The 56,759-nt window shown below is 59.8% G+C and carries 53 protein-coding genes, 1 tRNA gene and 1 pseudogene (2 of these 55 only partly in view); 44 read left to right on the forward strand and 11 right to left on the reverse strand.

Features of this window, described 5'->3' with window-relative positions; translation table 11 throughout:
- From THEVEDRAFT_RS01555 to THEVEDRAFT_RS01610, 13 genes are all read left to right on the forward strand, one after another.
- On the forward strand, positions 1-187 hold the final stretch of the coding sequence (locus THEVEDRAFT_RS01555) for a GntR family transcriptional regulator (protein ID WP_006582971.1). It extends 521 nt beyond the left edge of the window; 187 of the gene's 708 nt are visible here — the last part of the coding sequence; its start codon lies off the left edge, out of view; its stop codon occupies positions 185-187.
- 42 nt (positions 188-229) lie between these two features.
- Entirely contained in the window at positions 230-1,141 is a 912-nt protein-coding gene (locus THEVEDRAFT_RS01560; protein WP_006582972.1) for a glycyl-radical enzyme activating protein, read from the forward strand.
- A gap of 5 nt (positions 1,142-1,146) precedes the next feature.
- Positions 1,147-3,507, forward strand: a complete 2,361-nt coding sequence (hypD, locus tag THEVEDRAFT_RS01565) for a trans-4-hydroxy-L-proline dehydratase (protein WP_006582974.1) — start codon at positions 1,147-1,149, stop codon at positions 3,505-3,507.
- A 344-nt stretch (positions 3,508-3,851) separates the two neighbouring features.
- Positions 3,852-7,379 (forward strand): pyruvate:ferredoxin (flavodoxin) oxidoreductase, encoded by a 3,528-nt coding sequence (gene nifJ / locus THEVEDRAFT_RS01570; RefSeq protein WP_006582975.1) that lies wholly within the window; start codon positions 3,852-3,854, stop codon positions 7,377-7,379.
- Positions 7,380-7,595: 216 nt separating this feature from the next.
- A complete protein-coding gene (locus tag THEVEDRAFT_RS01575; protein WP_425358270.1) occupies positions 7,596-9,014 on the forward strand; it encodes a pyruvate carboxylase subunit B in 1,419 nt (472 codons plus the stop codon).
- A 140-nt stretch (positions 9,015-9,154) separates the two neighbouring features.
- Positions 9,155-11,197 carry a methyl-accepting chemotaxis protein gene (locus THEVEDRAFT_RS01580; RefSeq protein WP_006582977.1) on the forward strand — a complete coding sequence of 681 codons (2,043 nt, stop codon included), beginning with the start codon at positions 9,155-9,157 and terminating at the stop codon, positions 11,195-11,197.
- Positions 11,198-11,408: 211 nt separating this feature from the next.
- Positions 11,409-11,582, forward strand: a complete 174-nt coding sequence (locus THEVEDRAFT_RS09550) for a hypothetical protein (protein ID WP_006582978.1) — start codon at positions 11,409-11,411, stop codon at positions 11,580-11,582.
- Between the two features lie 327 nt (positions 11,583-11,909).
- A complete protein-coding gene (locus THEVEDRAFT_RS01585) occupies positions 11,910-12,692 on the forward strand; it encodes an FCD domain-containing protein (protein ID WP_006582979.1) in 783 nt (260 codons plus the stop codon).
- Between the two features lie 34 nt (positions 12,693-12,726).
- Positions 12,727-13,887 (forward strand): ABC transporter substrate-binding protein, encoded by a 1,161-nt coding sequence (locus THEVEDRAFT_RS01590; protein WP_040825109.1) that lies wholly within the window; start codon positions 12,727-12,729, stop codon positions 13,885-13,887.
- A gap of 120 nt (positions 13,888-14,007) precedes the next feature.
- Positions 14,008-14,877: a branched-chain amino acid ABC transporter permease gene (locus THEVEDRAFT_RS01595; RefSeq protein WP_245522692.1), complete on the forward strand. Its 870-nt coding sequence runs from the start codon at positions 14,008-14,010 to the stop codon at positions 14,875-14,877.
- A 4-nt stretch (positions 14,878-14,881) separates the two neighbouring features.
- A complete protein-coding gene (locus tag THEVEDRAFT_RS01600; protein ID WP_006582982.1) occupies positions 14,882-15,751 on the forward strand; it encodes a branched-chain amino acid ABC transporter permease in 870 nt (289 codons plus the stop codon).
- A complete protein-coding gene (locus THEVEDRAFT_RS01605) occupies positions 15,738-16,493 on the forward strand; it encodes an ABC transporter ATP-binding protein (protein WP_006582983.1) in 756 nt (251 codons plus the stop codon). The genes THEVEDRAFT_RS01600 and THEVEDRAFT_RS01605 overlap by 14 nt, the downstream gene beginning before the upstream one ends.
- Positions 16,486-17,190, forward strand: a complete 705-nt coding sequence (locus THEVEDRAFT_RS01610) for an ABC transporter ATP-binding protein (protein ID WP_006582984.1) — start codon at positions 16,486-16,488, stop codon at positions 17,188-17,190. The genes THEVEDRAFT_RS01605 and THEVEDRAFT_RS01610 overlap by 8 nt, the downstream gene beginning before the upstream one ends.
- 119 nt (positions 17,191-17,309) lie before the next feature.
- Here the strand turns inward: THEVEDRAFT_RS01610 and gpmA are convergent, their stop codons facing one another.
- Entirely contained in the window at positions 17,310-18,059 is a 750-nt protein-coding gene (gene gpmA, locus THEVEDRAFT_RS01615) for a 2,3-diphosphoglycerate-dependent phosphoglycerate mutase (protein ID WP_006582985.1), read from the reverse strand.
- A 91-nt stretch (positions 18,060-18,150) separates the two neighbouring features.
- Between gpmA and THEVEDRAFT_RS01620 the strand changes: the two genes are divergently transcribed.
- From THEVEDRAFT_RS01620 to THEVEDRAFT_RS01675, 12 genes are all read left to right on the forward strand, one after another.
- Positions 18,151-19,374, forward strand: a complete 1,224-nt coding sequence (locus THEVEDRAFT_RS01620) for a MalY/PatB family protein (RefSeq protein ID WP_006582986.1) — start codon at positions 18,151-18,153, stop codon at positions 19,372-19,374.
- Positions 19,375-19,461: 87 nt separating this feature from the next.
- The gene (locus THEVEDRAFT_RS01625; protein WP_006582987.1) at positions 19,462-20,250 is read left to right on the forward strand and encodes a fumarylacetoacetate hydrolase family protein; all 789 of its coding nucleotides are present in this window, start codon (positions 19,462-19,464) and stop codon (positions 20,248-20,250) included.
- Between the two features lie 130 nt (positions 20,251-20,380).
- Entirely contained in the window at positions 20,381-20,815 is a 435-nt protein-coding gene (locus THEVEDRAFT_RS01630; RefSeq protein WP_006582988.1) for a hypothetical protein, read from the forward strand.
- The gene (locus THEVEDRAFT_RS01635; RefSeq protein ID WP_040825113.1) at positions 20,815-21,075 is read left to right on the forward strand and encodes a hypothetical protein; all 261 of its coding nucleotides are present in this window, start codon (positions 20,815-20,817) and stop codon (positions 21,073-21,075) included. Before THEVEDRAFT_RS01630 ends, THEVEDRAFT_RS01635 begins: the two co-directional genes overlap by 1 nt.
- Before the next feature lie 354 nt (positions 21,076-21,429).
- A complete protein-coding gene (locus tag THEVEDRAFT_RS01640; protein WP_006582990.1) occupies positions 21,430-21,798 on the forward strand; it encodes a sigma factor-like helix-turn-helix DNA-binding protein in 369 nt (122 codons plus the stop codon).
- Positions 21,776-23,119 (forward strand): signal recognition particle protein, encoded by a 1,344-nt coding sequence (gene ffh, locus THEVEDRAFT_RS01645; protein WP_006582991.1) that lies wholly within the window; start codon positions 21,776-21,778, stop codon positions 23,117-23,119. Before THEVEDRAFT_RS01640 ends, ffh begins: the two co-directional genes overlap by 23 nt.
- A 53-nt stretch (positions 23,120-23,172) precedes the next feature.
- Complete coding sequence (gene rpsP / locus THEVEDRAFT_RS01650; protein WP_006582992.1) at positions 23,173-23,439, forward strand: 30S ribosomal protein S16; 267 nt, start codon at positions 23,173-23,175, stop codon at positions 23,437-23,439.
- A 16-nt stretch (positions 23,440-23,455) separates the two neighbouring features.
- Entirely contained in the window at positions 23,456-23,728 is a 273-nt protein-coding gene (locus THEVEDRAFT_RS01655) for a KH domain-containing protein (RefSeq protein WP_006582993.1), read from the forward strand.
- The gene (gene rimM, locus THEVEDRAFT_RS01660; protein ID WP_006582994.1) at positions 23,712-24,260 is read left to right on the forward strand and encodes a ribosome maturation factor RimM; all 549 of its coding nucleotides are present in this window, start codon (positions 23,712-23,714) and stop codon (positions 24,258-24,260) included. The genes THEVEDRAFT_RS01655 and rimM overlap by 17 nt, the downstream gene beginning before the upstream one ends.
- A 12-nt stretch (positions 24,261-24,272) precedes the next feature.
- The gene (gene trmD, locus THEVEDRAFT_RS01665; protein WP_006582995.1) at positions 24,273-25,388 is read left to right on the forward strand and encodes a tRNA (guanosine(37)-N1)-methyltransferase TrmD; all 1,116 of its coding nucleotides are present in this window, start codon (positions 24,273-24,275) and stop codon (positions 25,386-25,388) included.
- 145 nt (positions 25,389-25,533) lie between these two features.
- The gene (gene rplS, locus THEVEDRAFT_RS01670) at positions 25,534-25,890 is read left to right on the forward strand and encodes a 50S ribosomal protein L19 (protein WP_006582996.1); all 357 of its coding nucleotides are present in this window, start codon (positions 25,534-25,536) and stop codon (positions 25,888-25,890) included.
- Positions 25,891-26,215: 325 nt separating this feature from the next.
- Complete coding sequence (locus tag THEVEDRAFT_RS01675) at positions 26,216-26,908, forward strand: DUF4198 domain-containing protein (RefSeq protein ID WP_172634015.1); 693 nt, start codon at positions 26,216-26,218, stop codon at positions 26,906-26,908.
- A 99-nt stretch (positions 26,909-27,007) separates the two neighbouring features.
- On the opposite strand, the gene trpA is transcribed toward THEVEDRAFT_RS01675, so the two are convergent.
- The 7 genes from trpA to THEVEDRAFT_RS01710 are packed head-to-tail and all read right to left on the reverse strand — an operon-like array spanning position 27,008 to position 33,531.
- A complete protein-coding gene (trpA, locus tag THEVEDRAFT_RS01680) occupies positions 27,008-27,793 on the reverse strand; it encodes a tryptophan synthase subunit alpha (protein WP_006582998.1) in 786 nt (261 codons plus the stop codon).
- Positions 27,790-28,974 (reverse strand): tryptophan synthase subunit beta, encoded by a 1,185-nt coding sequence (trpB, locus tag THEVEDRAFT_RS01685; protein ID WP_006582999.1) that lies wholly within the window; start codon positions 28,972-28,974, stop codon positions 27,790-27,792. The genes trpA and trpB overlap by 4 nt, the downstream gene beginning before the upstream one ends.
- Positions 28,964-29,614 (reverse strand): phosphoribosylanthranilate isomerase, encoded by a 651-nt coding sequence (locus THEVEDRAFT_RS01690; RefSeq protein ID WP_006583000.1) that lies wholly within the window; start codon positions 29,612-29,614, stop codon positions 28,964-28,966. Before THEVEDRAFT_RS01690 ends, trpB begins: the two co-directional genes overlap by 11 nt.
- Entirely contained in the window at positions 29,611-30,360 is a 750-nt protein-coding gene (gene trpC, locus THEVEDRAFT_RS01695; RefSeq protein ID WP_006583001.1) for an indole-3-glycerol phosphate synthase TrpC, read from the reverse strand. The genes THEVEDRAFT_RS01690 and trpC overlap by 4 nt, the downstream gene beginning before the upstream one ends.
- Positions 30,357-31,391, reverse strand: a complete 1,035-nt coding sequence (trpD, locus tag THEVEDRAFT_RS01700) for an anthranilate phosphoribosyltransferase (protein ID WP_006583002.1) — start codon at positions 31,389-31,391, stop codon at positions 30,357-30,359. Before trpD ends, trpC begins: the two co-directional genes overlap by 4 nt.
- Positions 31,385-31,978 (reverse strand): anthranilate synthase component II, encoded by a 594-nt coding sequence (locus tag THEVEDRAFT_RS01705; protein WP_006583003.1) that lies wholly within the window; start codon positions 31,976-31,978, stop codon positions 31,385-31,387. Before THEVEDRAFT_RS01705 ends, trpD begins: the two co-directional genes overlap by 7 nt.
- On the reverse strand, positions 31,975-33,531 hold the full coding sequence (locus tag THEVEDRAFT_RS01710) for an anthranilate synthase component I family protein (protein WP_006583004.1): 1,557 nt from the start codon (positions 33,529-33,531) through the stop codon (positions 31,975-31,977). Before THEVEDRAFT_RS01710 ends, THEVEDRAFT_RS01705 begins: the two co-directional genes overlap by 4 nt.
- 542 nt (positions 33,532-34,073) lie before the next feature.
- Between THEVEDRAFT_RS01710 and THEVEDRAFT_RS01715 the strand changes: the two genes are divergently transcribed.
- From THEVEDRAFT_RS01715 to THEVEDRAFT_RS01740, 7 genes are all read left to right on the forward strand, one after another.
- The gene (locus THEVEDRAFT_RS01715) at positions 34,074-34,562 is read left to right on the forward strand and encodes a MarR family winged helix-turn-helix transcriptional regulator (protein WP_006583005.1); all 489 of its coding nucleotides are present in this window, start codon (positions 34,074-34,076) and stop codon (positions 34,560-34,562) included.
- A complete protein-coding gene (locus THEVEDRAFT_RS10065) occupies positions 34,552-35,133 on the forward strand; it encodes a methyltransferase domain-containing protein (RefSeq protein WP_050802089.1) in 582 nt (193 codons plus the stop codon). The genes THEVEDRAFT_RS01715 and THEVEDRAFT_RS10065 overlap by 11 nt, the downstream gene beginning before the upstream one ends.
- The gene (locus THEVEDRAFT_RS10070; protein ID WP_281054556.1) at positions 35,018-35,365 is read left to right on the forward strand and encodes a methyltransferase domain-containing protein; all 348 of its coding nucleotides are present in this window, start codon (positions 35,018-35,020) and stop codon (positions 35,363-35,365) included. The genes THEVEDRAFT_RS10065 and THEVEDRAFT_RS10070 overlap by 116 nt, the downstream gene beginning before the upstream one ends.
- Positions 35,362-35,784 (forward strand): GNAT family N-acetyltransferase, encoded by a 423-nt coding sequence (locus THEVEDRAFT_RS01725; RefSeq protein ID WP_006583007.1) that lies wholly within the window; start codon positions 35,362-35,364, stop codon positions 35,782-35,784. The genes THEVEDRAFT_RS10070 and THEVEDRAFT_RS01725 overlap by 4 nt, the downstream gene beginning before the upstream one ends.
- Positions 35,785-35,948: 164 nt before the next feature.
- Positions 35,949-36,033 (forward strand) — tRNA-Leu (locus THEVEDRAFT_RS01730).
- A 195-nt stretch (positions 36,034-36,228) separates the two neighbouring features.
- Complete coding sequence (galE, locus tag THEVEDRAFT_RS01735; protein ID WP_006583008.1) at positions 36,229-37,248, forward strand: UDP-glucose 4-epimerase GalE; 1,020 nt, start codon at positions 36,229-36,231, stop codon at positions 37,246-37,248.
- A 92-nt stretch (positions 37,249-37,340) separates the two neighbouring features.
- Positions 37,341-39,335, forward strand: a complete 1,995-nt coding sequence (locus THEVEDRAFT_RS01740; protein ID WP_245522695.1) for a YgiQ family radical SAM protein — start codon at positions 37,341-37,343, stop codon at positions 39,333-39,335.
- Positions 39,336-39,360: 25 nt separating this feature from the next.
- On the opposite strand, the gene THEVEDRAFT_RS01745 is transcribed toward THEVEDRAFT_RS01740, so the two are convergent.
- The gene (locus THEVEDRAFT_RS01745; protein ID WP_006583010.1) at positions 39,361-40,524 is read right to left on the reverse strand and encodes a hypothetical protein; all 1,164 of its coding nucleotides are present in this window, start codon (positions 40,522-40,524) and stop codon (positions 39,361-39,363) included.
- Positions 40,525-40,694: 170 nt separating this feature from the next.
- Between THEVEDRAFT_RS01745 and THEVEDRAFT_RS01750 the strand changes: the two genes are divergently transcribed.
- The 10 genes from THEVEDRAFT_RS01750 to THEVEDRAFT_RS01795 all read left to right on the forward strand — a co-directional run bounded on the left by THEVEDRAFT_RS01750 (position 40,695) and on the right by THEVEDRAFT_RS01795 (position 52,266).
- On the forward strand, positions 40,695-42,803 hold the full coding sequence (locus THEVEDRAFT_RS01750; protein WP_425358271.1) for an acetate--CoA ligase family protein: 2,109 nt from the start codon (positions 40,695-40,697) through the stop codon (positions 42,801-42,803).
- Between the two features lie 7 nt (positions 42,804-42,810).
- Positions 42,811-43,413: a glycerol-3-phosphate 1-O-acyltransferase PlsY gene (gene plsY, locus THEVEDRAFT_RS01755; RefSeq protein WP_006583012.1), complete on the forward strand. Its 603-nt coding sequence runs from the start codon at positions 42,811-42,813 to the stop codon at positions 43,411-43,413.
- A gap of 78 nt (positions 43,414-43,491) precedes the next feature.
- The gene (locus THEVEDRAFT_RS01760) at positions 43,492-43,971 is read left to right on the forward strand and encodes a CtsR family transcriptional regulator (RefSeq protein WP_006583013.1); all 480 of its coding nucleotides are present in this window, start codon (positions 43,492-43,494) and stop codon (positions 43,969-43,971) included.
- Between the two features lie 54 nt (positions 43,972-44,025).
- Positions 44,026-44,499: a UvrB/UvrC motif-containing protein gene (locus THEVEDRAFT_RS01765; RefSeq protein WP_006583014.1), complete on the forward strand. Its 474-nt coding sequence runs from the start codon at positions 44,026-44,028 to the stop codon at positions 44,497-44,499.
- Positions 44,477-45,547: an ATP--guanido phosphotransferase gene (locus THEVEDRAFT_RS01770; protein WP_245522696.1), complete on the forward strand. Its 1,071-nt coding sequence runs from the start codon at positions 44,477-44,479 to the stop codon at positions 45,545-45,547. Before THEVEDRAFT_RS01765 ends, THEVEDRAFT_RS01770 begins: the two co-directional genes overlap by 23 nt.
- A 134-nt stretch (positions 45,548-45,681) precedes the next feature.
- Positions 45,682-48,135: an ATP-dependent Clp protease ATP-binding subunit gene (locus tag THEVEDRAFT_RS01775; RefSeq protein WP_006583016.1), complete on the forward strand. Its 2,454-nt coding sequence runs from the start codon at positions 45,682-45,684 to the stop codon at positions 48,133-48,135.
- Positions 48,136-48,193: 58 nt separating this feature from the next.
- Positions 48,194-49,018, forward strand: a complete 825-nt coding sequence (locus tag THEVEDRAFT_RS01780) for an SDH family Clp fold serine proteinase (protein ID WP_006583017.1) — start codon at positions 48,194-48,196, stop codon at positions 49,016-49,018.
- Positions 49,019-49,269: 251 nt separating this feature from the next.
- Positions 49,270-50,805 carry a Na+/H+ antiporter NhaC gene (nhaC, locus tag THEVEDRAFT_RS01785; protein WP_006583018.1) on the forward strand — a complete coding sequence of 512 codons (1,536 nt, stop codon included), beginning with the start codon at positions 49,270-49,272 and terminating at the stop codon, positions 50,803-50,805.
- A 1-nt stretch (position 50,806) separates the two neighbouring features.
- A complete protein-coding gene (locus THEVEDRAFT_RS01790; protein WP_006583019.1) occupies positions 50,807-51,268 on the forward strand; it encodes a hypothetical protein in 462 nt (153 codons plus the stop codon).
- 140 nt (positions 51,269-51,408) lie between these two features.
- Entirely contained in the window at positions 51,409-52,266 is an 858-nt protein-coding gene (locus tag THEVEDRAFT_RS01795; protein ID WP_006583020.1) for a mechanosensitive ion channel family protein, read from the forward strand.
- Here the strand turns inward: THEVEDRAFT_RS01795 and THEVEDRAFT_RS01800 are convergent.
- Positions 52,236-53,747, reverse strand: coding sequence for a phosphodiester glycosidase family protein (locus tag THEVEDRAFT_RS01800; protein WP_006583021.1), 1,512 nt, complete (start codon positions 53,745-53,747; stop codon positions 52,236-52,238). The genes THEVEDRAFT_RS01795 and THEVEDRAFT_RS01800 overlap by 31 nt on opposite strands.
- A 109-nt stretch (positions 53,748-53,856) precedes the next feature.
- Positions 53,857-54,965, reverse strand: a pseudogene (locus THEVEDRAFT_RS09755) (YeiH family protein).
- Between the two features lie 510 nt (positions 54,966-55,475).
- Here THEVEDRAFT_RS09755 and THEVEDRAFT_RS01810 point away from each other — a divergent pair.
- Both THEVEDRAFT_RS01810 and THEVEDRAFT_RS01815 read left to right on the forward strand, forming a co-directional pair.
- On the forward strand, positions 55,476-56,345 hold the full coding sequence (locus tag THEVEDRAFT_RS01810; RefSeq protein WP_040825120.1) for a branched-chain amino acid ABC transporter permease: 870 nt from the start codon (positions 55,476-55,478) through the stop codon (positions 56,343-56,345).
- Positions 56,346-56,361: 16 nt separating this feature from the next.
- On the forward strand, positions 56,362-56,759 hold the beginning of the coding sequence (locus THEVEDRAFT_RS01815; RefSeq protein ID WP_006583025.1) for a branched-chain amino acid ABC transporter permease. It continues 478 nt past the right edge of the window; 398 of the gene's 876 nt are visible here — the first part of the coding sequence; the start codon lies at positions 56,362-56,364; the stop codon falls past the right edge of the window.

Raw genomic sequence — 56,759 nt, forward strand, 5'->3', positions numbered from 1 at the left:
CTCCGTGAAGGAGCATCAGGAGCTTGTGAGCCTCCTTGCCAGGAAGGACTTCAACGGGGCCGCGGAGTTCATAAGGGACGTTCACTGGTCCTTTGAGGTGCAGGAGCGGTTCATAAGGAAGTACTACTTCGCTAGCCAGTGGGAGCTGGACCCCATAAAGGAGTCCAAGGAGGAAGGTTCCATTTAACAGGGCGGCCCTTAGCGACCGCCCGAGGGGGCGGTGCATCGTATGAAGGGTTTCGTCTACGACGTAAAACGCTACTCCATCCACGATGGTCCGGGCATAAGGACCACCTTTCACCTTAAGGGGTGCCCGTTGAGGTGTCTTTGGTGCCACAACCCGGAGAGCTGGGAGTTCGGCCCCTCCCTTTCCTACTCCTTGGAGAGGTGTGTGGCCTGCGGGCGGTGTGTCAGCTCCTGCCCTAGGGGGGCCCTGGAGCTGGTCGAGAAGGTTGCCATAGATCGCTCCAGGTGTGATCTTTGCGGTCTATGCGCGGATCGGTGCCCCACCGAGGCGCTCAAGGTGGTGGGGTTTCAAATGACCCCCGAGGAGGTCCTGTCCGCGGCGTCGAAGGACGAGATCTTCTTCGACGAGTCCGGCGGTGGAGTGACCTTTTCGGGCGGGGAGCCCCTCTCCCAGCCGGAGTTCCTCCTGGAGGCGGTGGGGTTGCTGAAGGAAGCGGGGTTCCATGTGGCCCTGGACACCAGCGGTTACGCTCCGGTTGACGTGGCCCTTAAGGGCGCTTTAGCGTCGGACCTCATCCTCTATGACCTTAAGCACATGGACGACCAGCAGCATCGGCGGCTCACCGGAGTGGGCAACGGTCCGGTGCTGGAGAACCTCCGAGCCATCGTTGACGCGGGCTGCGGGGGGAAGATATGGATAAGGTTCCCCCTCATACCCTCGCTTAACGATCAACCCTCCAACATAGCCCTCATGGGGAAGACCATGTTGGAGCTTGGGCTTCATAGAATTCACGTGCTTCCATATCACTCTGCGGGGGTGCAGAAGTACCGCCGCTGTGGGTTGGACTATGGGCTTGCGGAGTTTCCGGAGGTTGCCCCCCCGTCCGCGGGGATGATCGAAGACGTGTCGGGGATCCTTATGAAAATGGGCTTGGAAGTCAAGGTAGGAGGGTGATGAGGATGAACGAGCGGATAGCGAGGCTGAGGGAGGAGAGCTTTTCTACGAAGCCCAGCATCTCCATTGAGCGGGCGCTCATAGTGACGGACTTCTACCGGGAGAACTACGGCAAGTACTCGACCCCGGTCATGAGGGCCTTGAACTTCAAGAACCTCTGTGAGAAGAAGACCATCTACATAGGTCCCTTGGAGCTCATAGTGGGGGAGAGGGGGCCGAGGCCCAAGGCGGTGTCCACCTTCCCGGAGCTCAACTGCCATTCCGCGGAGGACCTCCGGATACTCAACTCCCGCCCCATGACGAGCTACTCGGTGTCCGAGGAGGACATAAGGCTTTACGAGGAGAGGGTGATACCCTACTGGCGGGGCAGGTCCCTGCGGGACAAGGCCTTTGAGAGGATGCCAAAGGAGTGGCTGGACCTTTACGAGGCGGGTTGTTTCACCGAGTTCATGGAGCAGCGGGCCCCGGGGCATACCGCCCTTGGGGGGAACATATACCAGATGGGGCTCGAGGACTTCAAGGAGAGGATAAGGTCCGCGAGGAACTCCATAGATTGGCTCAACGACCCCCATGCCATGGCCAAGGACGAGGAGCTGAAGGCCATGGAGATAGCCTGTGATGGGGCCATCATCTTCGCCTTAAGGCATGCGGAGGAGGCGGAGAGGATGGCTGCGGTGGAGGATGACCCCAAGAGGCGGCAGGAGCTTTTGAGGATAGCGGAGGTTTGCAGAAGGGTTCCCGCCAAGAGCCCCAGGGACTTCTGGGAGGCCCTTCAGATGTACTGGTTCTGCCACCTGGGGACCATAACGGAGCTGAACGGATGGGACGCCATGTCGCCTGGTCACCTGGACCAGCACCTGGAGCCCTTCTACCGCAGGGGCCTGGAGGACGGGACCCTCACCCGGGAGGCCGCCAAGGAGCTCTTGTCCTGCTTCTGGATAAAGGTCAACAACACCCCGGCCCCTCCAAAGGTGGGGGTGACCGCCCAGGAGAGCGGCACCTACAACGACTTCACCCAGATAAACCTCGGGGGTGTGAGGCGCGACGGTTCCGACGGCACCAGCGAGGTATCGTACCTGATACTTGAGGTCCTGGACGAGCTGCAGCTCCTGCAGCCCCAGGTCAGCGTCCACATATCCCAGAGGACGCCGGAGCGGTTCCTCAAGGCCGCCGCGAGGGTGATCCGCCGGGGCTCCGGGTATCCGTCGGTGTTCAACTCGGACCTTGTGGTGCAGCAGCAGGTCCGCATGGGCAAGTCCGTGGAGGATGCCCGGGAGGGGGGCACCAGCGGGTGCATAGAGACCGGGTGTTTCGGCAGGGAGGCCTACATACTCCACGGTTACCTCAACGTGCCCAAGATACTGGAGATAACCCTTAACGACGGGGTGGACCCCCTGACGGGCAAGAGGATAGGGATCCCCACCGGCGGGCCTTCGGCCTTCGAAAGCTTTGAGGACCTTTACCGGGCCTTTGAGAGGCAGCTTCAGTACGTGGTGGACGTGAAGATCCGGGTGGACAACTACCTTTCCGCCATGTTCGCCCAGTACGCCCCCGCTCCCTTCCTCTCGGTGCTGATAGAGGGGTGCATAGAGAGCGGCAGGGACTATTACGACGGGGGTCCCAAGTACAACACGGACTACATCCAGTGCTGTGGCATAGGGACCGTGACGGACAGCCTGTCGTCCATAAAGAAGCACGTGTTCGAGGACCGGCGCTACACGTTGGATGAGATGGTCTCCGCCTGCAACAGCAACTGGATGGGTTACGAGGAGATGCGCCAGTACGTGTGGAACCGAACGCTGTTCTTCGGCAACGATGACGATTACGCGGACGACATAATGAGGCGGGTCTTCGAGTCCCTGGTGGGGGCCATAGAGGGGAAGAGGTCCCCCAAGGGGCCCACCTATCACATAAACATGCTGTCCACCACGTGCCACGTCTACTTTGGTAAGAAGCTTGGGGCAACGCCTAACGGTCGTTTTGCCCACATGCCCGAGTCGGACGGCACCTCCCCGTCCCACGGGGCGGACAGGAACGGCCCAACGGCGGTGATAAAGTCCCTGTCCAAGATGGACCAGGTGAAGTCCGGGGGAACCCTTCTCAACCAGCGGTTCCTGCCGTCGGTGCTGGCGGGAGAGGAGGGGCTGGATAAGCTTTGCCGACTCATAAGGACCTACTTCAGGCTTGGGGGGCATCACATACAGTTCAACGTGGTGGACTCCGAAACCCTCAGGGATGCCCAGCGGAACCCGGAGAACTACCGGGGGCTTCTCGTCAGGGTGGCGGGGTACAGCGATTACTTCGTGGACCTGGACCGGTACCACCAGGAGGAGATAATAGCCAGGACCGCCCAGGAGGAGATCTGATACCCCCTCCTTTAGAAGTAGACGGAGCGGTTGTGAAAGTGATAATTTTCTTGGGGGAGCCCGGGGCTCCCCCTTTTCTCGAATATGTGCTATCTTGTAGTGGTTCGCTGGTAAGGGACAAATTCTCGTTTTACCGACTTTTTATGCCAGTTTTGCGGTTTTTAGACTTGCAAATGCAGCATGAATCGACGGTTTAGCGACTTGTCTCGGGCGGTACTGTTTTTCGTGAGTTTGTTATAATGATCCCAATGGGGCAGGATGCGAAGGCGGGCAGAAGATTAATGGACAATAGACCCCCTGTCCCCGGCCCCTTGGGACGGAGGAAATCAAGGAGGTAGGATAGGATGCGACCGAAGGTTACGCTGGATGGCAACGAAGCGGCGGCCTACGTGGCCCACGCGACGAGCGAGGTCATAGCCATCTATCCCATCACCCCGTCGTCTAACATGGGGGAGTGGGCGGATCAGTGGAGCGCCGAGGGCAGGCCCAACATATGGGGCGCGGTTCCTACGGTGGTGGAGATGCAGAGCGAGGCTGGCGCCAGCGGGACCTACCACGGGGCCCTTCAGGCGGGAGCTTTGGGCACCACCTTCACCGCCTCTCAGGGGCTTCTCCTGATGATCCCCAACATGTACAAGATAGCCGGTGAGCTCACCAGCACTGTTATGCACGTGTCCGCCAGGTCCGTGGCGACTCACGCGCTCTCCATCTTCGGTGATCACTCGGACGTCATGGCCGCTAGGTCCACCGGTTGGGCCCTCTTGTGCTCCGGCTCCGTCCAGGAGGTTATGGACCTTGCGCTCATAGCCCAGGCGGCCACGTTGGAGGGGCGCATTCCCATCCTCCACTTCTTCGACGGCTTCAGGACCAGCCATGAGGTGGCCAAGGTGGAGCAGGTCACCTACGATGACATGAGGGCCATGGTGGACGATGACCTTGTGCGGGCCCACCGGGAGCGGGCTCTTAACCCCGATGACCCCATAATCCGCGGGACCGCCCAGAACCCCGACACCTTCTTCCAGTCCATGGAGTCCAGGAACCCCTACTACATGGCCATGCCCGACACGGTGCAGCGGGCGATGGACAAGTTCGCCAAGATAGTGGGGCGCCAGTACCGGCTGTTCGACTACGTGGGTGCCAAGGACGCGGAGAAGGTAATAATAATGATGGGATCCGGCGCCGAGGTGGCCCACGAGTGCGTGGACTACCTGGTTGAGCGGGGCGAGAAGGTGGGGCTCATCAAGGTCCGGCTTTTCAGGCCCTTCAGCGTGGAGCACCTCCTGCGGGCCCTTCCCGCCACCGTGAGGTCCGTGGCGGTGCTTGACCGCTGCAAGGAGCCCGGCGCCGGCGGCGAGCCCCTGTACAAGGACGTGGTGGAGGCCCTCGCCAACCGGCCGGAGATAATGGTGGTGGGCGGCCGTTACGGGCTGTCCTCCAAGGACTTCACCCCCGCCATGGTGAAGGGGGTCTTCGACGAGCTGGATCGTCTGGAGCCCCGGAACGGCTTCACCGTGGGCATAGAGGACGACGTGACCTACCTCTCCATCGACTACGATCCCTCCTTCGTCACCGAGGATCCCAAGACCGTCAGGTGCCTGTTCTACGGCCTTGGCTCCGACGGGACCGTGGGGGCCAACAAGAACTCCATAAAGATCATAGGCGAGGAGACCGACTACAACGCCCAGGGCTACTTCGTCTACGACTCCAAGAAGTCCGGCGGCCTTACCATAAGCCATCTCCGGTTTGGACCCAAGCCCATCAGGGGCTCCTACCTGGTGGGCAGCGCCAACTTCGTGGCGTGTCATCAGTTCTCCTTCATAGAGCGGCTTAACGTGCTGAAGAGGGCCGCCAAGGGTGGGGTGTTCCTGCTCAACAGCCCCTACGGGCCCGATGAGGTCTGGGACCACCTGCCCAAGACCATTCAGAGGGAGATCATAGAGAAGCAGCTCAAGTTCTACGTGATAGATGCGGTTTCCATCGCCAAGGAGACCGGCATGGGAGGCCGCATCAACACCATCATGCAGACCTGCTTCTTCGCCATAAGCGGGGTGCTCCCCAAGGACGAGGCCATAGAGCAGATAAAGAAGTCCATCAAGAAGACCTACGGCAAGAAGGGCGACGCGGTGGTACAGAAGAACATCGAGGCGGTGGATGCCACCCTTGCCCACCTGCACGAGGTGAAGGTGCCCGACAAGGTTACCAGCACCTTCGACCTTAAGCCCCCCATGTCCGAGTGGGCCCCCTGCTTCGTGAAGGAGGTCCTGGGGCCCATGCTCATAGACGAGGCGGACTCGGTCCCCGTTTCCGCCCTGCCCCCCGACGGGACCTACCCCACCGGCACTTCTCAGTACGAGAAGCGCAACATAGCCATAGACATTCCCGTGTGGGACCCCGAGGTGTGCGTCCAGTGCGGCAAGTGCTCCCTGGCGTGCCCCCACGCGGCCATAAGGGCCAAGGTGTACGATCCCAAGTTCCTGGAGGGGGCCCCTAAGACCTTCAAGTCCGCGGACGCCAAGTGGAAGGACTTCCAGGGCATGAAGTACACCGTGCAGGTGGCGCCGGAGGACTGCATAGGCTGCGGGCTTTGCGTACAGAACTGCCCCGCCAAGAACAAGGCCAACCCGGAGTGGAAGGCCATAAACATGGAGTTCAAGCTGCCCTTGAGGGACCAGGAGGCGGAGAACTGGGACTACTTCCTGGCCCTTCCGGACGTGGACAGGAGCAAGCTGAACAAGTCCACCGTTAAGGACATCCAGCTCCTGCGCCCCCTCTTCGAGTTCTCCGGGGCCTGCGGCGGCTGCGGCGAGACCCCGTACCTGAAGCTGGCCTCCGCCCTCTTCGGAGACAGGATGATGGTGGCCAACGCCACGGGCTGCTCCTCCATATACTGTGGCAACCTGCCCACCACCCCCTGGACCTACAACGACCTTGGCAGGGGCCCCACATGGAACAACTCCCTCTTCGAGGACTGCGCCGAGTTCGGCCTTGGGTTCCGGCTCGCGTTGGACCAGAAGGCGGACTATGCGAAGATCCTCCTCAAGAGGCTTGCTCCCCAGATAGGGGATGAGCTGGTCACCGCCATATTGGAGGCCCGGCAGGTCACCGAGGAGGAGATAGAGGCCCAGCGGGAGCGGGTGGCCATACTGGAGGACAAGCTCTGTGAGATAGGGACCCCCGAGGCGGTGGAGCTGCTGTCCGTGGCCTACGCGCTGGTGAAGAAGAGCGTGTGGATCGTGGGCGGCGACGGCTGGGCCTACGACATCGGCTACGGCGGGTTGGACCACGTGATATCCATGAACAAGAACGTGAACATCCTGGTGCTTGACACGGAGGTCTACTCCAACACCGGAGGCCAGATGTCCAAGTCCACCCCGAGGGGTGCGGTGGCTAAGTTCGCCGCCGGGGGCAAGAGGACCGGCAAGAAGGACCTGGCTCTCATGGCCATGACCTACGGCCACGTGTACGTGGCTAGGGTGGCCATGGGGGCTAACGACAGCCAGTGCGTGAAGGCCTTCCTGGAGGCGGAGGCTTACGACGGTCCGTCTCTAATCATCGCCTACAGCCACTGCATCAACCACGGCTTCGACCTGAGGTACGGGTTCGAGCAGCAGAAGCGGGCGGTGGAGTCCGGGCACTGGATCTTGATGCGCTACAACCCGGAGCTTGCCAAGGAGGGGAAGAACCCCCTAATATTGGACAGCAAGGAGCCCACCCTGCCGCTCAAGGACTACGTGTACAACGAGACCCGCTACAACTCGCTCAAGAAGATGCACCCCGAGGTGGCGGAGGCCCTATTGGCGGAGGAGGAGAAGGAGCTTCGCCAGCGCTGGCGCCTCTACAAACACCTGGCGGAGATGCCCGTGGAGGGCTAGGTTTTAAAGGCCCTGATGGCATGCCGGGCGGGGGGGAGGTTCCCCCCCGCCCTTTTTAAATTTGCGGAAAGTTCGCAAAAGAAGGCGGCGAAAGATCCTTAACCACCCTGGAGGTGTTTTAAGTTGTCCGAGGAGAAGATGATCAACGGCAACGGTCAGAGGCGTGCCTACGTTAAGGTGGCGGAGGCCCCCCGGGAGGAGAGAAGGGATTTGGCGATGAGGAACCCCTTTGACGTCCCCAAAAGGACCATCGGCATAACCGAGACCGCTTTTAGGGACGCCCACCAGTCCATAATGGCCACCCGTCTTAGGACCGAGGATATGATCCCCATAGCGGAGGTCATGGACCAGGTGGGGTACCACTCCATGGAGGTTTGGGGAGGGGCCACCTTTGACGCCTGCATGAGGTTCCTGGACGAGGACCCATGGGAGAGGCTCCGGGAGATCCGCCGCCGGATGCCCAACACCAAGCTCCAGATGCTCCTTAGGGGTCAGAACCTGGTGGGCTACAGGCACTACGCGGACGACGTGGTGCGGGAGTTTGTAAAGCGCGCCATAGGCAACGGCATAGACATCATAAGGGTATTCGACGCTCTGAACGACTTGAGGAACATGGAGGTGGCGGCGGACCAGGTGAAGCGAGAGGGAGCGCATCTTCAGATGGCCATCTCCTACACCATATCCCCGGTCCACACCCTGGAGGCCTTCGTCAAGCAGGCGGAGGACATGGTGTCCATGGGGGCGGACTCCATATGCATCAAGGACATGGCGGGGCTTTTGTCCCCCACCGAGGCGGGGCGGCTCGTGCACGCCATAAAGTCCCGGATAGGCAAGGTGCCACTGCAGGTTCACAGCCACTACACCAGCGGTTTTGCCGCCATGACGTACCTTGCCTCCATAATGGCCGGGGCGGACGTGGTGGACTGTGCCATATCCCCCTTCTCCATGGGCACCAGCCAGCCCGCCACGGAGACCATGGTGGCGGCCCTTGCGGGAGGACCCTATGACACGGGCCTTTCCCTGGAGAAGCTGCTTCCCGTGGCGGAGCACTTCTCAAAGCTTAGGGAGAAGTACTCCAAGCTCATAATGGGAGTTCAAGGGGTGGACATAAACATCCTCATCTACCAGGTCCCGGGGGGGATGTACTCCAACCTGCAGAGCCAGCTCAAGGAACAGGGGGCCCTTCACAAGCTCAAGGAGGTCCTTGAAGAGGTTCCCAGGGTGAGGAAGGAGATGGGGTATCCTCCCCTGGTGACGCCTACCAGCCAGATAGTGGGAAGTCAGGCGGCGGCCAACGTGCTTGTGGGGGAGAGGTGGAAGGTGGTTCCCAAGGAGGTGCGTCAGGTGTTCCAGGGCTACTACGGCAGGACTCCCGCCCCGGTTGACCCGGAGATACTGAAGAAGGTTCTGGGAGACGAGGAACCCATAACCTGCCGCCCAGGGGAGCTCCTGGAACCGGAGCTTGATAAGGCCAGGAAAGAGGTGGAGCCCTGGATACTTCAACCGGAGGACGTGTTGTCCTACGTTCTTTTCCCCCAGGTGGCCAAGGACTTCCTGCCCCGCAAGTACGCCCGGGTCACCCTGAGGGACGTGGGGCTCGGGGAGCTCAAGGAGGAAGCGGCCTACCCGGTTTAATGGAGCAGCTTGATGGAGCAGCGGGACCCATAGGCGGATACCTTAGGTCCCGCTCTTTGTGTTTTTGGTGTATAATCTAAAGGGATTTTTTCTAGCAAGTGGGGATTCCAGGTTTTCAGATGGGGGAGGAGGGATGGACTTTGAAGAGGAGCATGATCTATCGCATGATGTTGCCCTTGTTGGCGGTTTTTTCCCTCTTTGCACTTTCCATTGGGCTTACCCTCAAATCTGCCCAGGACAGCTCGGAGGACGGGGTTTTGATAAATCTCGCGGGACGTCAGAGGATGTTGGCCCAGAAGATGGCCAAGGAAGTGGCTATGTACAGCGTCTCCCAGGATACCTCCTTTTGGGACCAAGCGCGGAGCACCGGGGAGGTCTTTGAGGTCACTCTTAATGCCCTGCTAAAGGGCGGTAGGGTCCCCTTGACCCTGGACGGCTCCTCCTCCGTGGAGATCCCGCCTGTTTCAGGCAACGTCCGGTCCTACCTTGAGGAGGGCCTAAGACTTTGGGATGCCCTGAAGGGGGCCCTGGGGAGGTTGGCCCAAGGGGACCAGGGGGCCCTTAAGGAGGTCATGGACATGACCCCTCAAGTTGTTAAGGCGATGGACCAGGCCACCGGGGCTCTTCAAAAGGACTCGGAGGCAAGGGTTCGTCGGGTAATCCGTATTCAGGAGATCTCCCTTCTCCTGAGCCTACTTACCCTGGTGGTGGGGATCCTTTACTTCCGGCGGATGGTGTCCCCCATAAGAAGGATGGCGGAAAGGGCCTCCAAGATGGGATCCACCGACGGGGACCTCACAGTAAGGGTGCCGGTGGAGTCCATCGATGAGACCGGCGCCCTTGCGGAGGGGCTCAACCGCTTTGCCGAGTTTGCCCGCTCCAAGTTCTACGCCCTTTCTAAGGCCTTCCAGGACTTCATGGCGGCCTTTTACGGAGTGCAGCGGTCTTTGGACGCCTTTTCCAAGGAGCTTGACGCCGTGCGCACTAAGGCCTCCGAAGGTTCCCGGGCGGCGGAGAACATAAACCATGCGGTGGAGCAGCAGTACGCCAGCTCCGAGGAGATAGCCTCCACTGCCCAGGCCTTGGCCCACTCGGCGGAGCAGCTTAATGAGGCGGTGTCCATGGTGGTCTCCCGGGCCAGGGACGGGGAGGAGAGGCTCAAGGATGCGGTGGATTTGATAAAGGGCATGGAGGACCGGGTGTCCAACGTGTCCCAGAGGGCCTCTTCCCTGGCGGAGCAGGCAAAGGTGATAAACTCGGTGGTCCAGGTGATCACCGGCATAGCGGAGCAGACCAACCTTTTGGCGCTGAACGCCGCCATAGAGGCCGCCCGGGCGGGAGAGGCGGGCCGGGGCTTCGCGGTGGTGGCGGAGGAGGTCCGCAAGCTTGCGGAGGAGAGCAAGGGGGCGGCGTCCAAGATAGAGGAGAGGTTGGGCCAGATAGTGGGAGGGATAGGGGATACGTCCAAGGACATATCCGTCATGTCGGAGGAGATGGACCGGGTGGCGGGCGGCATATCTAGCGTGGCCTCCTACATGTCCCAGATATTGGACGGGATGAGCTCGGTGAACGATGCCTCCCAGAGCGTGGCCGCCGGGGCGGAGGAGCTGAGCGCCTCCTCCCAGGAGATGGCTGCCGGGGCTGAGCGGGTGTCCCAGTACGTGGCGGATCTCACCTCCATGGTGGAACAGGTGGATAGGATGTCGGTTAAGCTGGGGGAGGGCATGAGATCCGTGGTGTTGAACCTTAAGGGGGCCATGGGGACCGGGGAAAAGGTTCTTAAAGACATGGCAGGGCTTAAATACACCACCTGCGATGACTTCGCCGCCATGTGCGATCTTGCGGTGGAGGGCCATAGGCGCTGGGTGGATGCCCTTAAGAGCTACATAGACGGAGGGGAGTTCTCCATAGAGGTGGACCCCACCCGGTGTCGCTTCGGGGTCTTCGTTTCCGTGGTTACGCCGCCGGCCTCGGTGGTGGACCGCTGGCAGGAGGTTTTAACCCTCCACGAGGAGCTCCACCGCATCGGGCACCAGATAAACCGGGCCGTGGAGGGAAAGGATGCCGCTGCCGTTCAGGACCTCTACAGGAGGGCCCAGGAGGTTAGCTCCAGGTTAACGTCGCTGCTCACTCAGCTCAGCAGGACCTGTTCCGCAGGATCCGCCCTGGCTTTAGGCGCTTAAGGGTTATGGCTTTAAAAAGACATGTTTGCCGCCCCGGGGTGGTGGGGTTAACTCCCCCGGGGCGGTTTTTATTTTAAATAACGGGTTCCGTCCTTTGGCTTTTATGGTTCAAAATATTCTCCTTTTGTTGGGTTTTTTATAGCATATAGACACGGTGGGGAAGAGGTTTCCTCATCGCCGAGACCAGTCCAGCAAGAGGAGGTAGATGAGGATGACGTACCTTTCGGTGTTGGTGTTCTGCCTTTCGGTCTTCGGGGTCTTCGAGCTGTTGGACCTTGCGGGCTTGGGGCTTGCTGCCCTGGTACCCCCCAGGATCCGTCACGCCCTCTTCGGAGCCATAAGCCTCTGCCTGTCCTTCATAGTTATGGCCCCCCTCTCCATATAAGTTAAATTATCCTCTGAGGTTTGAAGCTGAATATGATGACCAACGACGCATAGGGCCCCTCCCGGGAGGGGCCCTTAAACTTTTTTATCCCTTCGGTTTGTGCTTTGAGTTTGTATCCCGTGCCGGTCATAGGCTTTAAGGGATCATTCACATCAAGCCTTTGTGCCCCAAGGGCACTGGAAACCGTAATCTGTAATGGCCTAACGATCCGGCCCTCGGCGGTTGACAGCGGCGCCCTTCAGGGGTAACCTCTTTCGAAGCTCGTACCACTCATCACTCATCAATCATCAAAAAAATCCCGGTTGCCTCAAGGGTGGGGTTTTGTGTATGGATAGGTCTTTGGCCGTGGAGCTCAAGGTTTTGATGATCGTGCGGGACTCACCGGTTCCCATGGGAGCTGGGGCCATAAAGCGGGAGTTGGAGAGGCGTGGGGTCTTCCTGTCCGAGGCCACGGTTGGACGGCTGCTTTCGGACCTTGAAGTGAGGGGGATGCTCCGTAAGGACAGGAACAAGGGGCGTCACCTGACGGAGCTTGGGCTCAACCGTCTTGCCCTTCTGGAGAGAAACAGCCTGAGCAGCGCCATGGCCATGGACCTGGTGGACTCGATCCTGTCCCGGGAGGGGGAGCGGATCCTGGAGCTTCTTGAGGCCCGGAGGGCGGTGGAGCAGGAGGTGGCCCGTCTTGCGGCCCTGAGGGGCACACCGGATCAGATAAGGGCCCTGTGGACCTCGGTGGAGTGCATGGAGGAGGCGGTCCGCATGGGGAACCCCGTGTGGGAGGAGGACTCCAGGTTCCACCGGATGCTGGCCATGGCGTCGGGGAACCGTCTTTTGGTCTCCGTGGTGGAGCTTCTCCGCCAGAACCCCTTTGAGGCCAGGGAGCTCGAGATGGTGCGCCGCAAGGCGGGAAGGCTCTCCAACTCGGACCACCGGTCCATAATGGAGGCGGTGTCAAACCACGACCCCGACGAAGCGGAGATGGCCATGCGCCGCCACATAGACAACCTGGTGGCGGACTGCAGGGCCCTCATAGGGGCAAGCCAGCCGAGCAGGAGGGTTGAAGAAACGGTCCCTGACCCTTGGGGCCGTGGTTTCGGCAATGATAGATAAAAACTGCAAAAAATTTTTTGGGGAGGGGATCTATTTGAGGATTCTAAGGGGTCTTGCGGGCGCTTTGTTGGCCTTGGGGATTACGGCCTCCTGTGCCATGGCGGGAGGGGAGATAAAGATAGGCCACTCGGTTTCCCTCACGGGGGGGGCTTCCATGTGGGGACAGTCGGAGAGGCTGGCCCTTGAGCTCTTGGTGAAGAAGATAAACGCCCAAGGTGGAGTCATGGGCAAGAAGTTGAAGCTTATAAGCTATGACAACCGTAACGACCCGGTGGAGTCGGTCAACGTGGCCCGGCGGCTTCTGGACGAGGGAGCGGTGGCCATAATAGGTCCCGCCCAGAGCGGCAACGCCATCGCCACCGCTCCGGTGGTGGAGAGGGCCAAGGTGCCCATGGTGGTCACCACCGCCACCAACCCATACGTCACGGTGGACAAGAGGACCGGCAAGACCCGGAAGTTCGTCTTCCGTCCCTGTTTCATAGACCCCTTCCAGGGCACCGTGGCGGCGCGCTTCGCCTACCGGGACCTTAAGGCCAGAAGTGCCGCGGTGCTATACGACGTGGGTTCCGATTACGGCCAGTGGCTTGCCAAGTACTTCGAGGACGCCTTCGCCAAGGAGGGGGGCAAGGTGGTGGCCAAGGAGGCCTTCAGGACCGAAGAGCTGGATTACCGGGCCCAGCTCGGCAAGATAAAGCAGCTTAATCCGGACGTGATCTTCATCCCCACCAGCCAGAAGGAGGCCGCCATGGCGGCAAAGCAGGCTCGGGACCTCGGCATAAAGGCCCGGCTCCTTGGCACCGACAACTGGGGAAGCCCGGACCTCATCGACCTTGGGGGCAGCGCCGTCCACGGGAGCTACTTCGTGAACCTCACGGATCTCTCCGACCCGGACATAGTGGGCTTCGTCAAGGAGTACAGGAAGGCCTACGGGGCGGATCCGGTGCTGCCCAACCCCGTGATGGCCCAGGACGCCTTGCTCTTGTTGGTGAACGCCATGAAGACCTCCAAGAGCCTGGACGGCGAGGCCCTGGCCAAGGTCATGGAGTCTACAAAGGGCCTCAAGGTCACCAGCGGGGTCTTGACCATAGACCCCAAGACCCACGATCCGCTGGACAAGCCGGCGGTGATCCAGAAGGTGGATGTTAAGGCAAAGGCCTTCGTGTTCGTGAAGAAGTTCGACCCCCGCCAGCGCTGAACCCTGGCGGGATAACCCGGACGCTCCGATGCGCCTCCCCGGAGGACATGCTCCTCTGGGGAGGGTTTAGTCCTTTTAAGCCCTTAAATTAAAAGCGCGAGAGGCAGTGATGAACCCTTGTTGCTTCAGACCCTGATTACGGGCCTTTCCGTGGGAGGCATATACGCCCTCATGGCCCTGGGATACTCCCTGGTTTTCAGCGTTCTTAACTTCAGCAACTTCGCCCACGGGGCGGTTATCATGCTCGGGGCCTACATAGGCCTTGGGGCGGCGGTGAGATTAAACTTCGGGCTCGGCATGGTGCTCTGCGCCAGCGCCCTTGGGGCGGGGCTCATAGCGGTGGCGAACGAGAAGCTGGCCTACTCCGCCATAAGGCGCAAGGGCTCTCAGCCCCTTTACCTCATGATATCCGCCATGGGGTGTGCGGTGCTCCTGGAGAACCTGGTGTACGCCCTCATAGGCTCCCGGTTCCACTCTTACCCGGAGTTCTTCGCCCGCCGGGTGGTAAGGGTTTGGGGGGCTTCGGTGAGCCTCATGGACCTTTGGGCCTTTGGATTCTCCCTTATGGCCATACTGGGGCTTCACATGTTCCTCACCCGCTCTAGGACCGGCATGGCGGTTAGGGCGGCGGTGCAGGACATGACCATGTGCTCCGTCATGGGGGTTGACGTGGACCGGGTGATATCCCTGGTCTTCTTCATGGCCGGGCTCTTCGGCGGCCTTTCCGGCGTTTTCCTTGGCATGAGGTATCTTGTCTACCCCACCATGGGCTGGATAACCAACAAGGCCTACATAGCGGCGGTTATAGGCGGCCTTGGAAGCCTGCCCGGGGCCCTCTTGGGGGGGCTCATGCTGGGGGTGATGGAGACCTTTGTTTCCACCTACGTCTCCAGCGTGATGAGGGACATCTTCAGCTTCGGTCTGCTGGTTCTGCTCTTGATCCTGATGCCGAACGGGATCCTGGGCCGGCGTTCCGCGGAGAGGATATAGGGTCATGGACTACCTGTCATCCATCCTGTCCCTTGGTGCCATAAACGCCATAGCGGTGCTGGGGCTTTCCATATTCACCGGTTTCACCGGCATGTTCTCCCTGGGGCACTCCGCCTTCGTGGGCATCGGGGCTTACGTGTCCGCCGTCCTCACCTACTACTATTTCGTCCCCTTCCCCCTGGCGCTTTTGGGGGGAAGCCTTTCCGCCGGGCTTATAAGCTGCGTGGTGGGAGCTCCGGCGTTGAGGGCCGACTTGAGGAGCGACTACTTCGCCATAGCCATACTGGGCTTCGGCGAGGCCTTCCGGGTGGCGGTGGAGAACCTGGACATAACCAACGGAGCTAGGGGCCTGCCCGGCCTGGACCCCTTGTCCACGCCACTTTGGATCTTCGGTTCCCTCGGGGTGTGCCTCCTCCTGGCGGTGAACTTCGTCCGCTCCCCCCTGGGCCGATGCTGTGCCGCGGTGCGGGAGGACCCGGTGGCGGCCCAGATGGCGGGGGTGAGCCTCTTCCGCGTCCGCCTGGGGTCCCTGATGGTGAGCGCCCTGCTCTGCGGCCTTTCCGGGGGGCTCATGGCCCATTACCTATCCTTCGTGCAGCCCTCTATGTTCACCCTCACCCAGTCCACCATGCTGCTGGCGGCGGTCATCGCCGGGGGGATGGGAAGCCTCAGCGGGCCGTTGATAATGTCCTTCCTGTTCGTGGCGCTTCCGGAGGCCCTCCGGGTGGCTCAGATTTGGCGTCTTGTGGCCTATGGGTTTGTCCTGGTGGCCATGATGATCTTGAGGCCTTCGGGGCTGATGGGGTATCGAGAGCTGTGGGACCTGATTCCCCGGTCCCTTGCGTGGAGGTGTCGCCGCCGTGCTGGAGCTTAAGGGGGTATCTAAACGTTTCGGGGGGCTTAGGGCCCTGGACTCCATGAGCATGTACGTCCCAGAGGGCTCCATAAGGGGGCTTATAGGGCCGAACGGGGCGGGTAAGACCACGGTTTTCAACGTGGTGACCGGGGCGGTGCGGCCCGACTCCGGGGAGGTTTTCTTCCAGGGTAGGTCCATAACTGGTCTCATGCCCCACAGGATAGTCCGAAGGGGCATATCGAGGACGTTCCAGAACATAAGGCTCTTCCAGCGCCTGTCGTGTCTCGAGAACGTGTGCATCCCGATGCTCCAATCCGAAGGGCCGGTTAAGTCCCTCATGGGGTTCCTGGGTGACCGGGAGCGGGACAGGAAGGCCAGGGGGCTGCTTGAGCTGGTGGGGCTTGGGGATGTGATGGACCGGCCCGCTGGGACCCTTCCCTACGGCCTCCAGAGGAAGCTGGAGATAGCAAGGGCCCTTGCATCGTCCCCTAAGCTGTTGCTCCTGGACGAGCCCGCGGCGGGCATGAACCCGGAGGAGTCAAGGGGCCTGGCGGACTTCATAGCCCGGGTGAGGGACCGATTCGGGCTCACGGTGGTGCTCATAGAGCATCACATGGACGTGGTCATGAGGATATGCGACAGGATAACGGTGATGAACTTCGGCTCCGTGCTCTTCGAGGGCACCCCGCAGGAGACGGTGCGCTCGGATCTGGTTTTGGAGGCTTATCTTGGAAGGTCGAGGGTGCCTTGTCATGCTTGATGTCCGCGGGTTGTTCGTGAACTACGGGAAGATACAGGCCCTCAGGGGTGTCTCCCTTACCCTGGGTGAGGGAGAGGTGGTGGCGGTGGTGGGGTCCAACGGGGCGGGCAAGTCCACCCTCATATGGACCCTTGCGGGGGTCATAACCCCCGCGTCGGGAAGGCTGGTGTTCAGGGGAAGGGATCTTCCCGGCAAGGCCTCCCAGGTGGCCCGGCTTGGCATAGGGTTGGTTCCGGAGCGTCGTAGGCTTTTCCAGGACCTCACGGTCCGGGAGAACCTTCTCATGGGGGCCTACACCAGGACCGATGAGCAGGCCAAGGCCGCCATGGAGGAGGTGCTGGACCTATTCCCCCCCGTGGCGGACAAGCTCTCCGTCCGGGCCGGTTCCCTCTCCGGTGGGGAACAGCAGATGGTGGCCATAGGAAGGGCCCTCATGTCCCAGCCATCCCTGCTGTTGATGGATGAACCCACCCTTGGGCTTTCCCCGCTTATGGCGGACCGGGTCATGGAGGCGATACTTGAGGTCAACCGCCGGGGGGTCTCGGTGCTGCTGGTGGAGCAGAACGCCCATAGGGCGCTGGAGGTTTCCCGTCGGGCCTACGTCTTGGAGGGCGGAGATGTGGTCAAGGAGGGCCGATCCGAGGACCTCTTGGATGATCCGGCGGTGCGCCGCGCTTACCTCGGGGATTACGCCTAAGAGAGGTCACGACAAGGGCCTTAAGGGCCCGGATGGGACCTCAAGGGGAGAGAGGAGGGGAGGCTGGCCATGGAGCCCTCCCCTCCTCTGGTGAACGTGGGACCAGTGATGGCCTTGAGCTACTTCTTAGCCTTCCCCTGGTTTGCCACCGCCTCCTGGGCCTTGGCTATCTCATCCGGGTCCCCAAGGTAACGGTGGGATATGGGCTTGAAGTTCTCGTCAAGCTCGTAGAGAAGCGGGATGCCGGTGGGTATGTTGAGCTCCAGTATGTCCTGATCGGACACCTGGTCGAGGTACTTCACCAGGGCCCTTATGCTGTTCCCGTGGGCCACCAGTATGACCTTACGGCCCTCCTTGAGGGACGGCACGATCTCGTCGTTCCAGCAGGGCAGAACCCGGGCCACCGTGTCCTTGAGGCACTCCCCGAGGGGCACCAATTCCCTGGGGAGCCCGGCGTAACGGGGATCCCTGATGGGGTCCCTCTCGTCCCCCTCGTTCAGCATCGGGGGCCTTACATCGTAGCTGCGGCGCCATATCTTTACCTGTTCGTCCCCGTACTTTGCGGCGGTCTCCGCCTTGTTAAGCCCCTGGAGGGCCCCGTAGTGGCGCTCGTTAAGCCTCCAGCAGGGCTTCACCGGTATCCACATGAGGTCCATCTCCTCCTGGATGAGCCACAAGGTCCTTATGGCCCTTTTGAGGACCGACGTGTAGGCCAGGTCGAAGGTGAAGCCCTCCTCCTTAAGGGTTCTCCCCGCCCTACGGGCCTCCTCGATGCCCTTGGGTGAAAGGTCCACATCGGTCCATCCGGTGAACCGGTTCTCCTGGTTCCATAGGCTCTCCCCGTGTCTTACCAGAACTATCTTGTACAATTTATGTCACCATCCTTTGGTGTTGTTCTCAGTCTCTGAGACTCCCGTAAATGATATTCTCATGTCAAAGGGCTTGCAACCTTGGGATAGAATGGTGGTGAGGGATATACACAAATTCGACGATCCTTATTTTGAGGAGTTCCAGCGTTTGGTGGACAGAAGGGGTACGGGGTGCAAAAAATGGGACCTGTTGGACAAGATCTTCGGTGAACATCCGAAGGGGATGCTGCCCTTCTGGATAGCGGACACGGAGTTCCGGTCCCCGGACCCGGTCATAGGGGCCCTGAGGGACCGGGTGGAGCACGGGGTATTCGGCTATCCGGTGAGGGACGGCCAGGTGTCCCAGGCGGTGGCGGAGTGGTGGGGTCGAAGGCACCGTTTCGATGTGGACCCCCGCTGGGTGTGCCACAGTCATGGGGTGATGGGCGGTATAGCGGTGAGCCTTAGGGTTTTCACGTCCCCAGGGGATCCGGTGGTGGTGCAGACCCCCATATATCCCCCCTTTAGGTGGGTGGTGGAGAACAACCAGCGTCGGCTGGTTGAGAATCCCCTGGTGGAGCGTGATGGCGTGTATCGAATGGACCTTGCGGGCTTGGAGAGGGCCTTTAGGGGAGGGGCCAGGGCGATGCTGCTCTGCAGCCCCCACAACCCGACCGGAAGGGTGTGGACCAGGGAGGAGCTTCGGGAGGTTGCGGGGCTGGCGGAGCGCTACCGGGTTCTGGTCATATCGGACGAGATACACGGGGACCTAGTATACCCGGGGGATCATGCCCACATCCCCTTCCCTTCGGTAAGCCCCTGGGCACTCGATAACTCCCTGCTCTTTGCGTCCCCCAGTAAGTCCTTCAACCTGGCGGGGTTCTACACCGCCTACGCCATAATCCCCGACGGCGCCAAGAGGAAGGCATATGAGGCGGAGATGAACCGGCTATTCATGGATCAGGGCAACGAGCTTGGTCAAGTGGCCATGAAGGCCGCCTATCTGGAGGGGGAGGCTTGGCTTAACGGGCTTGTTCGGTACCTTGAGGGAAACCGAGGGCGTGCGGTGGAGTTCCTCAGGGGTATGAGGGGAGTGCGGGTGACCATTCCGGAGGGCACGTTCCTGATGTGGATAGATTTCGGGGGGATGCTCCGGGGCAGGGGCCTCACCGCCGGGGAGTTCCTAAAGGGGGCGGGGGTTGCCTTGAACAAGGGGGAGTCCTTTGGGGAGGGGTTTGAGCTTTACGGCCGGCTTAACTTCGGTTGCCCCAGGCAGATGTTGGATGAGGGGCTTCAAAGGATCCGCAGCAGGGCCGAAGAGCTTGGGCTCCTTTGACTTCACCTCCCTTGTGCCCTGCAGATGTAGATTGGGCCGTTTGGTGCTGTCCTTGTCCGTGCTGAGTTTAGGGGGGTGTGAGGTCAATTGGCGGGTGAGAGGTTCTGCAGGTTTTATGTCCCCGGTGATGGGACGGAGCGCTTTGGCGTGTTTGGCCGCTCGGGTGGAGAGGAACGGGTGGAGGAGGTCTCCGGGGGGCCCTTCGGGCCTTTCGAGAGGACCGGTTTGAGCTTTGCGCTTGGGGATGTGCGGTTTTTGCCTCCCGTTAAGCCCGGGTCCGTATACTGCGTGGGGCGCAATTACGCGGAGCACGCGTCGGAGCTTGGCAATTCGGTGCCCCAGGAGCCGCTGGTGTTCCTTAAGCCTGTTACCTCCCTCATAGGTTCCGGTGAGGCGATAAGGCTTCCCCTGTGGGCGGGGAGGATAGACTATGAGGGGGAGCTTGCGGTGATCATCGGCAGAAGGTGCAGGAACCTGCGGGAGGATGAGGCCTTGGATGCGGTCCTGGGTTACATCTGCTTCAACGACGTTACCGCCAGGGAACTTCAGCGCAAGGACGGCCAGTGGACCCGGGCCAAGGGTTTTGACACCTTTGCCCCGATCGGTCCCTGGGTGCTCTTGGGCGGCTCCATGGAGGGGCTGGGGGATCTGGTGACCCGGGTTAACGGAGTGGAGGTTCAGCGGGGGTGTTTTGCGGACATGGTCTTCCCGGTGGGCAGGATAATATCCTACATAAGCAGTTTTGCCACCCTCATGCCCGGGGACGTGATAGCCACCGGTACCCCGGCGGGCGTGGGGCCCCTGAGGCCCGGCGACCGGGTGGAGGTCTTTGTGGAGGGCATAGGGTGTCTTTCAAACCCCTGTGAGGGCTGCTGACGGACTGGGTCGTTGAACTGGGGCCCCGCAGGGGGTAAGATCTAACTGGGTTTGGCGGGTTATGTGATCGATTTTCTTTGTTCTTCCCGTCAAATTCTTAAATTCGACCTTTTCATCAGGGGGGATGGGCATGAGCAGCAAGGTATGGGTTGTAATAGAATTTGACGGAGACAAGTACGACGCCCACGTCTTCACCAGCCAGAATGACGCGGAGCACTATGCCAATGAGAGGCTTGGTGGCGAGGGAGTGTGTGCCTGCTCTTCCTGCTGTCCCACCGTGGTGGTGGTCCCTTCGGTCCTGGTGGGGCGGGAGGAGATTAAGGGCAAGGTTGAGGACTGGGGGGTGCAGGTGCCGGACGTGAACGAGTCCTTCGTGGAGGGCCTCATGGAGGAGATCGACTGGGAGGGCATCGACGTGGCGCCCGAGGAGGTCCGGGAGAGGTTTATCAAGGAGAAGGGCCATGAGGTCCGCAGGGAAGCCTGCGAGATCCTAAGGGAGTTCCTCATGGACGAGCTGAAGGACTACATCGAAAGCCAGTGCCACTGTGACGATCAGGAGGGTTGATGAACTTGTCGGACGGCCGGGATTTGGCGGATTTGATAGAGGAGACCTCCGTCCTTCGCAAGGCGGTGGCGGAGGAGCTCTTGTCCATAGACGGTCTCTTGCGTAGTCTTGCCGCATCTCATGAGCCGGGGGTGAGGTTCGCCATATCCCACGCCCTGGCCTGCAAGAGGCAGTGGCTTTTTGAGCTTTGGGCGGCCCTTCAGGAGCTGGACGAGGGTATCTTCTCCGGCTGTGGGGAGTGTGACTGCGGAAGGCTTTGAGGTTTTTAGGACGCGAGAGTCATGGTCCCATTTGACGAGGTCTTTGTGCCTTGGGGGTTAGGGATCCTGTGCGCCTTTCCCCTTTGTCCCTCGGGCGGGCCGCCGCCGCGTGGACCTGCCCATGTAGGGGTGTTTCCCCTTTTTATTACGGGGGCTTTTAGGGGGTTGCAAGGGGCTTTAGGGGATGTTAAAGGTGGAAGCTCATGGGGCGAAGCTCATGGGGCGGGTTTCAACCCCGCCCTTTCTTTTTTTCCGTTTCTCGGCGGTTTTGGACCTGTCAAGGAGAAGATCTTGACAGGTCTTGTCCTGGGTGTTAGATTACACTGGCTGCTTTTTGGCGGGGAGGTTCTCTTGATGGACGACCTTTTGGACCAGCGGTTGAGGCTTTGTGACCTTTATGACCTTTACGGGGGGCTTCTCACGCCCAAGCAGAGGCGGGCCTTTGAGCTGGTGGTCCTGGAGGACTGTTCCCTGTCCGAGGCGGCGGCGGAGCTCAGCGTTAGTCGTCAGGGGGCTCATGACCTGGTGCAGCGGTCGAGGGAGCACCTTTTGTCCGCCGAGGAGGCCATGGGGCTTTTGGCGGAGAGGGATCGTCTCCATGGGGAGATAGAGAAGCTGGTGGACCGTTACCGTGGGGAACTGCCTTCGGGCTTTGTAGAGGAGCTTTTAGGTATCCTGGGGCGCAAGGAGGGACAGTGGGATGTTCGACTCCCTGAAGGATAGGTTTGAGAAGGTCTTTTCCTCCCTTAGGGGCAAGGGGAAGCTTACGGAGGAGGATGTGAACCTGGCGCTCAGGGAGGTTAGGTTGGCCCTCCTGGAGGCGGACGTTAACTACAAGGTGGTGAAGGACTTCGTCGAGCGGGTTAGGGCCCGCGCCACCGGACAGGATGTGTTGTCCTCCATAACCCCGGCCCAGCAGGTTTACGCCATCGTCTTCGGGGAGCTGCTGGACCTTATGGGAAGGGATGTCAAGCCCTTGTCCATATCGCCCAAGCCCCCTACGGTGTACATGATGGTGGGGCTTCAGGGTTCGGGTAAGACCACCACCGCCGCCAAGATAGCCCTCAAGATGAAGCGGTCTCACAAGCCCATGTTGGTGGCCTGCGACCTTCGCCGGCCCGCCGCGGTGGAGCAGCTTCGGGTCCTTGCGTCTTCCATAGGGGTTCCCTTTGTGGGCCCCGAGGAGGGGGAGATCGACCCGGTCCGGGTGGCTCGAAGGGCCATGGAGAGGTGTTCCGAGAGCCTGGTGGACCTGGTGATCATTGACACCGCCGGAAGGTTCCAGATAGACGAGGAGCTCATGGAGGAGGTACGGGTCCTCAAGGAGTCGGTGAAGCCTCACGAGGTGCTCCTGGTGGTGGACTCCATGACCGGTCAGGAGGCGGTGTCCGTTGCTCAGGTCTTCAACGAGCGCCTTGGGCTCACCGGCGTAGTTCTGACCAAGCTTGACGGTGATGCCAGGGGTGGTGCGGCCCTCACCATAAAAGCGGTGACCGGTACGCCGGTGAGGCTGGCGGGGGTTGGCGAGAAGGTGGAGGACCTGGAGGCCTTCGATCCCAACCGCATGGCCCAGCGGATACTGGGCATGGGGGATGTGGTGGGGCTTTTGGAGAGGGTTCAGCAGGCTGCCTCGGAGGAGGACGTGGAGCGTCTTTCCGAGAGCCTCAAGAAGAACCGCTTCACCTTGGAGGACATGCTTATCCAGCTCAGGCAGGTTCAGAAGATGGGGCCTTTGGAGAAGGTTATAGAGATGCTTCCAGTGCCGGGGGCGTCGAAGGCTTTAAAGGACGCCCAGGTGGACCCCAAGCGGATCAAGCACATGGAGGCCATAATCCTGTCCATGACGCCTGCGGAGAGGAGGCGGCCGGAGATAATAAAGGGTTCCCGGCGGCGCAGGATAGCCCAGGGTTCCGGCACGTCGGTTCAGATGGTGAACCAGCTGCTGCATCAGTATGAGCAGATGAAGGACCTGATGAAGGCCTTCGGCAAGGGATCCCGGAAGGGATTCCGGATTCCCCAGGGGCTCAAGGGTCTTTTCAGATAAGGTTCGTCCCTTCCGGGGGCGTAGACCTATTTAAACAGGAGGTGTGTAGATCAATGGCGGTTCGCATACGTTTTACCCGTCAGGGTAGGAAGAAGAGTCCCTTTTATCGTTTGGTGGTGGCGGATTCCCGCTCCCCCAGGGACGGAAAGTTCATCGAGCTCATCGGCACTTACAATCCCATGACGGATCCGGCGGATCTCAAGGTGAACGAGGAGAGGGCCCTCTACTGGCTCAAGCAGGGTGCCACCCCCTCCGATACCGCTAGGGCGGTTCTTAAGAAGACCGGCGTCTGGGACAAGTTCACCGCCGAGAAGGCTTAAGAGGGTTCAGGCTGCCATGCCCGACTACGCCGCTCTGGTGGAAGGCATAGTGAAGGGGCTGGTGGACTTGCCCGATTGTGTTCGGGTGTCCGAGGTTAGGAATGGCTCCGGTTCCGTCCTGGTCACCGTGAAGGTGGCGGAGCAGGACATGGGACGGGTGATAGGGAGACGTGGTTCCACCATAAACGCCATAAGGCTCGTGGCCAAGGCCGCGGCGGTGAAGGCTAAGGAACGGGTGGATGTTGAGGTGGACGAGGAGGAAGGCCCTGTTCATGGAGAAGAGCTCTAGGTCCCGGGTGATAGTGGGACGGATAGTGGGTACCCACGGTGTGAAGGGGTCTTTGAAGCTCAAGCCCCTTACGGACTACCCGGACCGTTTCCTGGACATGGATAGCCTCTATCTGGAGTTGCCGGAAGTTCGGGGCCGCAGGCGTCCTCCCAGGGAGCTGGCGGTGCAGGAGATGCGCTTTCAGGAGGGCAAGGACCTCTTCATAGTGACCCTTGAGGGGATCCACACGATGGAGGACGCGGAGGAGCTCAAGGGGGCCCTGGTCACCGTGGCCCCGGAGGATCGGGTGCCCCTGGAGGAAGGGGTCTACTGGATAGACGACATCCTAGGCCTTCAGGTGGTTGACCACGACACCGGGGACGTGCTCGGTCTGGTGGAGGGGGTCCTCCCCACCGGGAGCAATGACGTCTATGAGATCCGTACCCCCGACGGTGCCCTCAAGATGATTCCCGCCATCAAGGACGTGGTCATTCAGGTGGACCTTGAGGCGCGGGTGATGAGGGTTCACCTGTTGGAGGGGCTTTGGGATTGAGGTTTTGACGGGATGAGGATAACCGTCGTTACCGCCTTTCCGGATCTCATAAGGGGCTACCTGGGCTTCAGCGTCATTGGCCGGGGGGTGTCCTCCGGGGCCCTGGAGGTCCAGGTGTTGGATCTTAGGGACTTCGCGGAGGGCAGCTACCGCCAGGTGGACGATTACAGCTTTGGCGGCGGCGGGATGGTGCTGATGGCGGAGCCCTTGACCAGGGCTCTGGTGTCAGCGGATCCTCAGGGGGATGCCTTTGTGGTGTACCCGAGCCCTCAGGGGGTGCATCTCCATCAGGAGTTGGTGGAGGAGCTGGCGTCGAAGGAGCACCTGGTGCTGGTCTGCGGCCACTATGAGGGCGTTGATGAGCGGTTTGTGAGGGAGCACGTGGACCTGGAGATATCGCTGGGTGACTTTGTGCTCACCGGAGGGGAGCTTCCCGCCATGGCGGTTTTGGACGCGGTGGCCCGTCTGGTGCCCGGCGTGGTGGGCCGCATGGAGGCGGTGAGGGAGGACTCCTTTTACAGGGGTTTTCTGGACCATCCTCACTACACCAGGCCGGCGGTGTGGCGGGGGATTAAGGCCCCGGAGGAACTGCTTGGGGGTGACCACGGGGTCATCGAGGAGTTCCGGCGCCGGGAGAGGGTTCGCAGGACCTTGGAGCGGCGTCCGGACCTTTTGGCCAGGACCGGGCTGAACGGGCATCTCAACGGTGGGTTCTACGTCTACGTGGGCGAGGAGGGGGAGGATCCCTTTAAGCTGCTTCCCCTGTGTGGTGCCTTCGGGGGGGTGAGGCTTCTGGCCCACCGTTCCATCAAGGGGGATCAGCCGGGAGAGGGTGTGAAGTTCTTCCCATCCTTCGGGGCCGCCCTGAGGTGGATAACCTCCCGGGAGAGGGCGAAGCCCCTTGTCCTTACTGCCGGAGAGGGCGGGGACTTCAAGTGGTTGTCCGCCAAGAGGAGGGTCCTTGAGTACCTGGGACCCTCGGTGATCGCCCTGGGAGGGCGGTTCGAGGGGGACGTGCTGCTTGGGGTGCCTAGGTCCTCGAGGGGGCCGGTGAGTTTGGGGGAGACCTTGTGCCACTGGCTCACCCGGTTCTTCCAGGTGGATGATCCCGGACGGCAGGGTGGTTGATGGTCCTGGGATGTAAGTGGGGAGTCTGAAGATCCTGGTCTGGCGTCCCTAGGGGTTTTGGGGTTTTCATGTGGTCAGCGTTTTGGATGCAGCCTGTTTGGGCTCATAATCGAGATAGACGAATATCAGCGAGGAGGGAAAGAAGATGATAGATCCGCGCATCGCCTTGGTGGAGAAGAGGTATTCCAAGGCCGATCCCGTGCCCCCTTTCAGGCCCGGTGACACCGTGAAGGTGCACGTTAAGGTTAAGGAGGGTAACCGGGAGAGGATTCAGGTGTTCGAGGGTGTTGTGATAGCCCGTCAGCACGGTGGCATAAGGGAGAACTTCGTGGTGAGGAAGGTCTCCAACGGCGTGGGTGTGGAGAGGATATTCCCCGTCCACTGCCCCAGCGTTGACAAGGTTGAGGTGGTGCGTCGCGGCCGGGTGCGCAGGGCGAAGCTCTACTACCTGCGCAAGCTCTCCGGCAAGGCGGCCAGGATAAAGGAGCGTCGGGAGTTCTAGCCCGTTATCAAGGGCTTTGGGCGGTTCACAGCGAGCGTCCCACCCCGCCGGGATCGGCGCGGGTGGGACGCTCGCTTTTTGTTTCTTGGCTCATGGGGTGCGGCAAGGAAATCATAATTACAAAGTGATGTCACATCGGTGTGGTTAGTTAGATGGTTTTAAAAATACAGGCCTTTAGGGGGAGTGTTGCAGGGATAGGTTTTTTATTGCTAGCTTAACCTATGTTTGAGGACTCAAACATATGCTGTCCTAAGATCGAGGAGGTGTTCCATAGATGTTCCGTACCGCACGCCGCTTATGCGGACTATTGGCATTAACCGTCGCCATGACGGTACCGTCCCTTGCCAGCGCTCACGGTGTTTGGATAGGGGAGCAGCAGTCGAAGATGACCATAATCCTTGGGGAAGGCGCCGCAAACGACGCTTACGACCCGTCAAAGGTCAAATGGGTCAGGGCGTATGGAGATGGCACAGGTCAAGTACCTGTGGAAATTCAGAGGCTCCAGGACCACGTGATAATAACGAAAGCCCCTGGCGCTCAGATAATCACCCTGGCGTTCGACCACGGATACTGGTCCCAGGATAGCTCCGGCAAGTGGCATAATAAACCCAAGTCACAAATCAACAACCCCGTAGGAGATGGCATGAGGGCCCTCAAGTTCTCCACATCCTACATCGGCCCTTCCGCATCCCCCGCCGTTATTCCTGACCTTGACCTGCAGGTGGTTCCGTCGGTAAACCCGTTGTCCCTCAAAAAGGGGGACAGCCTCAAAGTAAGAGTCCTGCTCCACGGGAAGCCGGTTAAGGGTGCCTCCCTGTACCCGGACTTCATCGGAGATGTGGATGTGTCGGTTAAGACCGATAATGACGGCTACGCCATCGTAAGGGTTCCATCAGCGGGGCTAAACGTGATAGGCGCAAAGGTGAACGTGGAAAACCCGGATAAATCCGACAGGGACGGGGAGAAGATAAACTACTTCGCCACCTTGGTTTTTAATCTACAAAAGGACGAGGACTAAAAAATGGGGGCATCCCTTGGGATGCCCCCATTCTTGGCTTTTGAGGTTTGTGGCGGGCAAAGTTGCAAAAGCCATGGGATCACGCAGGGCTTTAGGTCCTCAAGGTCCTAGGACGGCCCTCATTTTGCTGGTAAGATGCCGTACTTCCTCAAGTAGGCGCTCCTTGTCCTCCTGGTGCTTACTAACCAGGTCCATTATGGCGCTTCCAACCACCACTCCCTCCGCCAGAGCTGCCGCCCTCTGGGCTCGTTCGGGGTCCTTTATGCCGAAGCCCACCACCGTAGGTATGCTAAAATGTCTCCTGACCCGCCGGAGGTAGCCCTCCATGTCCTCGTGAAGGTCCTTATGGGATCCGGTGGTCCCCAGCATTGAGACGCAATACACGAACCCCTTGGCATCTCTTCCCATCTCCTGGAGACGCTTCTCCGGCGAGTTGGGGGATACCATGGGGATGTTTATCAGTCCCTCACGATCCAGGGCAGTCCTTAGGCCTTTCCCTTCGTCGAACGGGAGGTCCGCCACGATAACCCCATCGATCCCGGCTTCCGCGGCCCGGCGGGCAAATCGCTCATACCCATACCGCAGGATGGGATTCACGTATCCCATGAGAAGCAGCGGTACCTTAACGGAGTTCCTTAGGGTTTCTGCCAAATCCAGCACCGAGGCGAGGGTGGTTCCCCTCCTCAGTGATCGCTGTCCAGAGGCCTGTATGATCGGCCCGTCAGCCAGCGGGTCAGAGAATGGTATCCCCAGCTCCAATATGTCGGCTCCCGAACTTTCCAGGGTGGAGCAGATATCCGCGGAGGTGTTAATGTCCGGGTCCCCTGCCATTACGAAGGCGATGAGGGCCTTGCGGTTTTCGAATGTTTTTTTAAGGCTGTTCATGGGTTATCGCCTCCAACGATGGATTTAACAGAATGCCTGTCCTTGTCGCCCCTTCCGGAGAGGTTTACGACCACCACTTGGTCCTTGTGGAGATCTGAGGCAAGGCGGATTGCATGGGCCACCGCATGGGCGCTTTCCAGGGCCGGTATGATCCCCTCCAGGCGGGATAGGATGAAGAAGGCTTCCAGGGCTTCCTGGTCCGTTACGGATGTGTATTCAGCCCTTTTGGTCTCCATGAGGAAGCTGTGTTCAGGACCCACACCGGGGTAATCTAGGCCAGCGGAGATGGAATACGCCTCGATTATCTGGCCGTCCTGGTCCTGCAGAAGGTAGGACCGGCAGCCGTGGAATACGCCTGGGCTTCCTGCCGTTAAGGATGCGGCGTGAAGCCCCGTTTGAAGCCCCTTGCCTGCGCCCTCAACGCCGATGAGGCGTACGGATTTGTCGGGAATGAATGGATAGAACAGGCCTATGGCGTTGCTTCCGCCCCCAACACAGGCTATGAGGACGTCGGGAAGGCGCCCCTCGTACTGTAGGATCTGCTGGCGGGTCTCGTCTCCTATGACTCGCTGAAAATCCCTAACCAGCGATGGATATGGATGTGGTCCTACGGCGGAGCCGATTATGTAGTGGGTGTCCTCCACGTTAGCCACCCAGTGCCGGATGGCCTCGTTTGTGGCGTCCTTCAGCGTCATGCTTCCCGATGAGACGGGGATGACCTGGGCTCCCAGGATGTGCATCCTTTCCACGTTAAGGGACTGCCGTTTCATGTCCTCCGTCCCCATGAACACGTGGCATTCAAGTCCTAGCCGGGCTGCCGCGCTGGCCACCGCAACCCCGTGCTGACCCGCGCCGGTCTCTGCGATGACCCTGCGCTTCCCTAGGCGGCGGGCTAGCAGCGCTTGCCCTAGGGCGTTGTTTATCTTGTGCGCCCCCGTATGGTTTAGGTCCTCCCTCTTTAGATAGATCTTTGCCCCTCCGGCGTGTAGGGTCAGCCTCTCCGCAAAGGTCAAGGGGGTAGGGCGTCCCCCGTACCGGTGGAGCAGCTCTTTCAGTTCCTCTTGAAAAGCCCGGTCCTCCTTTATTTCATTGTAGGCCCTTTCCAGTTCTTCCAATGCGGGGATCAGGGTTTCTGGTACGAACCTCCCGCCGAAGGGGCCGAAATATCCATTACGTATCATGGATGATCACCTCTCTTGTTTTTGGGGTTCGGCCTTTAGCCGCCATGATTGCCATTCCCATGAGGCGGTGGTCTTTTATTCCATGGGATGTTTCGATGGCGCTGTTTATGTCCACCCCATGGGGGCTTGCTTGCCTTATGGCCTTAGTTATGTTTTTGGGCCCCAACCCGCCGGCCAGGATGAAGGGGCGAGAAAAACGGACTCCCTGCAGTAGAGACCAGTCAAAGGGCTGCCCAGTGCCTCCTGAAACGCCCTTTACCTTTGTGTCCAATAGGAAGAAGTGAGCCGCTTCCTTGTAGCTTTCCAGGGCTTCAAGGTCTTCCCTGAGAGAGATCCCGAGGGCCTTTATGGTTTTGATAGGAAGATTTGCAAGTAGAGAAGGGGGTTCGTTGCCGTGGAACTGGAGGTAGTCGAACATGCGGCTTTCAACTGCTTCCCGCAGCTCCTCTTCGGTGGGGTCCGCCATCACCCCCACCACGGAGAGGAACGGGGGAAGCCGTTGGATTATGGAAGCTGCTTGCCCAAGGCTGACCCTTCGGGGGCTTTGAGCCATAATGAAGCCCAAAGCATCGGCTCCCAGTCTGGCGGCCTCTAAGGCGTCCTCCTCCCTGGTGATCCCACAAACCTTTACCCGGATCACTCTATCAACCCCTTGAGCCTTTTTATGTGGGTAGAAGGGTTCTTGGAGACCATGAGGCTTTCCCCCACAAGGATCCCGTGAACCCCCGCCTTCTCAAGGAAGACCACGTCTTCCCGGCAGGATATCCCGCTTTCGGCTATCACATACCGGTGGCTTGAGGGTTCAAGTCGCCGGAGTTCCTCCATGATCCGGTACGTGGTGTTAAGGTTTACGGAGAAGTCCCGCAGGTCCCGGTTGTTGATGCCTATTATGTCCGTTTCGGTCTCCAAGGCTCTTCGGAGGTCCTCTTGGTCGTGCACCTCCACCACTGCCTCCAGACCGAGGGACCTTGCGGTTCCCAACATGCGCTGCAGCCTCTTACCAGGGAGTATGGCGGCTATTAGAAGCACCGCGTCGGCCCCTAGGAAGAGGCTTTCATAAACCTGTACCGGGTCCACGATGAAGTCCTTTCTAATAAAAGGGATATCTGCCTTAGGGCGGAGCTGCCGCATTATGTCTGGGCTTCCTTGGAAGAAGGGCTGGTCGGTCACTATTGAAATTCCGTCAGCCCCGCCTTTGATGTAGGCTTCAAGCTGTTTATCCGGCTCAAAGGGGTCCGCCAAGATGCCCTTGCTGGGACTGGCCTTCTTTATCTCCCCTATTATGGAGATTCCCGGCGTGGCCAGACGGGCCTTCAGAGACAGCTTGGGGCCTTTTATCTTCTGCACCTGGTGGTTTTTCTCAAGCACTATGCGGTCCAGTATCATACTGCCTCCTCCTTTCCTGTTATTGACCTGGAGAATCGGACCACCTCTTCAAGCTTTTTCATAGCAAGGCCGCTGTCTATGATTTGTTCTGCCATGCGGGCTCCTTCGAATATCCCGGTGGTTAGCCCGTCCACGTACAGTGCGGCGGCGGCGTTGAGCACCACCACGTCTCTCATTGGCCCCCTCATGCCGCCGAATATGTCCAACAAGATCCGGCGGTTCTCGTTTACGCCGCCTCCTGAGGCGTACCCCAAGGGTGCTCTGCTTAGCCCCGCGTCCTCGGGAAGTATCTCCATGTCCTGGATCTTCCCTCGGTTCAGCAGACACACCCTGTTGGGACCGCTAAGCGAAAGCTCGTCCAACCCGCCATGGCCGTGAAACACCATTGCCCTACTGACCCCGAGTAGGGCCAGGACCTCAGTTATGGGCCGGACCAGCTTGGGGGAGAAGACCCCCACCAGCTGGTGGGATGGCTTTGCTGGGTTTGAGAGGGGGCCTAAGATATTGAAGATAGTTCGAAGCCCTATGGCCTTCCGTATCGGGGCGACGTTTTTCATGGGACTGTTGAAGTGGGGAGCGAAGATGAAGCCGTAGCCAGTTTTGCTGATGCAGGCTTTCACGTCCTCTGGCTTATCTAACAGCGGTATCCCTAGGGCTTCCAGGATGTCGGCGCTTCCGCAACGGCTTGATACGGATCGGTTCCCGTGTTTGGCCACCAAAGACCCCGCCGCGGCGGCTATGAACGAGGCGCCGGTGGATATGTTGATGGTACCAGCACGATCACCGCCGGTTCCAACGATGTCAATGAGGGTTTTCCCCTTTAGATTTACAGGAACGACTTTGCTCCTGATCACCGAAGCTGCGGAGGCTATCTCCTCCACGGTCTCTCCCTTGGCGCGAAGTCCCGCCAGGAAGGCCCCCACCAGGGCGTCGGGCTCACCGCCGGACAAGATGCTTTCCATGGCGTCCGCCATCTCTTGGGGAGCAAGGTTTTTCCCCGATAGGATCTTTTCAAGTTGCTCCTTTAGCATTGATGTCCCAGCTCCTTCCCAGCGGGTTTTGTGTGGTAGAAATTCCTGATGATCCTCATGCCCCCTTCGGTGAGTATCGATTCGGGATGAAACTGGACACCAAAGAGGGGAAGGCTTAGGTGTTGAAGCCCCATGACGGTTCCGTCGTCCGCCCTGGCGGTGACCGTTAACTCCTTGGGGAGAGAGTTTTCTTCCAACACCAGCGAGTGATAGCGGGTGGCTTTGAAAGGGGTGGGCAGTCCGTAGAAGATCCCCTTTCTGTTGTGATAGATGGAGGAGGTCTTGCCGTGGCACGGTTTAGCCGCCCGAACGAGGCGTCCACCCATGGCGCAACCTATCGCCTGGTGTCCCAGGCAGACCCCCATGATGGGGATCCGCCCCATGAAGACCCGGATCACTTCCATTGACACTCCCGCCTCCTCCGGGGTCCCGGGTCCAGGGGATATGACGATGTGTGAAGGGTTCATGGCCTTGATCTTTGAAAGTGTGATCCGGTCGTTTCGGAACGTCCGTACATCATCCAGCTCCGATAGGTACTGCACCAGGTTCCAGGTAAAGGAGTCGTAGTTGTCTATCATCAGGATCATCTCGTACCTTCTCCTTTCGCCGCCATCTGCAGGGCCCTTTTCATGGCTTTGAACATGGCCCCAGCCTTGCTTAGGGTCTCTTGGTACTCCATCTCCGGATCCGAATCGTAAACTACGCCCGCCCCGGCCTGAATGTGTACCCTGTCATCTTCTTTAACGATGGTCCTTATGGTTATGCAGGTGTCCATGCTCCCCTGGAATCCCAGGTAGCCCACCGCTCCCGCGTATGGTCCCCTTGGGGTGCCTTCCAGCTCTCCTATGATCTCCATTGCCCTGATCTTGGGAGCCCCCGATACGGTGCCCGCCGGGAAGGAGGAGATCAGAAGGTCCAGCGGAGTAGCCTCTGGTCTTTTTTGCCCTTCCACCTGAGATACGATGTGCATCACCTGGGAGTACTGCTCTATGCCCATGAGCTCGGTGACCCTTACGCTTCCGGGCTGGCATATCCTTCCAAGGTCGTTGCGGGCCAGGTCAACCAGCATTATGTGCTCCGCCCTTTCCTTTTCGTTCCCCAGCAGTTCCAGTGCGGCGCGCCTGTCCTCCTCTTCCGTATCTCCCCTTCTGCGGGTTCCGGCGAGCGGACGAGTGACGGCCTTGGATCCCGCGAGCTTCACATGGAGCTCCGGCGACGAGCCTATGAGGGTGATATTCGGCAGTTCCAGTAGGAAGTGATATGGGGAGGGGTTGCATGCCTTGAGGGCTCGGTAGATTAGCGTGGCGGGAAGGTTGGTTTTGGCGGAGAACCTTTGGGAGAGGACCACCTGACATATGTCCCCCGCTATTATGTGCTCCCGCCCCTTTCGGACCATGTCTAGGAAGTCCTCTTTCGTCATGAGTGGCTTTAGTGGATTGAGGAAAAAGGAGGTCCCTTGGGGCATTTTATGGTCTAGATAGGACTCCAGGAATCCCCTTAGGCCCTCCAGTTTTAAACAGGCCATCCTGTATAGCCCCTCTAGGCCTTCCTTTCCCATGTCCCTTGGGATGTGTTGGTTAACCACCAGGAACAGCTTGTCACCTAGGTGGTCTATGGCTATCACGGAGGAGAACCCCATGAGTGACGCCATTGGGAGATGAGAGCAGGGCAGGGCTTTGCCTTCGTTTCTGTGGAACAGATCCTCCCAGGCGCTTATTATGTCGTATGCGAAGTATCCCGCCGCTCCTCCAAGGAACGGGGGAAGGTCATCTCTGACGGGAGGGTATGTGCCGGCCAGGTAGTTTCCCAGGGCTTTTTTAAGCCCATCCCTGCCGGGGAACTCCGCCAAGGTCCTGCCCTGGGGGCTGGTTTCAATGCAGATGTTGTTGGAAAATGTGAAAATTCTGTCCGGCTCGGTTCCTATAAATGAATACCTGCCCCACCTGCCCTGTGGGTCCGGGGTCTCCATGAGGAAGCTTCCTTGGGGAGACCTTTTGAGACTTTCGTAGATCATGAGGGGGTCCCGTCCCTGGAGGCTTAGTTCCATTATCACCGGTACTCTTTCGAATTCAGAGCAGAGCCTTATGAAATCCTCAAGGGACGTAAGATTTTCTCTTCCCCTGATTTCGTGAACTCCCATGCCTTGATCCTCCTTGTGGGAAATTAAAAGAGCCGGGGGCTCTTGTGTTAAGGCCCCCGGCTTAGTGGTTTTATCAGCTGAAGAACGACAGAGGGGCCTTGGAAGCGGTTCCGGCAAGGATCCACCTCCAAGGCCCATCGCTGATTTGGACGTCGGCGATTTATATGGCCCTTGGCGGCGGACTCAGGGAGCCCGCCACCACCAGTTTTGAAGTCTTAGGAAAAGCATCTTGGGTTAATCCTCCTTGGATCTGGATATTGGAAGGGATTTTAGGGTTCAGTGTTTTCGTTGTCAAGGGTGAAATATCAGGGTTCATGGGGTCTTATCGGGTTTTAGGGAGGAGGAGCGCTTTTATTTGTAACGTGCTCGGTGGTTTATTCGATAAATAAACAAACGAGATGGATCGATGTGGCAATTTTATTAAATATTTATTCCCTAGGAGTTGGCTTTGTTGACAAACTATCCAATCCCCTTGACGTGGCTCGGCAAATTAGGTGTAATATAAAACAGTTGGTTTTTGCAACTATTGGGGGTGCTTAGGTTTGAGGCCATCGGATTCGGGCATGAGGGAGAAAGCCTCGGCCCTTAGAGCGGCCCTTAGGGGCCTTGTGAGGGGCCTTGGCCTTCTGGACAGGGATGGGGCATGCTGTGGGGGGGTAACCTTGGCCCAGTGTCACGCCCTAGGAGAGATCGCAGACTCCGGCGGGCTGTCGTTGATGGAGCTGTCCCGAAGGCTTGGGCTCCATAAGAGCACCGTGAGCAGGACCGTTGATCCTCTGGTGGAAATGGGGTTGGTGGCCCAGGAGAGGGATCCATTGGACAGGAGGCGGTACGTTCTGTCCCTCACAGCTAAGGGGGTGGAGGTGGAAAGACGCATATCCGCCACCGTGGAGCTTCGGTGTCTTCGGATACTCGAGGCCCTTGACCCAGCATCCCATGACAAGGTGCTTTCCGGGGTGGAGGAACTGCTCATGGGGCTTAGAAAGGCCCTTGAGAAGGAAGAAGGGGAGTGTGATTGCGTTGACCTTTAGTGATTTTTCTTCCCACGGGGCAAGGGAGATAAAGGAGAAGGTGAGGAAGAGGTACGCGGAGAACCTGGTTTCGAGAAGCTGTTGTGGCAGCTGCGGCTGTGGAGGCTTGGAGGCCATAACGGAGGGTAACTACGGCGAAGAGCACATGTCCGTGGTGCCCCAGGGGGCGGAGCACGTGTCCTTTGGATGCGGCAACCCGGTGGAGCACGCGGATCTCATGCCCGGGGAGCGGGTGCTGGACCTTGGGTGTGGAACTGGGCTTGACGCCCTGCTGGCGGCGGTGCAGGTGGGGCCTGAGGGGTCCGTGGTGGGGCTTGACATGACGCCCCAGATGATAGAGAGGGCCCGATCCAACCGAATGGCCTGGGGGCTTGACAACGTGGAGTTCCTCCTGGGGGAGGATGGAGCGCATACCCCTGCCGGATCTATCGGTGGACGTGGTCATCTCCAACTGCGTGATCAACCTTTCCCCTTTGAAGGAGGCGGTTTTCGCCGAGTCCTTCCGGGTTCTCAAGGAGGGTGGGCGTTTTGTGGCCGCCGACGTGGTGGCCCTGCGCCCGGTCCCTGCTGAGCTTAAGCGGAACTTTGAGGCCTTCAGCGGATGTCTTGCAGGGGCCCTTTCGGTGGAGGGTTTCCGTTCGATGCTCCTTGAGGGGGGGTTTTGCTCTGTAGATGTGAAGGTTATTAAGAAGTACCGATTCTCAGGTGAAGACGCGGAACGGCTCTTCGGGGCCGAGGTGGAACAGTTGGACCAGGCCTTCGGCAGCGCGGTGGTGTTGGCTAGGAAGGGGGCGGCCCGTTGAGTCCCCGATTGCCTTTCAACAGTTTTTTTGACCCCTTGGGAGACGTGCTGTTCTCCACGCTCAAGGACTCCGCCGTGGAGACAAGGGAGCTCTTCATGCTCTTAAGGTCCCGAGGGCTCACCGATCGGGGGCTTGAAGCCCACAGGGAGCACATGATCGTGGCGCTCAGCGGAAGGCGGCTCATAGGCGCCGTGGGGGCAGTTCCCTTGGGTTCCTGGGGCATGATAAGGTCCCTGTGCGTCCTTCCGGATTTTGAAGGCCTTGGGATCGGCGGAGAACTGCTTAGGCTTGGGGAGGAACGGCTGCTTGAACAGGGGACCTCTCGGGCGTGGCTCATCAGTGGCTCATCACCGGCGGGGCGGAGGGTTATTTCACCTTCAAGGGATATGAACGGGCCTTGCAGGTTCCAAGCCCCGTAGCCCATGCCCTTGGGGTCTTGGGCTGCCCTTCCTGCGCCGTCACGATGTTCAAGGATCTCATGCCTTAGGAGGTGCCCTTGCGAGATGCCCAGTGAGCTTAAGAATCTTAGGGCCTGGTCCCCTTGACTAGCCCGCCTTGGGCTAGTAGAATACCTCTCGTCAGTGCCGGGGTGGTGGAACTGGTAGACACGCACGTTTGAGGGGCGTGTGGGGAAACCCGTACGAGTTCGAGTCTCGTCCCCGGCACCATTTTTTTGCCTCCGTTGGTGTTTCATTTCCCCCTTCGGCGCCGTTCCATCCTGGACGGCGCCGAAGCTCTTTCCCCCTTGGGGTAACTTCCCTTCTTTCCCACGGTGACGGTCACCTTGGATGGTACAATTGAAAAGGCATGGGCGTTTAGCCCTTTGGTGCGCCGTAATTTAATTCCGTGGGGGTTTTATTTCAATGGCCATACTCATAACCGGCGCGGCCGGTTACATAGGAAGCCACTGCTGCGTTGAGACCCTGGAGGCGGGGTATCAAGTGGTGGGATTGGATAGCTTCGTGAACAGCAAGCCGGAGGTGCTTAACCGCATCAAGGCCATAACGGGCAGGGATTTCCTGTTCTACCGGGGGGACATGAGGGACAAGGACCTCCTGGACAGGATTTTCACCGAGAATCAGGTGGACACGGTCATCCACTTCGCGGGTCTTAAGGCGGTGGGGGAGTCGGTGGAGCGACCCCTGGACTACTACGATAACAACGTCTGCGGCACCGTTACGCTGTGCGACGCCATGCTCCGCCACGGGGTAAGGCGCGTGGTCTTCAGCTCCTCCGCCACCGTTTACGGCACCCCCGAACGGTGCCCCATACCGGAGGATGCCCCCTTGGGCCCCGAGAGCCCTTACGGCAGGACCAAGCTCATGATAGAGGAGATCCTAAGGGACCTCTGCTCCGCAAAGGAGGGGCTGCTGTCCGCGGTCCTGCTTCGCTACTTCAACCCCATAGGAGCCCATCCCAGCGGCATGATAGGGGAGGACCCCCAGGGGATACCTAACAACCTGATGCCCTACATAACCCAGGTGGCCTGCGGGAGGCTTGAGGAGTTAAAGGTCTTTGGTGGCGACTACGACACCCCCGACGGAACCCCCGTGAGGGACTACATACACGTGGTCGACCTGGCCAAGGGACACATCAGGGCCATCGAGAAGGCCGCCTCGTCAAAGGGTGTGATGGTCTACAACCTGGGCACCGGAAGGGGGTACAGCGTCCTCGAGGTGATAAAGGCCTTTGAGGCCGCCACGGGGATAAGCATACCCTACAGGATAGTTGACCGCCGTCCCGGGGACGTGCCGGTTTGTTATGCGGACCCCTCAAAGGCCCTGAGGGAACTTCAATGGCGGCCGGAGATGGACATAAACCAAATGTGCAGGGACTCCTGGAACTGGCAGAGCAGGAACCCCATGGGATACGACGCCCGATGACCTTTAAAGTTGCGGAACTGCACCAATGGTCCCTTGTTGCCCCCCTCTTAGCCTCCTAGGAGGGGGAAGGATCCCCTGGGAGATGGGGAATTGTGGTCTTAGAGGAGGCATGTTCCATGGCCTATGGTGGTAACGGCCGAAAGGGCCGCGAAGGGGGCAAAGAACTTCGTTTTCTTCCCGCCACCCCCGAGGAGGTGGCGCGCCTTGGCTGGGACTCTCCGGACTTTCTCCTCATAACCGGAGATGCCTATGTGGACCATCCTTCCTTTGGACACGCGGTGGTGGCCCGCTGGCTCGAGGCGCTGGGCTTTAAGGTGGCGGTGGCCCCCCAGCCTAGGTGGGACAGCCCGGAGGAGCTCTTGGCCTACGGAAGGCCCAAGCTTGCGGTGCTCATAAGCGGCGGCAACGTGGACTCCATGGTGGCCAACTACACCTCCGAGCGGCATCGGCGCTTAAGGGACCTCTACTCCCCCGACGGCGTTCCGGGGCTGCGTCCCGACAGGGCGGTCATCGTATACTCCAATCTGGCAAGGCGGGCATTTAAGGGGGTACCGGTGATAATAGGAGGTATCGAGGCCAGCTTGAGGCGCCTTGCCCACTACGACTACTGGACCGACCATGTGAGGCGGTCGGTCCTCATGGACTCGAAGGCGGACATACTGGTCTACGGCATGGGGGAGCGTCCGCTTAAGGAGATCGCAGAGCGCCTGGCCGCCGGCGAGGCCGCGGGGGACATCAAGGATGTCAGGGGCACCTGCGTCAGGATAAGAGAGGACCAGATGCCCGAAGGATGCCTCGTGATCCCCTCATTCGAGGAGGTAAGGACCAGCGCCGCGGCCCACTGCGAGGCCTTCCGGCTGGCGTATCTTAACAACGATCCCTTTAGGGGCCGTCCACTGGTACAGCTCCAGGACCCGGGGGTGCTGCTCCAGAACCCCCCTCCCTTGCCCTTGTCCCAGGAGGAACTGGACCAGGTGTACTCCCTGCCCTTCACTTACCTCCCTCATCCTAGGTACCAGGGGTCCCACATCCCCGCCCTGGACGAGGTGCGGTTCAGCGTTACCGCCCACCGGGGGTGCATCGGTGACTGCTCCTTCTGCGCCATAAGCATGCATCAGGGCAAGGACATACAGCCCAGGAGCTTGGGGTCCATGGTGGAGGAGGTGGAACGGTTCCTGGAGTCGCCGGATTTTAAGGGCATGGTGAGCGACGTGGGAGGTCCCTCCGCCAACTTTCACCGGATGCCCTGTCCCAAGGCGGAGAGGCAAGGGGTCTGCCGGGACAGGTCCTGCCTTGGGGCCTCCCCCTGCCCAAACCTGCGTCCCAGGCATGAGGACTACTTCAAGGCCCTGAGGGCCATAAGGTCCATGAAGGGGATAAAGAAGGTGTTCGTGCGCTCCGGGGTGCGGTACGACTACCTTCTGATGGACCGGCCGGAGTACCTGCGGGAGCTGTGCGAACATCACGTGAGCGGCCAGATGCGGATAGCCCCGGAGCACCTCTGCGACTCCGTCACGACCCTCATGAACAAGCCGGGCTTTGAGGTGCTCCTAAAGTTCATGGAGGCCTTCGGGGATGTGGCCGGCGGTAGGCTGTTTTTGGTGCACTACATAATGACCTCCCACCCGGGCTGCACCTTGGAGGATGCGGTGGAGATGGCGGTGGAGCTCAAGAGGCTCGGCATAAGGCCCCGGGAGGTGCAGGACTTTACCCCCACCCCCATGACCAGGTCCACCTGCATGTACGCCACCGGCATGGATCCAATGACGGGCCGAAGGGTCCACGTCCCCAAGGGCCGTGAGCGGCGTCTGCAGCGAGCCCTTGCCCAGTACTGGAAGGAGGAGAACCGCTCGCTGGTTGAGGAGGCCTTGAGGGAAGTGGGCAGGGAGGATCTGGTGGGCTTTGGCCCCCGGTGCCTCATCCCCCCGCAAGGCCCCATCAAGAAGTCCCTGGATCCTGCCATTAAAGCCCAGGGAAGGGGCAAAGGTGCGGCGGGGCCACGGGACCCTTCCGGATCCAAGGGGGCCCACGGAAGGCAGGGCAAGAAGCCAAGGAGAGGAAGACCCAGCCCCAAGGGAGGCCGTTGATCTTCCCCTGGGGCCCTTGGGCACTTTACATGCCTCCGGGCAGGCTGTTTCTTGTGATCCTAAGTATGCGTTCCATCCAGGCCTGGAACCTTACGGCCCGTAGGATGTTGAGCAGCGTTACGTTCGGGTCCTCCATGCTGCTGCAGGAGTCGTTCTTGAGGGCGTTGGAGTAGACCTCCAGGGGATACCGGAGGATCCAATCTTTGAGCATCGAGTTGCCCACCGGGTGATACAGTATTGCCCCCAGCCCCCCCTCCTTCTGGACGTAAACGGTCACCTGGTATACCTGCTTCCCCAACACCCCCACCGGGAACTCCACCCTCTCCCGGCGACCGAACCCCTCCTTTAGGAGCAGGTCGTGCCCGTCTATGGTCCGCTCGACCTCTATGAGGGTGAGGTCGTAGAAGTGCCTTATGAAGGCCACGATCCTCCTGCAGAGGTCCGAGGCGTAGGGAGCCATCTCGGACCTGTCCAGGCTTCCCACCACCTGTACCTCCCCTCGCTGCCCCCATATCTTGTGGGCCAGGGAGGTGTCCTCCGTTGGGTTCTGGGGCTCCACCATGCCCAGCACCGCCGCGGCGGCGGAGGTCATGACCGGGGTGTACCACCTCTGGGGGTTTACCCGCATCAGCTTGGTTATGATCCCCCTCTTCTGGAGCCCCTGGACTCCCACCTCCTGGGATTCCATCTTGAGCCCCTCGTCCAGGTTCCCTTCGGCTCCGGAAAGGAGAACCTCCCGCTCCTTCTCCTGCACGGGGAAACACGGTATGAGCCGTCCCATGGGGGCCCCGGGCATGACCCAGCCGAGCCAAAGGGAGAACCTCTTCTCCTCGGGCAGCATGTTGAACTCGTTTTCCCTTATCACCATCTTGGGCTGGTGCAGTATGTCCGTGAGGGCCCTGAAGGTCTGCCATATCATGGGCTTCACCGCAGGGTGGGTCATCCCATGGGTTATGAGCTGCGACAGGGCCTTGTCAAGCTGGGCCACAGTGTAGCTTGCGCTGCTCTTAGGCCCGGTCTTGATGTGCAGTTCCCGCCCCTCCTCCAGGAACCAGGAGGGGCTCACCGCCTTTTTCTTGCCCGTGCCGTTGTTTATTATGTTCACCATCGGGGAGCCGTCGGTGAGGTGCATCGTTAGCGTCAGGTTCTCGTCAACCCTCAGGTTGGCTATCTCTTCCCTTATGGCCAATGGAAAGACCTCCTGCCTTATTTAATGTTACTATTTTATGGTACCTCGAGGGGTTTGTCTAAAGAAATATCCTGGTACGCCGGAGCCCTTGGGGTCGCGGGGGCGTTATAGTATCCTTTGAGGTGGGCTACAGCGTATATGTGTTCATATGTGTCCGTCATTCCTTGGGGGTGGGACAGTTGGACTGTGGTGACCTGTTGGGACTCAGGGGGCTCTTGGAGCCCCGGGGCGTGGCGGTGGTGGGGGCGTCTTCTAACCTGGAGAGCATATCGGGCCGTCCGCTTAAGCTGCTCATGAGGTACCGTTACCAAGGGGGAATATACCCGGTTAACCCGAACCGGGAGAGCATAGGGGGATTGAGGTGCTACCGGGACCTCCTGGAGGTGGATGGTCCTGTGGACGTGGCGCTGGTGGCGGTGAGGGCCAACCTGGTGCCCCAGGTCATTCGGCAGTGTTCCCAAAGGGGCATAGGTTTTGCGGTGGTCTTCTCCTCCGGCTTTGCGGAGGGGGGCGATCAGGCTCTTCAGGAGGAGGTCATTAGGGAGGCTGAAGCCGGCGGGGTGAGGGTTCTAGGTCCCAACTGCCAGGGGCTGGTGAACCTGGCGAAGGGCATTCCGTTGAGCTTCTCTGCCTCCCTGGACACCGACCGGTTCACCGGCGGCAGCCCCGGTGGGATTGCCTACGTATCCCAGAGCGGCGCCTTCGGTTTTGCATCCTTCGCCTGCGCGTCCGACATGGGAGCCCGCTTCCGCTACGTGGTCACCACCGGCAACCAGGGGGACCTGGACACCGTGGAGGTTTCAAGGGCCCTGCTGGAGGACCCGGAGGTCCGGATGCTGATGATGTACCTGGAGGGCGTGAGGGACAGTGAAAGGCTGGTGGAGCTGCTTAAGGCCGCCAGGGGCAAGGGGGTTCCGGTGGGCATCTTGAAGGCTGGTAGAAGCGCCAGCGGGTCCGAGGCGGCGAAGAGCCACACCGCCTCCGTGGCGGGGGACCAGCGGGTCTGGAGGGCGGTGCTGGAGCAGCACGGGGCGATCCTCCTGGAGGACCTGGAGGACATAAGCTCCCTGGGCCTCATGTGCGGTGCCCCTAGGCCCAGGGGGTCCAGGGTGGGCATAGTAACCACCTCCGGCGGGGCGGGGATAATGATGGCGGACCTCTGTTCCGAGCGGGGGCTTGCGGTGCCTAAGCTCAACCCGAACGCGGCGGAGAGGATAAGCCGGGTGATACCCCCCTTCGGATCCCCGGTGAACCCGGTTGACGTGACCGCCCAGGTTATAAACGACCCATTGGGACTTAAGGAGTGCCTGGAGGCCGTGAGGGACAGCGGGGACGTGGACATGATAAGCGTGGTCATCTCCATGATAACCGGTGAGGCGGGGCTTAAGACCGCCCAGCAGGTGGCGGAGTTCGCCAAGACCTGCGATATGCCCCTTCTCTGCTCCTGGCTGATAGACCAGGAGCACGGGGGGGAGTTCATAGAGTTGCTGAGGGAAAACCACGTGCCGGTCTTGAGGAGCCTAAGGCAGTCCGCTTGGACCCTTAAGGCCTTATGCGACAGCTCTTCCAGCCTGGACTTGGGGTCCTCCGGGTCCCTAGCGCCCTTCAGGGTTCCGGAGGGCCTGATGGGCGGGGTCCTAACGGAGCACGAGGCCAAGGGGGTGCTTAAGGCTGCGGGGGTCCCAGTCACCAGGGAGGAGCTGGCGGTGACCCTGGAGGATGCCCTCAGGTCCGCGGAGAGGATAGGCTATCCGGTGGCCCTCAAGGTGATGTCCCGGGAGATACCCCACAAGACCGACGCAGGGGTGGTGGCGTTGGGGGTTAGGGGGGCGGAGGAGCTTAAGGAGGCCTACAGGACCGTCATGGCCCGGGCGCTTGAGGTGCCCGGGGCGAAGATAGAGGGCGTACTGGTCCAGGAGATGGTGAAGGGCCTTGAGTGCATAGTGGGGGTTAAGCGGGACCCGGTGTTCGGCCCCGTGGTGGCCTTCGGGCTCGGAGGGGTTTTCGTGGAGGTCCTTGGGGACCTGGCCATAAGGAAGGCCCCGGTATTTGTGGACGAGGCCCTTGAGATGGTGGACTCCATAAAGGCCTCGCCGCTCCTTGGGAGGTTCAGAGGCCGGGGGGCTTTGGACAAGAGGGCCCTGGCGGAGGCCATATCCGCCATATCCAGGCTTGCCCTGGACGAGAGGGTGTTGGAGCTGGACGTTAACCCCCTCTTCGTGATGGAAGAGGGGAAGGGCGTTGTCTGTGGAGACGCCCTGATAAACCTTGGGGAGTGATGGAACCATGAATTGGATCTGGCCCTTTTTGGGGTACTTGGCGGGGTCCATGCCCACCGGTTACCTGGTGGTGAAGCTTTTACGGGGTGATGACATAAGGCGTTACGGTTCCGGCAACATCGGCGCCACCAACGTGGGCCGGGTTATGGGTAGGAAGTGGGCCGTGGCGGTGGCGGTTACGGACATGCTCAAAGGTGGGATCGTGGTGGCCCTGGCCATGGCGCTGGGGGTGAGGGACCATCTGGTCTTGGCCCTTACGGGCCTCTTCGGCGTTTTGGGGCACAACTTCCCGGTGTGGCTTCGCTTTAAGGGTGGCAAGGGGGTGGCCACATCCTTTGGGGTCATGTTCTTCTTCAACTGGTTCTCCCCGTGGCCGGCGCTCATCGGAGGCGCCGTGTGGTACCTGGTGATGCGGGCTTCGAGGTACGTGTCCTTGGCGTCCTTAGTGGCCCTTTACTCCTCCGTTGGGCTTATGTGGTTTTTCCGCGCCCCTGCTCCCTACTGCTGGGCATCCCTCGCCTTGGCGGTGCTGTCCACCTTAAGACACCGGGAGAACATAAAGCGCCTCATGGCGGGCACCGAGAATCGGGTGGGACAGCCCAAGGTCTGATGACCCCTGCGGCTTGATTTATTTTGACCAAATGGATAGAATTACCCCATGGAACAATGTCTATGGGGGGTTTGTGTGATGTCCAGTTTGACCAAGGCGATCGAGGAGTACATAACTAGGCTCTTCGAGGAGGCGGGATCACATCAGATCTCCCTCCGGAGGAAGGAGCTGGCGGAGAGGTTTGGCTGTGTGCCTAGCCAGATAAACTACGTTTTGAGGAGCCGTTTCGCCCCGGAGCATGGGTTTGTGGTGGAGAGCCAGCGGGGTGGCCACGGCTACATAAGGATAGTGCAGCTCAGGCTGAAGGACCCCAAGGAGCGGGTGGACCACATCGAGAAGCTGGTGGGCCGGGCCATAACAGAACAGGAGAGCAAGAGGCTCTTGTCGAACCTGCAGAACCGGGGGCTCATAACCCCCCGGGAGCGGCTGATAATAGAGGTGGCCTTGAGGAACCAGGATGAACAGTTCAGGAACCTCTTCGACGTGCCGGCCTTTCGGAGGGACACCATGAGGGCGGAGCTGCTCAAGCGGCTCATAACCAGCCTTGCCCTGATGTGATGCGGTGCGGATGGTGTTGCTTTAGTCATAGGTTCCCTTGAGAAGGGCATATTCATGAAGTGCGAGCGTTGCGGACGGGAAGCGAGCGTCAACATAAAGGCCTTGACCAACGGGGTGCTTAGGGAGCATTGGCTGTGCGGGGAGTGTGCCTCCAAGGCGGGTTTTAGCGCCGGGCCCTTTTCCATATCCATCTCCCTTAAGGATCTTCTACCCTCCATGACCTCCGATGAGGGGGTGGACCTGGTGTGCCCCTCCTGCGGCCTTCGGTGGTCCCAGTTCCGGAAGACCGGGCTTTTGGGCTGTGGCGGCTGTTATGACGCCTTCAGGGGGCGGCTCATGCCCCTCATAGCCCGGTTTCAGGGGGGGCAGTTTCACCGGGGCAAGCGTCCCAGCGACCAGCAGTGGGAGCTTAAGCGTCTTCGGGAGGAGCTTAAGGCGGCGTTGGAGGAGGAGGCCTACGAGAGGGCGGCGGTGATAAGGGACCGCATAAGGGCCTTGGAAGGGGGTGTTCCCCCTGCTTGCCCGTGAGGTGGCGTCGTTGAGCCTGGAGTGGCTGGATCCAAAGGGTGACCTCCAGGACATGGTCATGTCCAGCCGAATAAGGGTGGCCAGGAACCTAAAGGACCGTCCCTTTCCCCATTTTGCGTCCCCGGAGGACCTTGAGGCGGTAAGGGAGCGGGTGCTGGAGATACTCTCCGGCGTTGAGCACCTTAAGGACCGGCGGATCTACCACATCGACTCCATGGATCCGCTGTCTCGGCAGGTGTTGGTGGAGAACCGCCAGATGAGCCGGGCCCTGGCTCAGGGAGGTCCCGGCAGGAGCATACTGTTGGATCTCAAGGGGATTCTGTCGGTGATGATAAACGAGGAGGACCACGTGAGGCTTCAGGTTCTCCTTGGGGGGCTGAACCTTCAGGAGGGCTGGTGCGTTGCCAAGTCCCTTCTTGACCGCATGGGGGAGGACAACTTCGCTTTCCACGGGGATCTGGGGTTCCTCTCCAGCTGTCCCACCAACGTGGGCACCGGCCTTAGGGCCTCTGTGATGGTGCACCTTCCCGCTTTAGCGCGTCTTGGGAGGATGGAGGCGGTGTCCAACGAGTGTCAGAAGCTCGGCCTGGTGGTCCGGGGGGCCTTCGGTGAGGGGACCCCTTCCCATGGGGCCATATTTCAGATATCCAACCAGGTGACCCTGGGGCCCTCGGAGGAGGAGTTGGAGGAGAAGACCACCGGGGTGGTGAGGCGCCTTTGCGAGGAGGAGAAACGGGCCCGGGAGGTCCTTCGAGAGGCGGCGGGGGAGAACCTGGAGGACGGGATATTTAGGGCCTTTGGAATACTTACCAACGCGAGGCTCCTATCCTTCGGGGAGACCATGGAGCTGTTGTCCTCCGTGAGGCTTGGGGGCGCCATGGGGATGCTGCCCAAGATGAGCGGGGCCTTTTGGAACCGGCTGATGCTGGACGTTCAGCCCGGCAGGATCCAGGCCCTTGCGGAGGGGCCCTTGGACAGGAAGGGAAGGCGAAGGCTTAGGGCCCAGCTGGTGAGGGAAAGGCTTGCGGGGCTGGAATCGTGCCCCTGATGAAATGTGATTAGCCGCGGGCCGGCGGGGACGCCTCTTTCGCAGGTTATCCTTGCCGGCCCCTTTTTAACTTTTTAACCGTTAAGCGGTTTTTGATAGTCCCGGTTGGGGTTTGATGGAAGGGGGTTTGTCTCATGTGGCAGTTCTTTACGGAGCGGGGCAAGAAGGTGGTGCAGCTGGCCCACCGGGAGGCCTTGAGGCTTGGACACGAGGTCATAGGTACGGAGCACATCCTGTTGGGCCTTTTGGCGGAGGGGGAGGGAGTGGCCTCCCAGGTGCTGAGGGCGGCGGGTTTGGAGCTGGATGAGATAAGGGAGCAGGTGGAGCGGGTTGTGGGGGTAGGTGAGCCCAAGGATAAGCCGGTGGACCTACCCTTGAGCCCCCGGGCGAAGCGGGTACTTGACCTCTCCATGCGGGAGGCCAGGAACATGGGGGTCAACTACGTGGGCACGGAACACATCCTGTTGGGCCTTCTGGCGGAGGGGGAGGGGGTGGCGTTCCAGATCCTTAACCGCATGGGGCTTGACCCGGTGAAGGTGAGGCAGGATGTGCAGGCCTACCTGTCGGGCACCTCGTCGGAGCTTCAGGATCCCCGCCGGAGCGGGGATGATCAGGATAGGAAGGGTGCTCAGTCCAAGACCCCGACCCTTGATCAGCTGGGGGTGGATCTCTCGGAGCTCGCCAGGAACGGGGAGCTGGATCCGGTCATAGGCAGGGGCAAGGAGATACAGCGGCTGGTGCAGGTGCTTTCCCGGAGGACCAAGAACAACCCGGTGCTCATAGGTGATCCCGGGGTTGGGAAGACCGCCATAGTGGAGGGGCTGGCCCAGCGGGTGGTTTCCGGCGACATCCCGGAGGTGCTTAAGGGCAAGCGGGTCGTGCAGCTCAACGTGGGGAATTTGGTGGCGGGTACCAAGTATCGCGGTGAGTTCGAGGAGAGGATGCGCAAGCTGGTGAAGGAGATAAAGGAGAGCAAGAACGTGATCCTCTTCGTGGACGAGATACACACCCTTGTGGGGGCCGGTGGCGCCGAGGGGGCGGTGGACGCGGCGAACATTTTAAAGCCCAGCCTTGCCCGGGGGGAGTTCCAGGTAATAGGGGCCACCACCATGGAGGAGTACAGGAAGTACATAGAGAAGGACGCGGCGCTTGAGAGGCGTTTCCAGCCGATCCACGTGGATGAGCCCTCCGAGGAGGACACGGTGCTGATACTGGAGGGTCTTAGGGACCGTTACGAGGCCCACCACAGGGTTAAGATATCCGACGAGGCCCTTGTCGCTGCGGCTAGGCTTTCCAAGCGCTACATAACCGAGCGGTACCTTCCGGACAAGGCCATAGACCTGATAGATGAGGCGGCCGCCAGGTCCAGGCTCAAGACCATGGAGGCCCCGGAGGAGCTCAAGGAGATGGAGAAGCGGCTGGAGGAGGTTCGGAAGGAGAAGGAGTCCGCGGTGATGTCCCAGGAGTTTGAGAAGGCCGCCACCTTGAGGGACGAGGAGAGGCGCCTTTACGAGGAGATGGAGGAGGTGAGGCGCCGCTGGCAGGTGAGGCGCAACCAGGAGGAGCCGGTGGTGACCGGGGAGGACATAGCGGTTATAGTCTCCGAGTGGACCGGCGTGCCGGTGGTTCAGCTCACCGAGGAGGAGGCCAAGAGGCTTCTTCGGATGGAGGAGGAGATCCACCGCCGGTTGGTTGGTCAGGAGGAGGCGGTGAGCGCCGTGGCCCGGGCCATAAGGAGGGCCAGGAGCGGTCTTAAGGATCCCCGGCGTCCGGTGGGGAGCTTCCTGTTCTTGGGCCCCACCGGGGTAGGAAAGACCGAGCTGGCAAGGCGCCTTGCATGGTTCCTCTTCGGCAGCGATGACGCCATGATACGGTTTGACATGAGTGAGTTCATGGAAAGGCACGAGGTGGCCAAGCTCATAGGGGCCCCTCCCGGTTACGTGGGCCACGAGGAGGGCGGCAAGCTCACCGAGGCGGTCCGCCGGCGTCCCTATTCGGTGGTGCTCTTCGACGAGATCGAGAAGGCCCATCCGGATGTGTTCAACCTGCTGCTTCAGCTTCTGGAGGACGGGCGTCTTACCGACGGCCAGGGGCACGTGGTGGACTTTAGGAACACGGTGGTTATAATGACCAGCAACGTGGGGGCTTCCGACGCTTCCAAGGGGCATCTGGGATTTTCGTCCGGTGGTGATGATGAGGCCTTGGAGGGGTGGGACAGGACAAAGGGGGCCATAATGGACGCGGTGAAGCGCACCTTTAGGCCCGAGTTCCTCAACCGGGTGGACGAGATGGTGGTGTTCCGGCCCCTGAGGAGGGAGGAGCTGCTGGGCATAGCCCGGATGATGCTGGATGAGGTGGTGGCCCGATGCGCCGAGAAGGGGATAAGGCTTTCGGTGAATGACCAGGTGGTGCAGAAGGTGTTGGAGGAGGGCTTTGATCCCAAGTTCGGCGCAAGGCCCCTAAGGCGCACCATACAGAAGCTGGTGGAGGATCCGCTGGCGGACATGATGCTGGAGGGGCTCCTTAGGGAGGGTATCCATGTGGAAGCCCTATTGGAGGACCAGCGGGTGAAGTTCGTTCCAAGGTAGGTAAGGGGCAAGAGGAAATTTAGGTTGGAGAGGAGAGGTGATTGTGGTGGGAGGAAACTTGTTCTATCTTCTGTTTTTCCTGTTTTTAATGGGTCCCACGCTGAGGCAGTGGCGGCTTAACCAGATGAGGCTTCAGGCCATGAGGAGCCTGGAGCGCCGCAGGAACAGCCGGGTGATCACCCTGATTCACCGGCAGGAGACCATGGGGTTCTGGGGGATGTTCCAGCGCAACTTCATCAACATAGAGGACTCCGAGGAGGTTCTTAGGGTAATAAGGATGACCCCCGACGACACTCCCATAGACCTGGTGGTCCACACCCCCGGCGGGTTGCTCCTGGCGGCGGAGCAGATCGCCGAGGCCCTTCGGAAGCACCGGGCCAAGGTCACGGTCTTCGTGCCCCACTACGCCATGTCCGGGGGCACCCTGATAGCCCTTGCGGCGGACGAGATAGTTATGGACCGCCATGCGGTGTTAGGCCCCGTGGATCCCCAGCTTGGCCAGTGGCCTGCGGCTTCAATCCTCAAGGTGGTGGAGCAGAAGCCCTTATCAGAAGTGGATGATCAGACGTTGATAATGGCCGACGTGGCCAGGAAGGCCATATCCCAGACCGAGGCTTTTGTGAGGCGGCTTCTGGTGTCCAACGGCATGGATGAGTCCAGGGCCTCGGAGCTGTCCAAGGCGCTGACCGAGGGCCGGTGGACTCATGATTACCCAATAAACATAGACGAAGCCCGGGAGATGGGGCTTCCGGTGAGCGATGAGATGCCGGAGGAGATATGTGCCCTCATGAGGCTTTACCCCCAGTCCGGTCAGGGGCGCCCGTCGGTGCAGTATGTTCCGCTGCCCAACGAGATGGGGCTTAACGGCCAGACCAGGTCGTAGCCTGTGAGCCTTTCCCTTTGGAATACGTTGACATGTGAAGAAAAACTTGAGATTATGCTGATCGGGGCTCCTCTTGATTAAAAGAGGAGCCCCTTTATTTGTATTGATGATTCAGATGATTTATTCTGGACATCGGCGTATGGTTGATTATAATCGTCAGAGGGACAGTACAATTTAAAGGGGAGGTGTTGGATGGGTTAAGGTGGGTTTCCAGGGGGTTTAGATAAAACAATAAGGGGGAGGTTAAGGCTATGACGGAAGAGAGGAAGTACAGAAAGCCTAGCCTGATGGAGGCTGTAATAGTCCTCCTTTTCAGTGCCGCCTTCATAGGTGCGGGGGTCCTTTATTGGGAGGTCTCGGTTCACATACCGATAGTGGTGGCTGCTACTTTCGCATCCCTCATGGGTCGCTTCGTTGTAGGCCGTCCCTGGCGGGACATAGAAGAGGGGATGGTCAACGGCATCATGGTTGGCATGCAGGCCATGCTGATCCTTTACATCATAGGCATGTTGGTGGGCACCTGGATACCCGGCGGGGTGGTGCCCAGCATGATCTACTACGGACTTTCGATTCTCAACCCGTCCGCGTTCCTTCTCACGGCACTCATAATGTGTTCCATAGTGTCGTTTGCCACCGGCACCTCTTGGGGCACCAGCGGCACCGTTGGAATAGCCCTGATGGGGATAGGTGCTGGACTTGGGATACCAGCTCCGATAACCGCGGGCTTCATAATCTCCGGCGCCTACGTGGGTGACAAGATGTCCCCTCTCTCGGACACCACGAACCTTGCCCCCGCTGTGGCGGGCACCGATCTCTTCCAGCACATAAGGGCCATGATGTGGACCACCCTTCCCACATACGCCATAGTATGTGTGGTGGCGGTGTTCCTTGGAATGAAGTACGCCGGTGGCTCCTTGGATGCGGCCAAGATAAGGGCGATCCAGGCGATTTTGGGCGGGGAGTTCAACATAAGCGTTACGGGCTTGATCCCCCCAATCCTGGTCATAGCCATGTGCGTCCTGAAGATTCCGGCGATCCCCGGGCTCTTCGCCGGTGTTGTGGCGGGGGGCGTGCTTGCGATATTAAACGGCTACGGCATAGGGGATGTGCTCAACGTAACGCTGGACGGATACACCGCTCAGCTCTCCGCCAAGCTGGCGGAGGCGTCTGACATGGCGGCGGTGGCCAAGATACTGCAGGAGGCGGGTATCTCCGGGGTGGCGCCGGAGATGGCCAAGGAGGTCGGCACCTTGCTCAGCGACCTCCTTACCCGGGGCGGCATGTCCTCCATGTACAGCACCATAGCCCTCATAACCTGCGCCCTGTCCTTTGGCGGCATCATGGAGAGGTGCGGGTTCCTTGAGGTCATATTGGACCACGTTCTCAAGGTGGTACGTTCCGTTGGTGGCCTTGTAGCGTCTGTCATAACCGCCAGCTTCATCTCCAACCTGTTCCTCGGTGACCAGTACCTGTCCATAGCCATGCCGGGCCGGATATTCAAGAACGCCTTTGACTGGAAGGGGCTGCACCCCCGGATGCTCTCCCGAAGCCTTGAGGACTCCGGTACCCTTACATCGGTGCTGATACCCTGGAACACCTGCGGAGCCTATAACTCCGGCGTCCTTGGCGTTAAGACCGTGGAGTATGCTCCCTATGCCATACTCAACTGGCTGAACCCAATAATGGCCATAATCATAACCTACCTCGGCATAGGCGTAGCCTGGCGTGGTAAGGACGGGGAGCCGGTGATAGCTAAGAACAGGCCGGCGGAACTGATGGAGGGTTAAGTTGTCCCAGCATAGGATAGAGGCCGTCGGGGCGGGATCCCTGCCCCGATGGCTTAAGTTTGTTGCCGCAGCGTTGGGCATCCTACTCCTGGGGGATGCCATGAGGTCCTTCTTCTTCGGGGCTGGAGGGCAGGTGAGCGCCAAGTTCATAATAGGCGCTGCCTGCTTGTACGCCACCGGGGTGGACAAGAAGTTCTTCGCCTCTGAGGATGGGATAGTCAAGGAGATCCGCACCTGGATGGGGTCCAGGAGGGAGGTGCTCCCTTGGGGGGAGGTGAAGTTCATCACCCTTGCCTTCAGGGGGGACAAGATGCTGGCCTTCTTCGAGCGGGACACGTCGGGCTGGAAGGTGATCTTTAAACGCTCCGATCGGGAGGCCCTTCAGGATCTCATATCTCGAATGGCCCCCTCCGTGGAGCTGGACCTGGTGGGGGATCCGGAGGCCTCAAAGAAGGGGGCCTGAGCGGTTCCATGTTAACCTGTTGAAGGTGTTTACCCTGCGGATGGGGGGCAGCTCCCCCCATCCGCGTTTTAGGTCCCTTGGGATCCTATCCCTTTGCTTCGAGAGCGGGGTGATAAAATGCCCTTGGAGGTGATAGACGGTTGAAGGGCAAGCTGCTTGCCATGGCGGACCTACTCTGGTGGGATTTCCTTGGGGTCCTGGACGATCTAGTCCTTTGGTCTGCGCTGTATTGGCTTATCAAGAGGTTCATAAGACACGGCATAGGTATAGCCCGGGGCAGGGCCAAGTCGGAGGGGGACCTGAAGCGCCTTGATACCCTGGAAAGGGTGGGCTTGTCGACCCTTAGGACCTTTGTGGCGGTGGCTGTTGCGCTGTCGATGTTGGATGCGGTTGGGGTGAACGTTAAGGCCCTGCTGGCCGGTATGGGTGTGGCAGGGTTGGGCATCTCCCTGGCGGCCCAGAGCATGATAAAAGACTTCATATGCGGGATCCTTATCCTCTTGGAGGACCAGTTCAACGTGGGGGACGTGGTCACCATAGGGAGCTTCAGCGGGGTGGTGGAGTCCTTTAAGCTTCGGGTTACCCACCTGAGGAACCTTGACGGGGAGCTCATAGTGATCCCGAACGGACAGATAACCACCGTGGTGAACCAGACCAAGGGTTGGTCGGTGGCCAAGGTGGAGGTTGGGATACCCTACGAATCGAACCCCGGTGAAGCGATGGAGGTTATGGAGGAGTGTGGTAGGGCCCTCATGGGGGAGATGGGGGATGTCGTTCTGGAGCCCCCGAGCATTCAGGGCATAGTGGAGTTTAGGGAGAGCTGCATCACCCTGAGGGCCCTCATAAAGACCCAGCCCGGTAGACACTGGGAGGTTGGAAGGCGCTACCGCATGCTCCTTAAGGAGGCCTTCCAGAGGAGCGGGATCTCCTTCCCGTACCCCAGGCTGGACGTGGAGATAAGGGGATCTCACCGGGGCTCAAATACCCCGATCCCGTAGGGAATGGGCCTTTCCCGCCGGTCCGACGGTTTGTTTACCGTCACGGAGCGCCATATCATCTGTGAGGACCCCCCGCCGTCCAGGTTTAACGCCGCGGTCAACCCCTCCTCCAGGGCGATCTGTGCCGCCTCCTCCAGGGTTACCCCGTCGCTGTGGCCGTTCCTGCCGTCTATGACCATGAATACTAGCCCCTGCCCGTCTATGCCCACCAATGTCCTGGGGTGCCGCCGATGGGTTATGGTCTTCGAAAGCCCCTCTTGGCGGCGAAGGGGGGTTCGGTTTTCCACTATCATGGGGCCCCCTTGGATAACCATGCTGCAGGATTGGAACAGGGGGAACGCGAAGTTGCTAACCAGCTCCACCGGTTCGCCCATGGATGCGGTGGAAAGGAGTTCCCCTGCCCTGCCGGTGCCCACCAGGACGTAGTCCCCTTGATTTGCTGCCGAAACCGCTCCATCCTTTACCCAAAGCAGCGTAGTTCCACCGGTCAGCCCGGGCCTGTAGGCGGAGGGGTTGAATATGGAGAGCTCCCCGTTCTTGGGGGGTATGTTGAAGTCGCTTATCGGGAGGATCGTATCCCTTAACCGGACTCCGAAGTATGCGGTGCCGTCTCCGAAGAAGACCGAGCCCTCCGGTGTTATGCCTACCGCGGAGCGCCCTGGGATGGGCCTTCCCATTGGTATCCCCCGGTGAATTAGCGTGCCGAGCGGGAAGGAGTTGTAGTAGTAGCCGCCGTTGACCATGGCGATCGCCCCCTTGGAGTTGGAGTGCAGGAAGGACATGGGGGCCCTTCCCATGCCGAAGGAGCCGGCGAATACCGGTTCCACCTTAAGCTTGGAGGGATCTATCCGCAGAACCGCGTAATACAGCCTGGTGGAACTTCCGGAGGTTTCCTGGGTTCCCACGCAGGAGGCGTTCCACTGGGGATACCTCTCCGCCTCCTCTAGCGCCTGGGTTGGGTTTTCGAAGGGGCCGATCTGGACCGTACCGTCCGGGAGCTGTGTGGCGGACTTGCCGGACCTGATGGCCCAAAGGGCCATCTCCTGGTAGAGATCCCCCCGGTCGGATTGGAGAAAGTAGGGCCCCGTGACCTTAACCGACTTGCCCCTCTGTACCACCTTGAGGGAGGCCCCGTCTGTCGCGTCGGTTATCTCCACCCCGGAGACCGAGGAGGTCTTTGGGGTCATGAGGTCCTCGGAGGTGGCTTGGGAAGATGTGAGGTCCGGCGATATCAAGGGGGTCAATCCAGCGGCCTCCATTGCCTCCAGCAGGTCCGCCGCGGCATCGAAACCAAGGTCCCTGAGGGCTTTGACCCTGTCGGAAGGCCCTAGATTCCCCTTGGAGGCGGTTTGAACGGCGGCTTCCCCGGAGGGGCTTCCCTCGGAAGCCCAGACCGCCCCGGCGGAGTGGTGTAGAACGCTCACCTGCAGGGCCAGGAGGACCGTGATGATAGTCATGCTTAAACGGGAACGTGACTTCATGGATTGCTCCTTTCGCGGGATTGCCTTGAGGAGTTTAAAGGCTTATGCGAGATGATTTTATCACTTTTAACTTAAAGCAGGCTAAGGGTCTTGCGTCGGGTTTTCCCTCTTAATGGGTTATGGTGAAGTAGGACGCCAAGGAGAGGACCACCGAGGCCGTAAGCATCGCCGCCATGGGTTTTAGGGCCCTTTCCCTTAGGTTCGCAAGGTGCACGTTCAATCCCAGCCCAACCATGGCGGAGGCCAGCAGGAACGAGGCTCCGGTGGATATGAGGTTTAGGAGGTCCTTTGGTATTGGGAAGTAGGTGCCGATAAGGCTGGTGGCGATGAACCCCGCGAGGAACCAAGGGAAGGGTACGTTGCCCCGCATTTGGGATCCCCCGCGCTTTCGGTTGGCGATGGCGATGGTGAACACCAGGGGAACCATTAGGAACACCCGTCCAAGCTTTCCAGAAGCGCTTCCGCCAGGGCATCCGGCCCGGCGGGGGAGGCTGCGGCGGCAACATGGGCTATCTCGTGAAGGCTGATGCCGCTTAATACGCCGTACTCCACCGGTGATAGGGGCAGGCGGCTGCGTAGGAAGGCGTAGGCCAGGGCGAAGATGGTGCCCACCAGGGCAACTATGCCTACCCCTATGGCGGTCTCCTCCTCCTCGGCCTCAAGGACCGGTGCCGCGGCGGCGATGGCCGCCGCTCCGCACACCCCGGTGCCTATGCCGAGCAGCAGGGAGAGGCGTCTTTCCGCGCCGATGATGTGGGCGATGAGCATGGTTACCGCTATGGAGAGGGCTATGCTCTGGGCGTCGTAGAGCAACAGGGATGCCCCCTTGTGGATGATCACCTGGATGTTCAGCTTGAAGCCGTACAGCACGATGGCGAAGCGCAGCACCTTCTGGCCTGCGAAGCGGATGCCATCTTTCAATCCCTCCGGATATCCCACGGTGTTGCGGTAAAGCACTGCCAGGAGTATGGAGGTCAGCATTGCCCCCACTCTATCCAAGACCGGAAGGTGTGATAGGGCATTCCCTAGAGTTGCCACCACCAAGGTGAAGATCACCCCTAGTAGCAGTGGACAAGTTTCAGCCCTTTGAGGGCTTGGATATGACCGTACTTTTCCTTCATTCATGCTTCTTGCACCTCCGATGTTATTTTTAAAAATTGTTTGTCGGTGTTTTGTGATTTTATGCGATATTGATATTGTTTTCTCCGTAAAACGCATTTTCGTGTCGTATTATAGCCCTTATGAGTTCGTTGGGTCAAAATATCAGTAAAATTACAATAAAATCACTTGATGTGCTGAGTGAAGTGTATCCTTGGGGGTTCATGGGCCGTCTCACCGTGCGAAGTTGCCGCTCAAGGCTTGTTCGGTTATCGCAGCGGGGGTCTTCTTTGCCGGGGATTTGGTTTTTGGGGCTTTTGGGGGCCCACTCGGCCGTCATGGTGTTGGCGTGGAACATCGGTTGTGCCGGCGCTGCTTTAATCCTTTCCCCTATGGGTTCCGGGAATCTTATTTTAGTTAACTATTTTTAACCTGATCTTTCCGTGTCTTCGCCTGTTGGGCGTTGTTTTTGGGGTTGGACACTTGGGCCAATTTTTTATATATTACAGACGTGCTTTCCTTCAGTCCTGTAAATCGGTCAACGGAGCCAAAGTTAAAATATAAATTAAAATCTTTCCCCTGGTATTTCTGGCGGTGGAAGGGTTGGAATCAAGGAGGGGAGGTTTGCATATGGACTTATTCCTTGAGCAGCTTCTCAACGGCCTTGCGGTGGGGGCCATATATGCCCTTACCACCCTGGGGTTGGCGCTGGTTTACGGGATCCTTAAGATACTTCACGTGGCCCATGCGGGGGTCTACTCTGTTGGGGCCTACGTGGGGCTTTATGTTTACGGGGCAACCCACAGCCTCGCGCTGTCCGTCCTGGGGGCGGTGGCGGTGTGCGCATGTCTTGGGGTGGTCATAGAGAAGCTGGTTTACTTTCCCCTGTTGAAATACCCCCCTTACGTGCCCCTGATAGGGAGCATAGCGGTTTTCATATCGTTGGAGGAGCTCATAAGGCTTGCGGCGGGCCCGGACATCCACTCCTTTCCCGCGGATCTGCCCTTCCCATCCCTTAGACTGGGGCACCTGATGGTGTCCCCTCAGCTCATGGGGGTTTACGTGACCACCGCGGTGGTCTTGGTGGGGTTGTGGTTTCTCACCTCCAAGACCGAGTTCGGCCTTGCCATGAGGGCCGCCTCTCAGGACATGGAGGTGGCGTCGTCGCTGGGGGTCAACAGCCCCCTGGTGGTCAGCATGTCCTTCGTGATCGGTTCTGCCACCGCTGCCCTGGCGGGGATCCTAGTGGGTATATATTACAACCAGGTCTACCCCACCATGGGGGCGGTCCCGGCTTACAAGACCCTGGCCCTCATAGTGGTGGGGGGAATGGGGTCTGTCCCTGGGGCGGTTCTGGCGTCCCTCCTCCTGGGATTGGCGGAGACGATGCTTATCGGGTACGCCAACGTGCCGCTTCCGAGGGATGCCCTGGCCTTCATCGCCATGATAGCGGTGCTGTTGTTAAGGCCCCAGGGGCTACTAGGCCGCCGGGCCCGATAGGAAGGGGGGAGTTCCTTTGAGCGACTACGCCGTAAGCGTGGCCACCATGATAGCCATACAGGCCATAGCGGCCCTTGGGCTCAACGTCATAGTGGGTTACGCAGGGCAGATATCTTTGGGGCATGCGGCTTTCTTCGGCATAGGGGCCTACACCTGCGCCATGCTCACCACCAACGGCATCTCCTTCTGGCTGGCCCTTCCGTTGGTGATGCTGGTGGCGGGGGTGATAGGGGCGGTTCTTGGCCTTCCCAGCATAAGGCTCAGGGAGGACTTCCTGGCCATAACCACCATAGGGATAAACTTCATAGTGGAGGCCGTCTTCCTTTATACCCCATTCTTCGGTGGGGCCCTTGGGATAGGGGGCATACCGAGGGTGGTTTTCTTCGGGGAGAAGCTGAGGGAGAACGGTTTCTT

Origin of the sequence: Thermanaerovibrio velox DSM 12556 (assembly GCF_000237825.1) — a bacterium.
Lineage (GTDB): Bacteria > Synergistota > Synergistia > Synergistales > Synergistaceae > Thermanaerovibrio > Thermanaerovibrio velox.

Bases quoted from the DNA above. Each gene is read 5' to 3' on its own strand.
- THEVEDRAFT_RS01560 (WP_006582972.1), top strand. From the start codon at position 230: ATGAAGGGTTTCGTCTACGACGTAAAACGCTACTCCATCCACGATGGT.
- hypD (WP_006582974.1), top strand. From the start codon at position 1,147: ATGAACGAGCGGATAGCGAGGCTGAGGGAGGAGAGCTTTTCTACGAAG.
- nifJ (WP_006582975.1), top strand. From the start codon at position 3,852: ATGCGACCGAAGGTTACGCTGGATGGCAACGAAGCGGCGGCCTACGTG.
- THEVEDRAFT_RS01575 (WP_425358270.1), top strand. From the start codon at position 7,596: ATGAGGAACCCCTTTGACGTCCCCAAAAGGACCATCGGCATAACCGAG.
- THEVEDRAFT_RS09550 (WP_006582978.1), top strand. From the start codon at position 11,409: ATGACGTACCTTTCGGTGTTGGTGTTCTGCCTTTCGGTCTTCGGGGTC.
- THEVEDRAFT_RS01585 (WP_006582979.1), top strand. From the start codon at position 11,910: ATGGATAGGTCTTTGGCCGTGGAGCTCAAGGTTTTGATGATCGTGCGG.
- THEVEDRAFT_RS01600 (WP_006582982.1), top strand. From the start codon at position 14,882: ATGGACTACCTGTCATCCATCCTGTCCCTTGGTGCCATAAACGCCATA.
- THEVEDRAFT_RS01610 (WP_006582984.1), top strand. From the start codon at position 16,486: ATGCTTGATGTCCGCGGGTTGTTCGTGAACTACGGGAAGATACAGGCC.
- THEVEDRAFT_RS01620 (WP_006582986.1), top strand. From the start codon at position 18,151: ATGGTGGTGAGGGATATACACAAATTCGACGATCCTTATTTTGAGGAG.
- THEVEDRAFT_RS01630 (WP_006582988.1), top strand. From the start codon at position 20,381: ATGAGCAGCAAGGTATGGGTTGTAATAGAATTTGACGGAGACAAGTAC.
- THEVEDRAFT_RS01635 (WP_040825113.1), top strand. From the start codon at position 20,815: ATGAACTTGTCGGACGGCCGGGATTTGGCGGATTTGATAGAGGAGACC.
- THEVEDRAFT_RS01640 (WP_006582990.1), top strand. From the start codon at position 21,430: ATGGACGACCTTTTGGACCAGCGGTTGAGGCTTTGTGACCTTTATGAC.
- ffh (WP_006582991.1), top strand. From the start codon at position 21,776: ATGTTCGACTCCCTGAAGGATAGGTTTGAGAAGGTCTTTTCCTCCCTT.
- rpsP (WP_006582992.1), top strand. From the start codon at position 23,173: ATGGCGGTTCGCATACGTTTTACCCGTCAGGGTAGGAAGAAGAGTCCC.
- THEVEDRAFT_RS01655 (WP_006582993.1), top strand. From the start codon at position 23,456: ATGCCCGACTACGCCGCTCTGGTGGAAGGCATAGTGAAGGGGCTGGTG.
- rimM (WP_006582994.1), top strand. From the start codon at position 23,712: ATGGAGAAGAGCTCTAGGTCCCGGGTGATAGTGGGACGGATAGTGGGT.
- trmD (WP_006582995.1), top strand. From the start codon at position 24,273: ATGAGGATAACCGTCGTTACCGCCTTTCCGGATCTCATAAGGGGCTAC.
- rplS (WP_006582996.1), top strand. From the start codon at position 25,534: ATGATAGATCCGCGCATCGCCTTGGTGGAGAAGAGGTATTCCAAGGCC.
- THEVEDRAFT_RS01675 (WP_172634015.1), top strand. From the start codon at position 26,216: ATGACGGTACCGTCCCTTGCCAGCGCTCACGGTGTTTGGATAGGGGAG.
- trpA (WP_006582998.1), bottom strand. From the start codon at position 27,793: ATGAACAGCCTTAAAAAAACATTCGAAAACCGCAAGGCCCTCATCGCC.
- trpB (WP_006582999.1), bottom strand. From the start codon at position 28,974: ATGATACGTAATGGATATTTCGGCCCCTTCGGCGGGAGGTTCGTACCA.
- trpC (WP_006583001.1), bottom strand. From the start codon at position 30,360: ATGATACTGGACCGCATAGTGCTTGAGAAAAACCACCAGGTGCAGAAG.
- trpD (WP_006583002.1), bottom strand. From the start codon at position 31,391: ATGCTAAAGGAGCAACTTGAAAAGATCCTATCGGGGAAAAACCTTGCT.
- THEVEDRAFT_RS01705 (WP_006583003.1), bottom strand. From the start codon at position 31,978: ATGATCCTGATGATAGACAACTACGACTCCTTTACCTGGAACCTGGTG.
- THEVEDRAFT_RS01710 (WP_006583004.1), bottom strand. From the start codon at position 33,531: ATGGGAGTTCACGAAATCAGGGGAAGAGAAAATCTTACGTCCCTTGAG.
- galE (WP_006583008.1), top strand. From the start codon at position 36,229: ATGGCCATACTCATAACCGGCGCGGCCGGTTACATAGGAAGCCACTGC.
- plsY (WP_006583012.1), top strand. From the start codon at position 42,811: ATGAATTGGATCTGGCCCTTTTTGGGGTACTTGGCGGGGTCCATGCCC.
- THEVEDRAFT_RS01760 (WP_006583013.1), top strand. From the start codon at position 43,492: ATGTCCAGTTTGACCAAGGCGATCGAGGAGTACATAACTAGGCTCTTC.
- THEVEDRAFT_RS01765 (WP_006583014.1), top strand. From the start codon at position 44,026: ATGAAGTGCGAGCGTTGCGGACGGGAAGCGAGCGTCAACATAAAGGCC.
- THEVEDRAFT_RS01775 (WP_006583016.1), top strand. From the start codon at position 45,682: ATGTGGCAGTTCTTTACGGAGCGGGGCAAGAAGGTGGTGCAGCTGGCC.
- nhaC (WP_006583018.1), top strand. From the start codon at position 49,270: ATGACGGAAGAGAGGAAGTACAGAAAGCCTAGCCTGATGGAGGCTGTA.
- THEVEDRAFT_RS01800 (WP_006583021.1), bottom strand. From the start codon at position 53,747: ATGAAGTCACGTTCCCGTTTAAGCATGACTATCATCACGGTCCTCCTG.
- THEVEDRAFT_RS01810 (WP_040825120.1), top strand. From the start codon at position 55,476: ATGGACTTATTCCTTGAGCAGCTTCTCAACGGCCTTGCGGTGGGGGCC.